Annotated in this window: 58 protein-coding genes; 34 read left to right on the top strand and 24 right to left on the bottom strand. The window is 41.5% G+C overall.

Annotation, left to right across the window (positions count from 1 at the left end):
• Positions 1-52: 52 nt before the first annotated feature.
• Together fre and J3455_RS18880 are read left to right on the top strand one after the other, a co-directional pair.
• Complete coding sequence (gene fre, locus J3455_RS18885; RefSeq protein ID WP_167658816.1) at positions 53-766, top strand: NAD(P)H-flavin reductase; 714 nt, start codon at positions 53-55, stop codon at positions 764-766.
• Between the two features lie 145 nt (positions 767-911).
• Positions 912-1,328: a CBS domain-containing protein gene (locus J3455_RS18880; protein WP_054563674.1), complete on the top strand. Its 417-nt coding sequence runs from the start codon at positions 912-914 to the stop codon at positions 1,326-1,328.
• A 9-nt stretch (positions 1,329-1,337) separates the two neighbouring features.
• On the opposite strand, the gene add is transcribed toward J3455_RS18880, so the two are convergent.
• From add to cyaY, 8 genes are all read right to left on the bottom strand, one after another.
• A complete protein-coding gene (gene add / locus J3455_RS18875; RefSeq protein WP_349562168.1) occupies positions 1,338-2,339 on the bottom strand; it encodes an adenosine deaminase in 1,002 nt (333 codons plus the stop codon).
• A 103-nt stretch (positions 2,340-2,442) separates the two neighbouring features.
• Positions 2,443-5,139 (bottom strand): ATP-binding protein, encoded by a 2,697-nt coding sequence (locus tag J3455_RS18870; protein ID WP_349562167.1) that lies wholly within the window; start codon positions 5,137-5,139, stop codon positions 2,443-2,445.
• 30 nt (positions 5,140-5,169) lie between these two features.
• Positions 5,170-6,279 carry a heme biosynthesis HemY N-terminal domain-containing protein gene (locus J3455_RS18865; protein WP_167658814.1) on the bottom strand — a complete coding sequence of 370 codons (1,110 nt, stop codon included), beginning with the start codon at positions 6,277-6,279 and terminating at the stop codon, positions 5,170-5,172.
• Entirely contained in the window at positions 6,276-8,096 is a 1,821-nt protein-coding gene (locus J3455_RS18860) for a uroporphyrinogen-III synthase (protein ID WP_130050041.1), read from the bottom strand. The genes J3455_RS18865 and J3455_RS18860 overlap by 4 nt, the downstream gene beginning before the upstream one ends.
• 1 nt (position 8,097) lies before the next feature.
• Positions 8,098-9,036, bottom strand: a complete 939-nt coding sequence (gene hemC, locus J3455_RS18855; protein WP_349562166.1) for a hydroxymethylbilane synthase — start codon at positions 9,034-9,036, stop codon at positions 8,098-8,100.
• Between the two features lie 36 nt (positions 9,037-9,072).
• Positions 9,073-9,963 (bottom strand): DUF2914 domain-containing protein, encoded by an 891-nt coding sequence (locus J3455_RS18850; protein ID WP_349562165.1) that lies wholly within the window; start codon positions 9,961-9,963, stop codon positions 9,073-9,075.
• Between the two features lie 21 nt (positions 9,964-9,984).
• A complete protein-coding gene (locus J3455_RS18845) occupies positions 9,985-10,641 on the bottom strand; it encodes an alpha/beta hydrolase (protein ID WP_130050044.1) in 657 nt (218 codons plus the stop codon).
• The gene (gene cyaY / locus J3455_RS18840; protein ID WP_036974421.1) at positions 10,638-10,961 is read right to left on the bottom strand and encodes an iron donor protein CyaY; all 324 of its coding nucleotides are present in this window, start codon (positions 10,959-10,961) and stop codon (positions 10,638-10,640) included. Before cyaY ends, J3455_RS18845 begins: the two co-directional genes overlap by 4 nt.
• A gap of 148 nt (positions 10,962-11,109) precedes the next feature.
• On the opposite strand from cyaY, the gene lptM reads away from it, so the two are divergent.
• From lptM to J3455_RS18800, 8 genes are all read left to right on the top strand, one after another.
• The gene (gene lptM, locus J3455_RS18835) at positions 11,110-11,289 is read left to right on the top strand and encodes an LPS translocon maturation chaperone LptM (protein WP_130050045.1); all 180 of its coding nucleotides are present in this window, start codon (positions 11,110-11,112) and stop codon (positions 11,287-11,289) included.
• Positions 11,290-12,543 (top strand): diaminopimelate decarboxylase, encoded by a 1,254-nt coding sequence (lysA, locus tag J3455_RS18830; RefSeq protein WP_349562164.1) that lies wholly within the window; start codon positions 11,290-11,292, stop codon positions 12,541-12,543.
• A gap of 64 nt (positions 12,544-12,607) precedes the next feature.
• A complete protein-coding gene (dapF, locus tag J3455_RS18825; RefSeq protein ID WP_349562163.1) occupies positions 12,608-13,438 on the top strand; it encodes a diaminopimelate epimerase in 831 nt (276 codons plus the stop codon).
• Positions 13,435-14,046, top strand: coding sequence for a DUF484 family protein (locus J3455_RS18820; RefSeq protein WP_130050048.1), 612 nt, complete (start codon positions 13,435-13,437; stop codon positions 14,044-14,046). Before dapF ends, J3455_RS18820 begins: the two co-directional genes overlap by 4 nt.
• Entirely contained in the window at positions 14,043-14,996 is a 954-nt protein-coding gene (locus J3455_RS18815; RefSeq protein ID WP_349562162.1) for a tyrosine recombinase XerC, read from the top strand. Before J3455_RS18820 ends, J3455_RS18815 begins: the two co-directional genes overlap by 4 nt.
• Positions 14,997-15,008: 12 nt before the next feature.
• Positions 15,009-15,719: an HAD-IA family hydrolase gene (locus J3455_RS18810; protein WP_167658810.1), complete on the top strand. Its 711-nt coding sequence runs from the start codon at positions 15,009-15,011 to the stop codon at positions 15,717-15,719.
• Between the two features lie 66 nt (positions 15,720-15,785).
• Positions 15,786-16,898 carry a retropepsin-like aspartic protease family protein gene (locus J3455_RS18805; protein ID WP_349562161.1) on the top strand — a complete coding sequence of 371 codons (1,113 nt, stop codon included), beginning with the start codon at positions 15,786-15,788 and terminating at the stop codon, positions 16,896-16,898.
• Between the two features lie 9 nt (positions 16,899-16,907).
• On the top strand, positions 16,908-17,267 hold the full coding sequence (locus J3455_RS18800; RefSeq protein WP_130050052.1) for a HopJ type III effector protein: 360 nt from the start codon (positions 16,908-16,910) through the stop codon (positions 17,265-17,267).
• 14 nt (positions 17,268-17,281) lie between these two features.
• Here the strand turns inward: J3455_RS18800 and J3455_RS18795 are convergent, their stop codons facing one another.
• Entirely contained in the window at positions 17,282-17,689 is a 408-nt protein-coding gene (locus tag J3455_RS18795; protein ID WP_178926466.1) for a GNAT family N-acetyltransferase, read from the bottom strand.
• Positions 17,690-17,736: 47 nt separating this feature from the next.
• Positions 17,737-18,042, bottom strand: coding sequence for a DUF6482 family protein (locus J3455_RS18790; protein ID WP_063700650.1), 306 nt, complete (start codon positions 18,040-18,042; stop codon positions 17,737-17,739).
• 81 nt (positions 18,043-18,123) lie between these two features.
• On the opposite strand from J3455_RS18790, the gene J3455_RS18785 reads away from it, so the two are divergent.
• The 3 genes from J3455_RS18785 (at position 18,124) to J3455_RS18775 (ending at position 20,469) form a co-directional block, all read left to right on the top strand.
• Positions 18,124-18,810 (top strand): pseudouridine synthase, encoded by a 687-nt coding sequence (locus J3455_RS18785; RefSeq protein ID WP_130052216.1) that lies wholly within the window; start codon positions 18,124-18,126, stop codon positions 18,808-18,810.
• Between the two features lie 69 nt (positions 18,811-18,879).
• Positions 18,880-19,254: a BlaI/MecI/CopY family transcriptional regulator gene (locus tag J3455_RS18780; protein ID WP_167658808.1), complete on the top strand. Its 375-nt coding sequence runs from the start codon at positions 18,880-18,882 to the stop codon at positions 19,252-19,254.
• A 9-nt stretch (positions 19,255-19,263) separates the two neighbouring features.
• Positions 19,264-20,469 (top strand): M56 family metallopeptidase, encoded by a 1,206-nt coding sequence (locus J3455_RS18775; RefSeq protein WP_250661506.1) that lies wholly within the window; start codon positions 19,264-19,266, stop codon positions 20,467-20,469.
• 79 nt (positions 20,470-20,548) lie between these two features.
• Here J3455_RS18775 and J3455_RS18770 read toward each other — a convergent pair whose 3' ends face one another.
• The gene (locus J3455_RS18770) at positions 20,549-20,932 is read right to left on the bottom strand and encodes an MAPEG family protein (RefSeq protein ID WP_130050055.1); all 384 of its coding nucleotides are present in this window, start codon (positions 20,930-20,932) and stop codon (positions 20,549-20,551) included.
• Between the two features lie 235 nt (positions 20,933-21,167).
• Here J3455_RS18770 and J3455_RS18765 point away from each other — a divergent pair, with 235 nt between their 5' ends.
• Positions 21,168-22,046 (top strand): DMT family transporter, encoded by an 879-nt coding sequence (locus tag J3455_RS18765; RefSeq protein WP_175580477.1) that lies wholly within the window; start codon positions 21,168-21,170, stop codon positions 22,044-22,046.
• A gap of 46 nt (positions 22,047-22,092) precedes the next feature.
• Here the strand turns inward: J3455_RS18765 and J3455_RS18760 are convergent, their stop codons facing one another.
• Entirely contained in the window at positions 22,093-22,410 is a 318-nt protein-coding gene (locus J3455_RS18760) for a DMT family transporter (protein WP_167658805.1), read from the bottom strand.
• Positions 22,410-23,942: a carbon-nitrogen hydrolase family protein gene (locus J3455_RS18755; RefSeq protein WP_349562160.1), complete on the bottom strand. Its 1,533-nt coding sequence runs from the start codon at positions 23,940-23,942 to the stop codon at positions 22,410-22,412. Before J3455_RS18755 ends, J3455_RS18760 begins: the two co-directional genes overlap by 1 nt.
• A 263-nt stretch (positions 23,943-24,205) precedes the next feature.
• Between J3455_RS18755 and J3455_RS18750 the strand changes: the two genes are divergently transcribed.
• Positions 24,206-25,306, top strand: coding sequence for a GGDEF domain-containing protein (locus J3455_RS18750; RefSeq protein WP_175580476.1), 1,101 nt, complete (start codon positions 24,206-24,208; stop codon positions 25,304-25,306).
• On the opposite strand, the gene J3455_RS18745 is transcribed toward J3455_RS18750, so the two are convergent.
• A complete protein-coding gene (locus tag J3455_RS18745; protein ID WP_130050059.1) occupies positions 25,299-27,581 on the bottom strand; it encodes a penicillin acylase family protein in 2,283 nt (760 codons plus the stop codon). The two genes, J3455_RS18750 and J3455_RS18745, sit on opposite strands and share 8 nt — an antisense overlap.
• 178 nt (positions 27,582-27,759) lie before the next feature.
• Here J3455_RS18745 and J3455_RS18740 point away from each other — a divergent pair, with 178 nt between their 5' ends.
• The 3 genes from J3455_RS18740 to nadE all read left to right on the top strand — a co-directional run bounded on the left by J3455_RS18740 (position 27,760) and on the right by nadE (position 32,673).
• Entirely contained in the window at positions 27,760-31,125 is a 3,366-nt protein-coding gene (locus J3455_RS18740; RefSeq protein WP_349562159.1) for an ATP-binding protein, read from the top strand.
• Positions 31,126-31,142: 17 nt separating this feature from the next.
• The gene (locus J3455_RS18735; RefSeq protein WP_297330177.1) at positions 31,143-31,769 is read left to right on the top strand and encodes a YceH family protein; all 627 of its coding nucleotides are present in this window, start codon (positions 31,143-31,145) and stop codon (positions 31,767-31,769) included.
• A gap of 67 nt (positions 31,770-31,836) precedes the next feature.
• Complete coding sequence (gene nadE, locus J3455_RS18730) at positions 31,837-32,673, top strand: NAD(+) synthase (RefSeq protein WP_297330176.1); 837 nt, start codon at positions 31,837-31,839, stop codon at positions 32,671-32,673.
• Here the strand turns inward: nadE and J3455_RS18725 are convergent.
• Positions 32,670-33,464, bottom strand: a complete 795-nt coding sequence (locus J3455_RS18725) for a sulfite exporter TauE/SafE family protein (protein ID WP_297330175.1) — start codon at positions 33,462-33,464, stop codon at positions 32,670-32,672. The two genes, nadE and J3455_RS18725, sit on opposite strands and share 4 nt — an antisense overlap.
• Before the next feature lie 305 nt (positions 33,465-33,769).
• Here J3455_RS18725 and folM point away from each other — a divergent pair, with 305 nt between their 5' ends.
• The 3 genes from folM to folX are packed head-to-tail and all read left to right on the top strand — an operon-like array spanning position 33,770 to position 35,424.
• Entirely contained in the window at positions 33,770-34,489 is a 720-nt protein-coding gene (gene folM, locus J3455_RS18720) for a dihydromonapterin reductase (protein ID WP_167658801.1), read from the top strand.
• 18 nt (positions 34,490-34,507) lie between these two features.
• Positions 34,508-35,062: a GTP cyclohydrolase I FolE gene (gene folE / locus J3455_RS18715; RefSeq protein WP_063700628.1), complete on the top strand. Its 555-nt coding sequence runs from the start codon at positions 34,508-34,510 to the stop codon at positions 35,060-35,062.
• Between the two features lie 2 nt (positions 35,063-35,064).
• Positions 35,065-35,424, top strand: a complete 360-nt coding sequence (gene folX, locus J3455_RS18710) for a dihydroneopterin triphosphate 2'-epimerase (protein ID WP_054554637.1) — start codon at positions 35,065-35,067, stop codon at positions 35,422-35,424.
• Here folX and J3455_RS18705 read toward each other — a convergent pair.
• Positions 35,421-35,855 (bottom strand): YqaA family protein, encoded by a 435-nt coding sequence (locus tag J3455_RS18705; RefSeq protein ID WP_349562173.1) that lies wholly within the window; start codon positions 35,853-35,855, stop codon positions 35,421-35,423. The two genes, folX and J3455_RS18705, sit on opposite strands and share 4 nt — an antisense overlap.
• Positions 35,856-35,912: 57 nt before the next feature.
• Positions 35,913-36,284, bottom strand: coding sequence for a DUF4870 domain-containing protein (locus J3455_RS18700; protein ID WP_130050064.1), 372 nt, complete (start codon positions 36,282-36,284; stop codon positions 35,913-35,915).
• Between the two features lie 205 nt (positions 36,285-36,489).
• Here J3455_RS18700 and J3455_RS18695 point away from each other — a divergent pair, with 205 nt between their 5' ends.
• Genes J3455_RS18695 through J3455_RS18680 form a run of 4 tightly spaced genes read left to right on the top strand, consistent with a single transcriptional unit; the run spans position 36,490 to position 40,182 of the window.
• Positions 36,490-37,185 carry a spondin domain-containing protein gene (locus tag J3455_RS18695; RefSeq protein ID WP_349562158.1) on the top strand — a complete coding sequence of 232 codons (696 nt, stop codon included), beginning with the start codon at positions 36,490-36,492 and terminating at the stop codon, positions 37,183-37,185.
• 9 nt (positions 37,186-37,194) lie between these two features.
• Positions 37,195-37,923 (top strand): spondin domain-containing protein, encoded by a 729-nt coding sequence (locus tag J3455_RS18690; protein WP_130050066.1) that lies wholly within the window; start codon positions 37,195-37,197, stop codon positions 37,921-37,923.
• Between the two features lie 58 nt (positions 37,924-37,981).
• Positions 37,982-38,707, top strand: a complete 726-nt coding sequence (locus tag J3455_RS18685) for a response regulator transcription factor (RefSeq protein WP_130050067.1) — start codon at positions 37,982-37,984, stop codon at positions 38,705-38,707.
• Positions 38,707-40,182: a sensor histidine kinase gene (locus J3455_RS18680; protein ID WP_130050068.1), complete on the top strand. Its 1,476-nt coding sequence runs from the start codon at positions 38,707-38,709 to the stop codon at positions 40,180-40,182. Before J3455_RS18685 ends, J3455_RS18680 begins: the two co-directional genes overlap by 1 nt.
• Positions 40,183-40,203: 21 nt before the next feature.
• Here J3455_RS18680 and J3455_RS18675 read toward each other — a convergent pair whose 3' ends face one another.
• Together J3455_RS18675 and J3455_RS18670 are read right to left on the bottom strand one after the other, a co-directional pair.
• Positions 40,204-42,369 (bottom strand): S9 family peptidase, encoded by a 2,166-nt coding sequence (locus J3455_RS18675; RefSeq protein ID WP_349562157.1) that lies wholly within the window; start codon positions 42,367-42,369, stop codon positions 40,204-40,206.
• 129 nt (positions 42,370-42,498) lie between these two features.
• Complete coding sequence (locus J3455_RS18670) at positions 42,499-46,200, bottom strand: S8 family serine peptidase (protein ID WP_130050070.1); 3,702 nt, start codon at positions 46,198-46,200, stop codon at positions 42,499-42,501.
• Positions 46,201-46,448: 248 nt separating this feature from the next.
• On the opposite strand from J3455_RS18670, the gene J3455_RS18665 reads away from it, so the two are divergent.
• Positions 46,449-46,919, top strand: coding sequence for a DUF2721 domain-containing protein (locus J3455_RS18665; protein WP_063700612.1), 471 nt, complete (start codon positions 46,449-46,451; stop codon positions 46,917-46,919).
• A 158-nt stretch (positions 46,920-47,077) separates the two neighbouring features.
• Complete coding sequence (locus J3455_RS18660; RefSeq protein WP_130050071.1) at positions 47,078-47,530, top strand: c-type cytochrome; 453 nt, start codon at positions 47,078-47,080, stop codon at positions 47,528-47,530.
• A 61-nt stretch (positions 47,531-47,591) separates the two neighbouring features.
• Here the strand turns inward: J3455_RS18660 and J3455_RS18655 are convergent, their stop codons facing one another.
• Positions 47,592-48,242: a cytochrome b/b6 domain-containing protein gene (locus tag J3455_RS18655; RefSeq protein WP_130050072.1), complete on the bottom strand. Its 651-nt coding sequence runs from the start codon at positions 48,240-48,242 to the stop codon at positions 47,592-47,594.
• A 151-nt stretch (positions 48,243-48,393) separates the two neighbouring features.
• Here J3455_RS18655 and J3455_RS18650 point away from each other — a divergent pair, with 151 nt between their 5' ends.
• Both J3455_RS18650 and J3455_RS18645 read left to right on the top strand, forming a co-directional pair.
• On the top strand, positions 48,394-49,101 hold the full coding sequence (locus J3455_RS18650) for an AzlC family ABC transporter permease (RefSeq protein ID WP_130050073.1): 708 nt from the start codon (positions 48,394-48,396) through the stop codon (positions 49,099-49,101).
• Complete coding sequence (locus J3455_RS18645) at positions 49,098-49,397, top strand: AzlD domain-containing protein (RefSeq protein ID WP_130050074.1); 300 nt, start codon at positions 49,098-49,100, stop codon at positions 49,395-49,397. Before J3455_RS18650 ends, J3455_RS18645 begins: the two co-directional genes overlap by 4 nt.
• Here J3455_RS18645 and J3455_RS18640 read toward each other — a convergent pair.
• Complete coding sequence (locus tag J3455_RS18640) at positions 49,394-50,548, bottom strand: iron-containing alcohol dehydrogenase (RefSeq protein ID WP_130050075.1); 1,155 nt, start codon at positions 50,546-50,548, stop codon at positions 49,394-49,396. The genes J3455_RS18645 and J3455_RS18640 overlap by 4 nt on opposite strands.
• Before the next feature lie 160 nt (positions 50,549-50,708).
• On the opposite strand from J3455_RS18640, the gene J3455_RS18635 reads away from it, so the two are divergent.
• Together J3455_RS18635 and J3455_RS18630 are read left to right on the top strand one after the other, a co-directional pair.
• Entirely contained in the window at positions 50,709-51,575 is an 867-nt protein-coding gene (locus tag J3455_RS18635) for a LysR family transcriptional regulator (RefSeq protein ID WP_130050076.1), read from the top strand.
• Positions 51,576-51,642: 67 nt separating this feature from the next.
• Entirely contained in the window at positions 51,643-52,125 is a 483-nt protein-coding gene (locus J3455_RS18630) for a glutathione peroxidase (RefSeq protein ID WP_167658794.1), read from the top strand.
• Between the two features lie 52 nt (positions 52,126-52,177).
• Here the strand turns inward: J3455_RS18630 and J3455_RS18625 are convergent, their stop codons facing one another.
• Entirely contained in the window at positions 52,178-52,366 is a 189-nt protein-coding gene (locus J3455_RS18625; protein ID WP_082389337.1) for a PA3496 family putative envelope integrity protein, read from the bottom strand.
• A 391-nt stretch (positions 52,367-52,757) separates the two neighbouring features.
• On the opposite strand from J3455_RS18625, the gene J3455_RS18620 reads away from it, so the two are divergent.
• Complete coding sequence (locus tag J3455_RS18620; RefSeq protein WP_167658793.1) at positions 52,758-53,558, top strand: YggN family protein; 801 nt, start codon at positions 52,758-52,760, stop codon at positions 53,556-53,558.
• A 74-nt stretch (positions 53,559-53,632) separates the two neighbouring features.
• Here J3455_RS18620 and J3455_RS18615 read toward each other — a convergent pair whose 3' ends face one another.
• On the bottom strand, positions 53,633-55,075 hold the full coding sequence (locus J3455_RS18615) for an aminotransferase-like domain-containing protein (protein WP_130050079.1): 1,443 nt from the start codon (positions 55,073-55,075) through the stop codon (positions 53,633-53,635).
• Positions 55,076-55,176: 101 nt separating this feature from the next.
• Here J3455_RS18615 and J3455_RS18610 point away from each other — a divergent pair, with 101 nt between their 5' ends.
• Positions 55,177-56,106, top strand: a complete 930-nt coding sequence (locus J3455_RS18610) for a DMT family transporter (protein ID WP_130050080.1) — start codon at positions 55,177-55,179, stop codon at positions 56,104-56,106.
• 54 nt (positions 56,107-56,160) lie between these two features.
• Here J3455_RS18610 and J3455_RS18605 read toward each other — a convergent pair whose 3' ends face one another.
• Positions 56,161-57,009, bottom strand: coding sequence for a diacylglycerol/lipid kinase family protein (locus tag J3455_RS18605; protein WP_239976717.1), 849 nt, complete (start codon positions 57,007-57,009; stop codon positions 56,161-56,163).
• 323 nt (positions 57,010-57,332) lie between these two features.
• On the opposite strand from J3455_RS18605, the gene J3455_RS18600 reads away from it, so the two are divergent.
• Positions 57,333-57,473 carry a hypothetical protein gene (locus J3455_RS18600; protein WP_166341396.1) on the top strand — a complete coding sequence of 47 codons (141 nt, stop codon included), beginning with the start codon at positions 57,333-57,335 and terminating at the stop codon, positions 57,471-57,473.
• Positions 57,474-57,671 lie beyond the last annotated feature (198 nt).

Genomic DNA, 57,671 nt, shown 5'->3' with positions numbered 1-57,671 from the left:
TTATGAGTGCGATTCATAACCGAATTTGCTTCTGTGCTTATAAAGGTAAACTATGCAAACATTACTCGCTGACGTGGTTGCGATCAGCCCGCTTACAGACCACGTACATAAGGTCATTTTGAAACCACAGCAACCTGTGTCATTCGAGGCAGGCCAATATATGCAACTAGTATTAGGCGAAAAAGATAAGCGTGCCTTTTCTATTGCAAGCCGCCCGTCGCAAACTGACCAAATTGAACTACACATTGGTGCCGCGGGTGCTGATTCGTATGCAATGCAAGCGCTTGATCATTTACGTCAAGCACATACAGAGCAACAGCAAGTTAATGTTGAAGTGGGCTTAGGTATATCACAGTTGCGAGTTGAGGGTGAGCGCCCAATTATTCTACTTGCTGGCGGTACTGGTTTTTCTTATGCCAAATCAATGGCTGATCACCTTGCTGAAATTGGCTGTGAGCGTCCTGTATTATTTTACTGGGGTGTACGTGAGCAAGCTGCACTTTATGCACATGATGAAATGCAAGCATGGGCAAACAGCAACCCACATTTCCAATATATTCCTGTGGTTGAAAATGCACCGCAAAGCTGGACAGGCAAAACCGGTTACGTCCACAAAGCCGTTATGGAAGATATCGTGTCTTTAGAACCATACGATATTTACATGGCAGGCCGCTTCGACATGATTGGCGTGGTTCGCGATGATTTTATCAATCATGGTGCGGTACGTGAGAACATGTACGCCGATGCATTTGCATTCATTAAATAACTAACTCATACAGGTTATTGTTAAGGCATCCAATTGGATGCCTTTTGTATTTGTTTTACCTATCGCCTTAATCCATCTAAACGATTTCACAAACTGCATTTCCTTGACCATACTTTGTTTAGAATAATGATGGGGAGAGACCCAAATGCTTAATACAAAAGTACAAGACTTTATGCAACGTAAGTTGCCACACATTACGCCTGAAACTGAAATGACCACCGCGATTAGCGAGCTGCAAAAGTTTAAATTACTAGGCGCACCAGTATTCGATGACAACAAAAGCCTAGTTGGCTTTATTTCTGAACAAGAGCTGCTACAACCGCTTATGCAAAACAGTTATTTCTGCGATGGCGTGGTAAAGGTAAAACAACTAATGCGCACCGATGTTGTCACGGTGAGTAGCGATCAAAACATCATTGAGCTAGCAGATGGTATGCAAACTGGTAAGCCAAAAAATTACCCGGTTATTGAGGATGGTAAGGTTGTTGGCATGATCAGCCGAGGAGATGTGCTCAAGGCATTGTATGAAAACTATGTCTCATGCCAAGAGCACCAAGTGTAAGTTAGCTGCTTAACGATTAGCAGCTAACTGTTTTAAAGAAGCTTTATCTGCATCGCTTAAATAAGCAATTTCAAGCGCATTAGCTTGTGCTTTTTCTATATCGGCTTGGCTTAAACCTGCCGCAGGTGCTGCTACTTGATACTCATACGCTATTTCAATACCTTCAACTGCCGGATCATCAGTATTAATTGATGCCAAAATACCATGGTCTAAGAAGGTTTTTAACGGGTGTTTAGCAAGCTCAGCAACAGTGCTGGTTTGAATGTTACTGGTTAAGCAAGACTCAATACCAATGCGCTTATCACGTAAGTAATCCATTAGCGCAGCATCTTCAATCGCTTTTACACCATGACCAATACGCGTTGCACCAAGCTCGTTAATTGCCTGCCAAATGCTTTCGCTACCTCGCGCTTCACCAGCGTGAATAGTGGCAGCTAAGTATGCATCATGAACTTGCTTAAAGTGATCAACAAATAACTCACCAGGAAAACCAATTTCATCGCCAGCTAAATCAACAGCCACTAAATCATTTTTAAAAGCAAGCAGAGCATCAAGCTCTTGCTGACAAATTTTAGTACCATAAGTACGCGACATAATGCCAATTAGGTTGGCTTTAATTGGTGCGTTTTGACACGCACTTTTAACACCATCAACTACCGCTTCTACAACACCTTGCGGGTGTAGACCTTGGCTTTGCGCCATATAATATGGACTAAAACGAAGCTCTACGTAATCGAGGTTTTGGGCAATAGCATCTTCAACGTTCTCGATAGCAATACGACGACATGCATCGTAATCACCCAATACTTTTACACCCCAATCTAACTTTTGCAAAAATGCCATTAGATTAGGTTCAGGGTCGATAACCTGTACGTGTGGAATAAGCGCTTCAATGTTATCAGCTGGTAATTCTAGGTTGAACTGACGACCAAGTTCTAAGATCGTTTGTGGGCGAACATTACCATCTAGATGACGGTGAATATCAAGCAATGGAAGTTTGTTATTGATCATAATTAGCACTCAGGTTCAGTAAATTTGCGCGGATCATACGTACCCACGACGATATTTCAAGTTTAGATGATTTTATTTACTTTTTTGAGGTCAAATGTCTGCTTTAATGACCGCTATCATTATGCAAGAAATGCCACAAAGTTTTAAAAAGTTTATCAGCATCAATTGGCTTCGTTAAATAACCATTCATACCACTGGCTAAGCCTTTCTTTTGGTCATCATCTTGGGCATTTGCCGATAAGCCAATGATCGGTAAATCAGTGATCAGCAACTCATTGCGAATAACTTTGGTTGCTTCTAAGCCATCCATATTCGGCATTTGAATATCCATGAGCACAAGGTCATAGCTTTTTTCACTGATCATCTTAATAGCCTCGCGGCCATCTTTAGCAATATCAGGTTGGCAGCCTTTGGTTTTTAAAATAGAACTCGCCACATGTTGATTCAATGGGTTATCTTCAACCAATAGAATTGCATCATCGGCAAATGAAACAGTAATCACATCTATATCAGCTAACTCATCATCACTATGAACCACCTCTTCAAGAGGAGACTCAAATGGCAGCGAAATTGTAAATGTTGAGCCTTGTCCCTCAGTACTACTGAGGCTTATCTCGCCTCCCATCATAACAATGAGTTTTTGGCAAATACTCAAGCCTAAACCTGTACCACCGAAGCGACGAGAGGTTGAGCTATCAGCTTGTGAGAATGGTTTAAACAGGCGCTGCTGGGCCTCTTTACTGATGCCAATACCTGTATCAATAACACTAAAGTAAGTAAATTCACCCTGCTGCCAAATCCGCACTGTAATCGTTCCCTCTTGAGTGAACTTCACCGCATTATTTAACAGATTCAATAATATTTGTTTTAAACGGATTGGATCGGTATGGATCAGTAGGTGTTCAGAAGCATCAAACTCAACTCTAAATTCTAAAGAGCGAGAGTTAAGCTCAAACTGCAGTAAGTTCGTTAATTCACTCACAAGCGCATTCACATCAATAGGCTCTTGATGTAACTCCAGACGCCCTGCTTCAATTTTAGAAAAATCTAAAACATCATTTATCACCCGTAATAGAACATTCAATGCACCGTCTGCTTGATCGATATAACTACGCGCTTGTTGCCAATCTTGCTCTTGCATTGCTAAGTAATGCAGCCCCTTAATACCATTAATAGGCGTGCGTATTTCGTGACTCATATTAGCTAAGAACTCACTTTTAATTTGGCTAGCTTTATCGGCTTTTTGTTTTTCTTCGCGAAGGCTTTGGGTTTGCTTTGCTACTTGCTGACGAATTTGAATATTAGTGCCTGTTACCGATATCAAAAAGGTAATTAATAACCACACAAACAGCATTCCGACTATTTGCGCAAGCCAATAAGACAGCCAAGATGACTGGGCTACTGATTCCCATAGTTTCACCTGCCAAACACGCTCACCAATAATAAAATTAAAGCTTGCGATTGCTGTAGTGCCAACACGATGAGGGCTGTAAATTTCAACAGGGTTAGTACCATCGGTAACATCAAAAAAACTGGCATCAATCTCGGTGTTTTGATTAAAGTTAAGTGTTTGCGCCAACACTTCCAGATTGACCACAGCAACAACATAACCTCTAAAACCTACTTGATGGTTAATGTCTGAATAAACAGGGTTAAAGAACAAAACGCCCTTTTCGCTGCCATCTCCTTGCATAAGGGTGATTGGTTCACTCACAGTGACATTTTTAATTAACCGAGAGTCTGTAAGCGCTTGTTTACGTAATTCGTTTGAGGCCAAATCAAAACCTTGAGCGGGTTGGTTGCCCTCTAAAGGGTGAACATATTGCACCGGAAAATACACCGCTCGCTTACTCACCGGCTGCCATTGCCCTGCAGCATTTTTTTCTTTCACGTAATAGTGGGTGCCTAGTTCATCACGCAGTAGATTTTGATAATTAGTTAGTTGCGAGTGAATAACCTTTGGCGCCCATTCAAAGGCAAGTATCTCTTCACTGTATTGCAATTGACGTGCTGTAAAGCGCTTAAATTCATCAAAATCAACTGCATCGCTACTAGCAAAAAAGGTCGCTAATAAAGCTAAGTGTGACTTAATTTCATCAACTTGGTGCTCAAGATTAGTATGAATCGCACTGACTTTGGCTTGTTGGCGCTGTAAGTCTTTATCTTTTTTTACACTGGCTGCGCCATAAAAACTGACACAAATAACCATATAGATTAATAGCGACGGCACAATTATTTGTAGCCGCTGGCGAGTGTGATGGTAACTAAATGCAGCTAAAACTAATGGCGTGAAAATCAGCACCCCAATACTGTCACCAATCCACCATGCAATAAAATTATTAAGTGCCGCATAACTCGGAATAACATTATTTATGACCAGTAAAGCTGTGCCAATTGATGCCGCAATCAAGCTACACAAAGGGCCGCCAATCATTAAACCAAGCATACTTTGCTTTAATGACGATAATTCAATCGGGCGTTTAACTACATGAATAATAATGTAATAGGCAAGCCAAGCTTGGAATGTTGATGCTGTTGTTACACCGATAGCCTGCAGCATCATTTGCCAATGGAAAATATCAGTGGCTTTATCAAGGTGAATGAGGTTTACAAAGAACGCCCCTAGCAAAACTCCTGGTAGGGCACGATTTCGAAATAGCAAGATACTGGCAAGAGCAATACCTGAAGGCGGCCATGCAGCAACCGCATAACCATCAATCGCCAGCAAAGAATTACTTAAATACCCTGTAAGAAAGTAAGCAAGTGCGATACTTATGGTCAGTGTAAATAAGTTCTTCAAGCCATCGCTCCTTTGCTGGCTGGAGTAAAATTATTGATAGAGTACCAATGCTTTTTCTGGCTGGGCACTTTTACTATAACTGAGTACAGCTTGCTGCAAATAGGCATTACGATTATCAGCATTAAGTGCTTTATCAAACACCCGCGCAGCTAAATCGTACTCACCATGAGCATTCGCTAAACATGCTAGGGCTAGAAGTAAATCTGTATTCTCGGTGTCTTTTTTCAATACATCTTGCAAACTTGCTTGCAGCTTGAGTGCATCGCCAGGGCCACTGGTACGTAAAATACGTGCTAAATCTTTATGCTGCAGCGGTTTTTTAACCATTTTAATTAAGCTTAACTCTATTTTATTTAATTCGCCTGCCTTTGCCATCGCTGCCAAATAACTTACTTCAGCGTGTGGTTTAAGGTTTTTCGCTAATTGCTCATAGCGCGCAGTTAAATCCTCGCTTGACTGCGCTGCAAAGTAGCGATCAAACAGTTGCTGCCATTCCTGCTCTGAAAGTGCTTTTTTGCGTAATAAGCGAGGCATGAAGTCATTAAGTGCAGCCCATTTTTGCTCTTGCACTAAAACATGGGCATACATTTTGAGCTCTAAACGAGTAGCTTTTTTGCGTTCAGCTGAGGCTTTTAGATCAGCAAAAATAGTGCTGGTTTCACCGCTGGCAATCCATAACTTAGCCACTTTTAGTTGATTATTTTGACTTATGTTATCAAGGTAGCTAATCGCCTTTTCGTTCTCATTACTCGCTAATGCCGCTTTAGCAAGAAGCGCATAACGTATATCGGTCCACTGGTCTGCAACACTGTTATTATCAAGGGCTAGCTCCAGCTCTGCATAATCGTTATTTATTAAGCTCCATACACCTTGCTCAATAGCCGCTTGTTTACGTTCTTCACTACGAGCAAAAAAGCGATGGCGTGTGTGGCTATACAAAGACCATAAATAACGAACTAGTTTATAAAGCACATATATTGCAGTAAGTGCTAACAATAAGAGTGCTGTAACGCCCCAAATAGTGCCTTCAATGGTTGTTTTATTAAAGGCAATTAATACATAACCCTTTTGATCAATAAAAAAGGGGGCAATTCCCAAACAGACGGCTATCGCAATAATGATTAATAAAAAGCGGATCATTGTGCCCACTCCTTCACCTGCTCAGTACTTTGCAGTGACACTTTTGGGCTGAAATCAAGTTGCTCTTTTGAAAGCTCAGCGAGGCTTTTTAATGCCGCTTTTGTTTGCGCATCATCTTGCTTAAAGTAATCTTTTACCAAGCTATGTGCAGCATCAACAGCGCTAAAATACACACTGCTTTGTTTACTTAATACAGCATCTTGCGCTTGAGCTAAGTATAAGCTTAAGCGCTGTTTAACTAAGTGGCGCTCTTGCTCACTTAAAAATGGTGCGATAACCATATCTTCACGTGTGCGTACTTCTACAAAGAAGTCTTTAAACTGCTGCCATGATTTCGCAAGGTTCTGACGCCATTCACTGACATTTTCGCTCAATTGATTTGGATCTTCTTTGACGACTTCTTCAGGTAGTGAAATAGCATTAAATACTAGTTCATCAACTTTTTGATTAATGCCATGCAGTTTTAAATAAATTGCTTCAACAGCAACAGGCTCTATGGCATTCAAGGTTTGCAAGTCTTGGTGAATTGCTTGGCGAATAGCTCCTGTACCCGGGTGTTCTGCTAGCAAGCTATCTAAGCGAGATAGCACAGCGGCAGCTCCTTGGTAATCGTGCTCTGCCCACAATTTAAACTCGGCCATACGTTGCAGGCTTGTAACCTCTTGCGGATTAAGCGTGAAAGTTTGCTGCTCAGCGCGCTTTAAAGCCGCTTGTAATTGCTGCTGAGTTTGCTCAGCACTTTCATTTAGCGCCTCAGAGACTTTTTGTTCACTGTTATAAAGCGAATGTTGTAATGTTTGCTGCGCACTTTTTAATGCATCAATCTGCTGTTGTAAGCGTTGGTTTTCATCTGTCAGCTCAGTAAATGCAACAGCTGATTGCTGATCACTATTTAATTTGTGATAAAACTCATAGCCAACAGTAGAAGCCACTAAAAGTGAAATAAGTAACGCTAAGCTACCTGATTTGCTGATACCTTTTTTTGCTTGCACAGGCGCTTTCGTCCCAGTATTTACCGTTTGCGCTTTTTTATCTGGCTGTGCAGTCACTGGCTTTGCGGGTTGTTTTGATTCTGCTTCACTCATTTTGCTACCTTGCTGATTAATGCAGGTGAACATAGCGCTATCGCTCGCCCCTGCAGCAATATGTATCTGTGTTCTTGCGACCTTTTGTTGCTTTAAATAGTCAGCGATACGCTCACTAGCAACGAAAAATTGTCGCTCTTTCAACCATGTAAGCTGAGGCTCATTTAAGCCATTAAAAATGGCATCCACCGCTGCATTACTAGTAATGACTATACCTTCTACATCAACTGTTTGCCAGTGGTCCATCCACTTACCAGGCTCGCTCTCAATTGCGCTACGCTTGTAAACAACCAACTGATTCAATAAAGCACCACGTTGTTTTAAGGTTTTCGCTATCGTCGTGCGCCCGCCTACACCTTTCACTAATACAATGTTACTCAGCTCTACATCTTGCAGCGTTTTTAGCTCGAGCAGACCTTCTGAATCATGTTTTTTTGGCACAGCAGCTCGACGTCCAAACGCCTCATAAACCGCATCAGCAGTTTGCTGACCAACCGCATAAAGTTGGGCTGCTTTGTTAATTGTTGGTGTGAGTTTTAACAAGGCATGTACGGCATCTTGCGAGATAAAAATAACTTTATCGGCATTTTCTAGCGGCGCAAGCTCACTACTATTAACCGTGAGGTAATCTAAAGTAAGGACTGGACATTGGGTTGTTTGATAACCCGCCTGCTGAAGCTCAAGAGCAAGCTCAGTGCCTTTTCCTTCTGGACGAGTTATCAAAATATGCATATTAAGCGTCTCTATATACTTCAGCTAAAATTTTATCGGCACCTTGCTCAAGTAGCTTTTCAGCAAGTTTAATACCTAACTGCTCTGCGTCAGCCACTGGACCTGTCACTTCATCACGCAGCATTTGGCTGCCATCAATAGCGCCCACTAAACCACGTAAATGCACTTGCTCACCCTCAACTAGTGCAAATGCACCAATTGGTACCTGACAGCCACCTTCTAAATGGCGGTTCATCGCACGCTCGGCATTTACACGAATCCGTGTTTCATTATGCTCAAGCGGAGCTAGTAGCGCTTTTGTAACTTCATCGTCAATACGACATTCAATACCTACTGCGCCTTGACCATTTGCAGGTAATGATACTTCAGGCTCAATAAAGGCAGTGATGCGTTTTGGCATTTCTAAACGAATTAATCCCGCAGCAGCTAGGATAATTGCATCATATTGACCATCATCTAGTTTTGCTAAACGGGTGTTAACATTACCGCGTAAATCACGAATATCTAAATCAGGACGCGCTTCGCGAATTTGGCATTGGCGGCGTAAGCTTGACGTACCAACAATAGCACCTTGTGGTAACTCATCTAAGCTTTTGTAGTTGTTAGATACAAATGCATCACGAGGGTCTTCACGCTCACAAATTGTGTTTAAGGCTAAGCCTTCAGGAAACTCAACAGGTACATCTTTCATTGAATGCACCGCAATATCTGCGCGGCCATCAAGCATGGCTTGTTCAAGCTCTTTTACGAATAAACCCTTACCACCAATCTTTGCCAGTGGCGTATCAAGGATAATATCGCCTTGCGTCGACATAGGAACCAACTCTACCGTTACGTCGTCATGGAAGTGCTCTAATTGAGCTTTAACAAATTCTGCCTGCCATAAAGCAAGCGCACTTTTACGGGTAGCGATACGAACTAGTTTTGTTGTCTGTGTCATGAAAAATCCAATTAATTATCAGGCTGATACTAAATGTTACTCAGCTAAAATTCTAAACTCTTTTTGGGCCAGCAAGTTGCCATCTGCGTCAATAACCTCAACACGCCAATCACCGAGCTGCTCTGGCATGATGTTTTTTGTCGAATAAGTACGAAAACGCGGGCTACTTACAGCTAATTCAATAGAAGCAAGCTGCTGGCCTTGGTAATACCATTGATGACGAACAGTTTGCCCCTGCATATTTCTAAGCTCACTAAAAAAGCTTAAGCTATTACTAATTTGCGCTAATTTTACATCGTTTTTTAGAACATTGACTGGTTCTCGATCAACAACATCGGTTGTTAATACTGCGCGACTTACTTTGTCTGTATCTATTTTAGCGCCAATTGCAACACTGGCAATATGTGCTGAGTGTGAAAACTGCTGCTGAACATCGGGTACTGCAGCAACCTCTATTTGCTCTTCAGTTTGCAGTGGTTCTTCATCGGGAGTGACAGCTGATGTTTCAGGCAGCTGTTGCCCATCAAAAACCTGCTCACTCACGATCTCTGTATCTACTGTATTTGCTTCAGGTTCAGCTACGTCTGAGATAACGACCTCTGTAATAGCACTTTGTTTACTATCAGTAACCGCTGGTTGCTCATTCACTGGTGATGCAGTCACTTCTTTTGGTTCTACTTGTTTGGCATCATTTAAAGGAGCTTGTAACTCAACACTTGCAAGCTCCGATTGCGGCTCATCCTGTGCTGATTGCTCAGCATTTACAGCCCCAATAAAGCTATACACTAATATAGCCAGTGCAACTAAGATGACACTGCTGACCATAAAAATACGTCGCCAATGCCATTGATAAGTGACCGCCGTAGAAGTTGAATTAACTGCTTCAACAGTATTCATATTTGCTGTAATTACAAGTTTCTTTGTCATGTTGGCCTCTAAAACCAAAAATTAACTCAAGCGAGCAATTAACCACTCACGAATAGCGATTAGTTCTTCACCACAAACTTGGTGCGCCATCGGGTAATCTTGCCAGCTTACTTCCATGTTGTTAGCGCTAAGCACATCAAATGCCTGCCTACCTGCATTATGTGGTACCACATCGTCAAATCGACCATGGGCCATAAAGATGTTTAAGCCTTGCTGCTTGATTTCATCGGCTAATTTATCTGGCACGCACATATAGGTTGATAGTGCCATTACACCCGCTAATTTATAGTCGAGTCGTGGCGCTAAGTGTAGCGATACCACACCACCTTGAGAAAAACCTGCAAGAATAATTTTGTTAGCAGCAATCCCTTTTGCAATTTCTTGATCAATAATCGCAGCCACTTTTGCAGCGGATTCACGAACCCCTTGCTCATCGGCACGCTTATCTAAATCCATTGATTTAATATCGTACCAAGAGCGCATCGCCATACCACCATTAATGGTGACTGGTTGCACAGGAGCATGAGGAAACACAAAACGTACTCCAAGCTCTGCTGGTAGTGCTAGTTGTGGTGCCACTGGCGCAAAACCATCGCCTGAATCACCTAACCCGTGTAACCAAATGACTGTTGCTTTATGTTCACTCTGTGCTGGATATTCAACAAACTCTAAACTCATAGTTCTGAGCGCCACTCGATAGGTTGCCCCGCTTGACGTGTTGCTGCATCACACATAAATTGCCAAAACTCAGCACCCGAGCGGTTATCAATCCACTTATCATCGCGTAGTTCAAAATGGTGACCATTAAATTTCGTCGCAACCCAAACTTGATGAAGTGGTGCTTGCTTGTTGATCACTATTTTACTGCGATCTGGGAAGATGATTTCTAAAATACCTGACGCTGATTCATAATCTAAGTCGGCATCACATTCATCGATTTGCTCTTCAATAGTTAGCATTAATGCATCGGCTAGTGTGTGGTATTCATGATCAGTCATTTTAATGTCCTTTAACTGGCTTTAAGCCTAGATCTGGAGGCAGATTGTGTACATCAAGTGTAACAGGAATAAATTCATCCGCGAATAGCTGCATTTTTTAAATATTCTGTTACTCTGCGATTATAAAGCCAGCAATCGTATTAATCTAATGAAAGAGACTCATAGCCAAAAATTAAAAACAATCTTACCACTTAGCGCCCTACTTCTAACCCTCGCCGGTTGCGGACAAAGTGGTGCTCTTTATCTACCAGATGATACTGCACAGCCTAAAGAATCTCAGCCGCAGGCTGATCCATCCGAACAACCAGAGCAAAAACAGGACCAATAGATGGACTTTTTTAACTACAATAATAATCAGCTGTTCGCTGAAGACATCGCTGTCAAAGAGCTGGCAGAGCAATACGGTACACCGTGTTATATCTATTCGCGTAAAACCTTTGAGCGCCATTACCATGCCTTTGCTGATGCAGCAAAATCGCATAAAAGTTTGGTGTGCTATGCCGTAAAAGCCAACTCTAATATTGCAGTGCTCAATATTTTAGCGCGGCTTGGTTCAGGTTTTGACATCGTCTCAAAGGGTGAGCTTGCTCGTGTAATCCAAGCTGGAGGGGACGCCAGTAAAGTGGTATTTTCTGGCGTTGCAAAAACAGCCGATGAAATTGCGTATGCACTTGAATTGGGGATCAAATGTTTTAACGTTGAGTCAGTGGCTGAGCTTGAGCGTATTTCAGAAGTGGCTACTTCTCTTAACCATGTAGCGCCTATTTCGATTCGTGTAAACCCAGATATTGATGCTAAAACGCATCCTTATATCTCAACAGGTTTAAAAGAGAATAAATTTGGTATTGATATTCAAACTGCGGTGACAGTATATCAACACGCTGCATCTCTGCCTGGTTTAAAAATTACCGGTGTAGATTGCCACATAGGTTCGCAGCTAACAGAAATTAAACCTTTCTTAGCTGCACTTGAAAAAGTGCTAACACTTATCGAAGAGTTAAAAGCCGCTGGCATAACACTTTCACACCTCGATATTGGTGGCGGACTGGGTGTGCCATATAACGGCGAAACACCACCTCATCCAAGTGAATATGTTGATAAAATTACCGCTCGATTAGCAAATTACCAAGATTTAGAGCTGATTTTTGAGCCTGGTCGTGCAATTGCTGCAAACGCAGGCATTTTAGTCACCAAAGTTGAGTTTATTAAACAAAACCAAGATAAGTTCTTTGCTATTGTTGATGCGGGTATGAACGATATGTTACGTCCATCGCTATATCAAGCTTGGCAAAATATTGTGCCGGTTGAACCTCGCGTAGATGATACGCCTACTCACAACTACGACATTGTAGGCCCTGTTTGTGAAACCGGTGACTTTTTGGGTAAAGACCGCGAACTAGCGCTACAAGCCGGTGACCTTTTAGCGCAGCGCAGCGCTGGTGCGTATGGTTTTACCATGAGCTCTAACTACAACTCGCGCCCTCGTGTTGCAGAGATTATGGTGGATGGTCAGCAAAGTCATTTAATTCGTCAACGTGAAACCTTAGAAAGCCTATGGCAAGGCGAGAAAATTTTACCATAAACGTTTTTATAACCGGGCAGCTCTGTGGCATGATTAGCTCAGAGCAATCCTGAATTAGAGCGTTATGTTAGTTAATTTCTCAAAAATGCACGGCCTAGGTAATGACTTTGTTGTTATTGATAACATTACTCAAAATGTTTTCTTATCTCGTGACCAAATAAAGAAGCTGGCAGATCGCCATTTCGGCATTGGCTTCGATCAACTACTTATGGTTGAAGCCCCTTACTCTCCTGATCTAGATTTCCATTATCGTATTTTTAATGCCGATGGTAACGAAGTTGAACAGTGTGGCAATGGTGCGCGTTGTTTCGCCCGCTTTGTTCGTATGAAAGGTCTTACCAATAAGCATAAGATTTCAGTTTCAACAAAATCTGGCAACCTCACTCTTTATATTGAAAAAGATGGCCAAGTTACAGTGAATATGGGCCACCCAAATTTTGAGCCGAACAAAATCCCATTTAAAGCCAGCAAGCGTGAGCTAACTTATATTCTTCGCACTGAGGAACATACTGTATTTAGCGGCGCAGTTTCAATGGGTAATCCACATTGCGTTTTAGAAGTTGATGACATTCATACAGCAGAAGTTACCACTCTAGGACCACTGCTTGAAAATCATGAACGTTTTCCACAACACGCAAATGTTGGTTTTATGCAGGTAATTTCACAAGATCACATTAAACTTAGAGTGTGGGAGCGTGGCGTAAGTGAAACATTAGCATGTGGTACAGGTGCCTGTGCCGCAGTCGTGGTTGGACAAATTCAAAGTAAACTCGCAAGTACCGTACAAGTCGACTTACCAGGCGGGAGTTTGCAAGTACGCTGGCAAGGCGAAGGCCATCCTGTTCGGATGACTGGCCCTGCTGAGCATGTATTTGATGGACAAGTGGCATTATGAGCAAACTAACAGAACAACAAATTGCTGAATATTTAAAAGCACACCCTGATTTTTTTATTAAAAATCCTGATGTACTCGCTGAAGTTGAACTACAACAGCAAACAGCTGGTGCAACGTCTTTGGTGCATATTCAACAGCGCCAATTACGTGAACACAATACGTTATTAAAAAATAAGATTGAGCAGCTCGTTGAACAAGCAAAAGAAAACGAGTTAATTTACCGCTTATTTAGCGACTGTCATCGTCAGTTATGGACTAACTATGACTTTACGACACTGGCTAGCAACTTGCGCAATATTATCTGCACAAATCCATCCATTAACGAATGCCACTTAGTTAAGTACGATAAAAAGTTTGATGAGTTAATTGCTCACCGCCTGCAAAACGACGGCATTTACTTGGGCCGAGTAAGTCAGCAAGAAAGAGACTTACTATTCTCAGACACGACTCAATCGACTGCTTTATATCTAATTGGTAACACGAAACACCCTGTCGCAATTTTGGCGTTTGGTAGCGATGACGTAAGTCACTTTGAACCGGCAAAAGACAGCTTTTTTGTCCTTGAGTTTGTGCGCTCATTACAACTGCGCTTATTGGAACTTGCATGAGCGATGTGAAGACGCCAGAGATTGATGAATTAAGTGATGCTTGGAGAACACCCATCCAACTTTTTGCAGACTACTTACGCTACGAAAAACAATACTCAGCGCACACAGTTAACCAATACACGAGCCAACTAGGCTTTGCAGCGTTGTACTTTAGTAAACTCTGTGAAAACTGGTTTGCGGTACAAGGTGAGCATATTCGTCGTTACAGCATGCAAATGCGTAGCAAACAATTAAGCGGCCGCACAATCAGTTTAAAACTGAGCTGTATTCGCAGTTTATATAAATTTTTAAAAGCCAAAAATATTGCCAGTCAGGCACATTATCATAATCCGGCAGAAGCCATTAAAGGGCCTAAATTTTCCAAGCCTTTACCCAAAAATTTAGACGTTGATCAAATGGCTAAACTACTAGAATTGCCAGATGATGATCCTTTAGCTATTCGTGACAAAGCTATGATGGAATTAATGTATTCATCAGGTCTGCGAATTAGCGAGTTAGTTGGCGCTAACATACAGGATATAAACCCTACTGAAGGTGAAATTTTAGTCCGTGGTAAGGGTAACAAAGAACGTTTATTACCTGTTGGCAGTAAAGCACTCAGTGCATTAAAAACATGGTTGAAAATTCGTCCTCAATTTGCGCATCCAGATGAAATAGCGGTATTTGTTAGCAGCCAAAAGAAGCGAATTTCCGTGCGCCAAGTTCGCCTTCGTATGCAAGAATGGGGTATCAAACAAGGGATCAGCTCGCAAGTGCATCCACATAAGTTACGCCACTCTTTTGCTTCACATATCTTAGAGTCGTCAGGAGATCTACGTGCCGTACAAGAATTATTAGGACACAGAAGTTTGTCTGCAACTCAAGTTTATACGCATTTAGATTTTCAACATTTAGCTAAAGTGTACGATAACACCCATCCACGCGCTAAAAAGCGCCCAACATCAGAGTAAACTCTTGTAATTATGATCCGATTTAACCGTGCCTTATCGCCAGTTTCTGTTTTAAGTTTTGATTTAGACGACACACTTTATAACAACCATCCGATCATTAAATCAGCCTTGCAAGCACAAGCTGATTACCTTGAGGCGTTAGAACAATGGCCAGCCGATAGCATGAGCTATTGGTTAGAGTGCCGCGATAATGCTTTAAGACAAGATGCGACTCTAATCGATGACGTTACGCGCTGGCGACAAACAGCCTTACACTATGCCATGACCAACCTTGGTTTTTCTGCTGAGCAAGCTAAGTTTCATGCCGAAAATGCATATCAGGCATTCGCTGATGCCCGTAGTAAAATAACCGTATCTGATGAGGTACTTGAATTACTTACTAATCTCAGCAAACACTACCGCCTCATCGCCATCACCAATGGCAATGTCGAGGTAGAAAAGTTTAACCTTCATGGCATTTTTGAGTTAGTACTACAAGCCGGTCCACACGGAAAAGCGAAGCCGCACAGCGCTTTATTTGATAACGCTGCAAAACAGTTAGAGGTTACTCATAATGAAATTTTACATATCGGCGATAGCCTAGATACTGACGTACAAGGTGCAAATAATGCAGGTTGCCAAAGTGTTTGGCTAAACAACCAAGCAACTCAATATCGTTATCTTGGGTTAGCTGATATTGAGATACGCAATATCATGGCACTCAATCATTTAGTTAAAAAGTAACTTCTTTCAAAATTTGCTTTATGCTGAGTAAATAACAAACAAAAATAGAAAGCTTATGGCAGAAGAATGAAGGCTCTACTTAAATTAATATTACTGTGTTCTCTTAGCTTAAATGGTTACTTCATATGGCAGTTATTTTCCCCTGAAAAACCAGTAATACTAGAGGCAGACGCACCAACGCCTAAAGTAAAGAAAAGCGCTGTTTTACCAGCCCACTTTCAGCAAGCGGTTGTGTTGTTTAGTAACCACTTATTCGACAAAGCTGTTGCTGAATACACGCAACTACTCACCAATGATCCACACTATGCAAAACAACTTAAACAAGCTTGGCAACAACAACTTGAGTCATGGCTTTCCCATAAAAATTTCACCTTAAGTGAGCTATTTTTAACGGCTTTTTTAAATAGCCACCCATACGATGTCAGCATGCTTGAATTGGATGCTAAGCGTTTAATAGCACAAGGTGATACCCAACAGGGAATTATCAATTTACTGGCTCTTAGCAACCAGTTAGACAGCAATAAAAAGCAACAACTTAGCAAACAAATAGACGAGCTAAGCACATCCTTTATTGGTGAGCTTATAGCGGCACAACAGTGGCAGGTATTACATAGTAGCAGTCAACACTGGCTTGATTACGCCCCAGGTAACGCACATTACCTATATGCCAATGCATTAGCAAACTACCATTTAGAAGATTATGTAGCTAGTCAAATCACCCTAGATCAACTTTCTGAAAATCATGAATTTAAACAGCAAGCTGAGCAATTACGCCAATTGATACAACAAGCCTTAGCAGGTGTTGACGTTATAAAATTAACCGCTCGAGGTTCACACTATCTAATAACCGGCATCATCAATGATGATGTCGAAACCGAGCTAATGATCGACACTGGCGCTAGTTTTACGGTCATAAACCAAACATTATTAAACTCGCTTAATACCCCTCCTAATTACCTTGGCACATTGCAAGTAAACACAGCTAACGGCGTTATTGAAGCTCAGCGTTATCAGCTCGAGTCATTTCAAATCGGACAACAGCGCATCAGTAATTTTGAAGTGTTGGTAATAGAAAATCATGCTGGTTATGGCTTACTAGGTATGAACTTTTTAGAGAATTTTAAGTTTAATATCAATCAGCAAGTGAATGAGTTAGAGTTAACAAAGAACAATTTTTAAGGACAAGCAATGACTCTTAATGAATTTCTTTCGAAATTAGCAAGCTCACCGCAACAGATTGAGTTTACCGATACAATGGCAGTAATAGACAACAATTATGACTTTATTCCAAGCGGTTTTAACAATCATGGGCTGCTTAGCGAAGCAAATGAAAATAATGGCTCGTGCAAAATTTTTGCCTTTGCAAAACTTAATCAACTAAGTAAGCAAAATACCCTAGATTGTTTTGGCGCATTTTATCGTGAAGAAGTATTAAAGAACCCTGAAGGGCAAGACCACATGAACATTCGTACCTTTATGCTTGCTCCTGAAGCCACCCCTTTCTTAGGAATTACATTTACCGAGCAAGAAGTACTTAAAGCGAAGTAATCTAAGCACAATAATCAAAGGCTTTTTTCCATAAAATAACGGCAACCGTCGAGCGGGTAATTTCTCATCTCATACTTTACTTGGTAGCCGTTCTTTTCGTAGAAAGGTTTGGCTTGAAAATCGAGAGTATCGAGTTGCGCGGTGTTTGCACCAAGCGCTTTAGCCTTACTCTCTAATTCGGCTAACAATCGTGTCGCAAGCCCTTTACCACGCGTCTTATCATCACACCAAAGCCAACTTATTATCAGCCAGTTGCCAAACACTTGGCCGTGAATACCTGCTACAACACTGCTGTTTTTAGCTATGAACTTAAAACCAAGAGGAATACGTTCGGCATTAAAATGCCCAGCATTGTAAGCAACAATATGTTCTCTTAGCTGGTTGTTTAGTTCAGCTGAGTCATCACTTTTTAATTGATACATAGCATACCTTTAAAATGTTATGACTCAGTATACGCTTATATCCTTAATCAGTATAAGTGGTTCTTACCATAAGGAACTTCGAGCATATTACTAGCCAGCTTTTCTGGCTGACCACACATTTCATCATAAGCACTTGTGTGGCGTAATACCATGTCACCATAACTTAAATGATCGAGACGCTTTTGAATGTGCAACGGGCTAATATCGCGGATAAACTCACCTTGCTCATCAGTAACATAATATTCAACGTTATTGATCACCACAGACACCTGATACAGCGCCATTTCCAACGAATGAAGGATAACCTTTTGCAGTGGTTGGTGCGCTGCAAGTTCAGATAACTTAATTGCCATGTCGAACCCCTTTTGTATGGTAGTACTTCTTATACGCGGGTTTGATATACTGTGATCAAATTAATTGTACAAAAATCACTCATGACTGAAAAAGTACGACTTGCCAAATTTATTGCCCATGCAGGTGTTTGCTCTCGAAAACAAGCATCGCGCTTGATAGATCAAGGTGAGGTAACAGTAAATGGCCGTGCTGCAAATCATATAGATCACGTTGATGAACATGATGATGTGATTGTACGTGGCGAAAAAATTTCAGAAAAAGCGCCACTAACCTACTTTGCGTATCACAAACCCGTTGGTATTGATTGCAAATTAAATGCTGACGACCCAACCAGTCTTATTCATAGTCTGCCTAAAACCACTCGCGTTTACCCAATTGGCCGGCTCGACAAAGACTCCCGAGGTTTGTTAATTTTGACCAATGACGGTGAGTTTTGTAATCAACTGATCCACCCTGATTATCATCAACCCAAACGCTATTTAGTTACGGTAGATAAGCCTCTTGATAGCGTCTTCTGTGACAAAATGGCAGATGGCGTACCCGTAGATAAGCAAATAACCCTTCCTTGTGAGGTGACTCAAGTGACCGAAACGCAGTTTTACATCGTCTTAAAACAAGGCTTAAACCGGCAAATACGAAAAATGACACGTTATTGTGGCTACAAAGTCATAGACCTTTACCGCACAGATATCGCAAAGCTTTCACTCACCACGCTGAATTTGCCCGAAGGGCACATAGTCAGTATCAAAAAAAGTGACATTCTCTAACAAAAAAAGTTTGCATTAATTGATTACAGATGTAATCTTAAAATAAAGATTACATCTGTAGGTATAAAAATGATTGAACTTTCTAAAGCAGAATTCGAAGTATTAGATGCGGTATGGCTTGGCTACCCTGCCACTGCAAGTGAAGTAATTGCGCGTTTAAGTGACGATAAAGAATGGCACGAAAAAACCATTAAAACACTGTTGAGCCGTTTAGTTAAAAAAGGCGCAATAAGCTTCGAAAAACAAGGTCGCCAATATAACTACACCCCTTGCATCGCCCGTGAAGAATACACATTAAAAGAAAGCCAAAGCTTTATTGAACGCTTCTTTAATGGCCGTATTGCGCCATTAGTGAGTGGTTTTGCTAAATCAGAGCAACTCTCGCAACATGATATTGATGAGCTAAAAAAGGTCATTGATGATTGGGAAAAACAGCAAAAGTAAGGCTTTGTTATGTTAGATGCATTTTTTAATTGGCTGTTAGATCAACAGCTTTTGATCTCATCTGCAATTATGTTTTTATTGCTGCTAGAGCGAAAGCTACTAAGTCAGCTGTCGGCACGCTTGGTTTATACACTTTGGGCGCTTTTACCTATTGGTTTATTTTTAGCGAACCTACCAGATCACTTAAAGCCGATACAAAACAACTTTATCAGTAAGCTGACTATCACGCCAAACACAGCAATAATGCCGCAATTTACACCAACTTGGTTCGCTGTTTATGCCCTTGTAACTGCTGCGCTGCTACTCACTGCCGTTTACTTTCATTACCGCTTTTTAGCCAAACTGCAATTAGAGCAGATTACAGTCGACCATCACAGTATCCAAAGTCTGTGCTTATATCAAAGTAAACAAATAAGTTCACCTATGGTTGTGGGCGTTATTAACACCAAGTTAGTGCTGCCAACAAATTACCATAGTCACTACGACAACCTTGCTTTAGCACTTATTTTAGAACATGAATCAGTGCACATTAAACGCAAAGACAACCTAATAAACGCCATCGCTTTAAGTGCCACTATTTTGCTGTGGTTTAACCCTCTTGCGTGGCTTGGTTATGCGAGCTTGCGCCGTATACAAGAGCTTTCATGTGATGAGCAAGTGCTCAAAAATAAATCGACAGAACAACGAATTTTATACAGTAAGGCATTAGTGCACTGTGCAAGCTTTAGTAGAGCAGGCTTAATGGCTTATTCACAATACGGAGATAAAAACACCATGTTACAACGTCTAAATCAAATAAAGCAGATCGATAACAGCTCATTTATTGCAAAAACAGCGTTAGTTATTTTTACAGCGGGCATGCTTAGCAGCTTTGCCATTGCAAAACAGCCTATGTCAGTTGAAAAGACAAAAGACTATCAAGCGGTTATGCGCGTAGAGCCGATATACCCAATTCAAGCTGCAGAGCAAGGCATTAGCGGTTCAGTCGTTTTGAAATACGATATTTTACCAAGTGGCGCCACCAGCAATGTTAGTGTGGTAAGTGCGGAGCCTGAAGATGTTTTCAATCGAGAAGCGAAAAGAGCCTTAAAACAATGGCAATATGCGCCATCTGAATCTGGCTTTAAAAACGCCTTAGTACAACTCGACTTTGCCTTAGACGAAAACTATCAAGCAAATGATTTAATTGAGAAAATTAAAGTTAGTTCGAAATAAGCAGTAACAACTTAAGACCCTAAAGCAAGCGCCTTATTTAAGCCGCTTGCTTTGTGGTTTTTAACTCATAGCCTTGTGACTAAAGGCAAAGTGCAATCATAGCCACAGCACAAACATAACCCACTAGCCAGACTAGTGAGCGCAAAATATCCTGGTTTAAGTAGTAAAAAATACAATACAACACACGGGCAATAACATGCATAATCGCAAGGGTTTCAGTCACCTGATAGATATTATTGCTACCGATTACGACCGCCAGCGCTACTGCAAAAATAATCAACGATTCAAAGCTATTTTGGTGTGCAGCCAATGCACGAGCACCAAAGCCGGTTAGTTTTGCTTGTTGTTCACGTGGGTGCTTGTTGTCATAGCCTGACAACTTATTTTGTGCAAAAGCCACAGGTGCTTTAGCTAAATAGGGAATGAGTACTGCGATGAGTGCGCAGATAATCAGTGTTGTCATGATATTTCCTTATCTTGTTTAAATTACTCTCTACCCTATCGTAAACAAAAAAAAGCCGCTACTTATAACAGCAGCGGCCAGCAATAGCATCATTGTCACTATAGCCTAATGCTTACCTAAAAGCCCTGCGGCATATTGTCACAGCTGAGTTTTTCTCAAGTTGGTCGATAAGCTAATGCTCTCATTCTTTGGTTTTGTTACTCTAATTGCCTCTCCTAATTAATTTATTTTCAATATGACTTGGATTTTCTTAACCATTTTTGCAGCATTTATGCAGTCATGGCGCAATGCGCTGCAAAGTAAACTCAGTGCGACGGTCAGTGTTGCTGGGGTAACACTTGCTCGCTTCATTGTTGCCAGTCCTATAGCGGCCCTTTATTTATTAGCACTATATCAATACCAAGATGCAGCTTTTCCTGACTTTAACTTAGCTTTTATTAGCTACATTGTTGGTGCCAGTATTGTTCAAATCGTTGCCACTGGTTTGATGGTAAAGCTTTTTAAAATGAATAACTTTGCTGTGGGTGCCGGGCTTGCCAAAAGTGAAGCGCTAATGGCAGCGATTTTAGGTGTTATGTTTTTTGGCTCTGCACTTTCATTACTTGGCTGGATTGGGGTATTTATTGGTGCTATCGCCGTACTGCTATTGAGTGGCATCGCGAATGTTAAACACTTTAATTTAGGCACTGCCCTACTTGGGCTGGCTTGTGGCACTTCATTTGCGCTTTCATCTTCATGGATCCGTGAGGCAAGCTTAAATTCAGGACTGACTTTCCCGCACTCAGCTGCGTGGGTATTGCTGCTGATAATTAGCTTACAAACGTTGATGCTGTGCGTGTATATTGCATTCAAAGAGCGCGATACGTTTAAAAAGATGTGGCATCACAAAGGCACTACCACGGCAGTCAGTGTTTGTAGCTGCTTAGGCTCGATAGGTTGGTTTAGTGCTATGAGTTTGCAGCACGTTGCTTATGTAAAAACACTAGGACAAGTTGAAGTTTTCTTTACCATTATGGTATCGATACTTTGGCTAAAGCAGCCATTAAAACGCCAAGATACAGCAGGGCTTCTGTTAATTGCACTGGCAGCCATTCTTGTTATGCTACCTAATTAGTTACATTTTTGTCATTAAAAAAGCGGCTATGCCGCTTTTAATTTCGTTAATGACTAATTTTAAGAGTTATCACACCACTTATTATTAAAAGTACTCCGGCAATGCGGCCAAATGTCGCAGCATCACCATAAAATAAAAAACCCACCAAGAAGGTGCCTGCTGCCCCTATACCAGTCCATACAGCATAGGATGTTCCCATTGGGATATCTTTTTGCGCCAACCACAACATAAAGCCACTTGCGACCATAAAGGCAACGGCTATCGCAATACCTAACCATCGACTGTCAGCTTCTTGAGACATTTTAAGACCAACTGGCCAGCCAATCTCTAGCAGTCCAGCAACAATTAAATACAACCACGCCATTATTGGTCTCGTTTTTTCAAGATCACGTCATATAAGTCTTCACGGCGGTCTTTTAAGTTTCTAACTGTACCTTCACTGTGAAGGATTTTCAGCTTATCCATATCTAGATCACTGAATAACAGCATTTCAGTATTAGGTGTTGCTTCATTCAAGGTTGCATCATGCGGAAACGAAAAATCAGAAGGGGTAAGAACAGCCGATTGAGAATACTGTACATCTAAACTCTCTACCTCAGGTAAATTACCAACAGAACCCGCAATCACAACATAACATTCATTTTCAATTGCACGCGCTTGTGCACAATGACGAACACGTAGGTAACTGTTTTTAGTATCAGTCCAAAATGGCACAAATAAGATATCCAACCCTTGCTTTGCAAGAATACGTGAAAGCTCAGGAAACTCGACATCGTAACAAATTTGAATACCGACACGACCTGCATCTGTTTCAAATACAGCAATTTTGTCACCCCCTTGGATCACCCAGTCATTTTGTTCGTGAGGCGTAATATGAATTTTACGCTGCTCATCAATCTTACCGCTTCGGTGACATAAATAGCTGACATTATAAATCTTATCGCCTTCAGCTAGCGGCATAGACCCGGTGATAATATTGGCATTATATTCAACTGCCATACGCGACATTGCATCACGAAAAGTTTCTGTGTACTCCGCTAAATAACGAATTGCCTCAGTTTGATTACTTTGCTCAGTGAGGCCCATTAATGGCGCATTGAAGAATTCCGGAAACAGAATAAAGTCACTTTTATAATCAGATACCGTATCAACAAAATACTCCACCTGTTTGAGAAGCTCTTCAACAGACTCAACACAACGCATTTGCCATTGTACGGCACCGACTCGGACAATTGACTTGGTTGACTCAAGTACCGTATCAGTCGGCTCAAACATAATGTTATTCCACTCTAGTAAAGTGGCATAACCGACAGATTCTTGATCTTCAGGAAGGTACTTTTTGAGTAAACGTTTTACTTGGAAGTCATTAGAAAGCTGAAAACTTAAAATCGGATCATAAAGCTCTTTGTGGTCAACTTTTTCGATGTACTCCATTGGCGACATTTCTGCACTGTGATTGTAATAACGCGGAATTCGCCCACCCGCTAAAATAGCGCGTAAGTTATACTGACGGCACAGCTCTTTACGTGCATCGTATAAACGGCGCCCAAGTCGCATCCCTCGGTGAGTTGATGATGTAACCACATCTAAACCATAAAGCGCATCGCCTTCAGGGTCACTAAATACTCGGTCATGGCCATCAACAATATCTTCATAGGTATGCGGGTTCGAAAAACGAGCGTAATCTACCTGAACACTTAACGCGATGCCCACTAAAACACCATCGTCAACAATGCCTATTTGTCCTTCTGGAAACTGATCTATCAGCCTAAAAATGGTGTGGCTTGGCCATGCACCGCCAAGCCCTGGATATGCTTGGTCCATAAGAGTTTTTATTTGTGGGTACTGTTCTTTAGTTAGATTACAGATCTCTAAATGCGTTTTTTCGGCCGGCATAGATACTCCTTTTTTAGGCACGAGATAACAAGCAAAGCAAACATTCAGTCAGCATGTTTCTAGATTAGCTTTAACTAGAGTGGCATCAAATCCCCACTCTGCCAAGACCCAAAGCTTAACAAACGTGATGTGAACAAACGCTTATCTTCACTGATAAACATTCGCTGCAAGCGTTTACACAGCAAAAGCGATCAATTATAAACCTGCATTGCTCAACTTTTCATCTATAATTACGCTACACTCCATGTGTATTTGAGGTGGGATTGATCAAACGTCTACTAAAACAATCAAAGCAATCTGGCTTAGAAGAGATTGAGCACGTTAAGTTTCTAATTATTTGTAAAATTGCCTATTTCGCGCTCATTGTTCATGTCTTGCTAATCCCCGCGTTTGCCCATATAGGTGCAAACATGCTTGCTTTAGTTAATATTTTGAGTGTTCTCGCTTGGGCCAGCGGCATCTTTTTAATTAAGCAAGGACTGACTTCCCTGGCACTTCGAGTATTTTGCCTTGAAGTAATTATTCATGCTGTGATTGTCTGTGCCACCCTTGGTTTAGGTGCGGGGTTTCAGTTTTACTTGTGGACAGTCTCTTGTATTTTAATGATCGACTACCAATTAACTTTTAAACGAGCGGCAATCTATAGCTTAGTAATGATTGCCACATTCGCCCTTCTCTATGTGTTTTTTGCGGACGTTCAGTACAGCTTTGCTTACCCAGAATTACTTCCACACGTTAATGTGATAAATATTATTATTGCTGGCTTACCCATGGTATACGGCATGGGTTTAATTAGAGAAATCACCATATCACAACGAATTGAGTTAACAGAAATGGCAGCCCGCGATCCTCTCACCAAACTTTATAATCGTCGTTTTGCAAAAAAATTAATTACCTCAGCACATAAGAAAAGTATTGAGCAAGATAGCAATATTTGTATTGTTATGGCAGATATCGATAAGTTTAAAAATATCAATGACAACTACGGCCATGATAAGGGTGATACGATACTCATTAATGTTGCCAAACTAATTAGCCAATTCATCAATGATGAAGATATTGCTGTACGCTGGGGCGGCGAAGAATTTTTATTATTATTAACCAATACAGATGCAAAACAAGCCTACGCAAAAATTGAAACTTTGCGTATAAAAATCGCCGAGCTAGAAGCGCATCCTGATTTCCCTGATATCAATGTAACTATGAGCTTTGGACTCATTGAGTGGCAACCACTCGCTTCGATAGAAAAAATGTTGCAACATGCCGATGAGGCTCTTTATAGAAGCAAGCATGCAGGACGCAACCAAACGACCGTTGCCAAGGGAGAATGTCCTGCTTTTAAGGATGCTGATGCGGTTAATTAACCGCATCAATGGTGATACTGTGAGCAATCTCTTGAGGCAATAATGGCGTTAAACCATTGCTGACATAGTCGTTGAATCCAGCTCTATAAAATTCCGACAATGGATGTCCCGATTGACCACCAGGTATAGCCATAATGGCATTATCTAAGTGTCCTGGTTGTACAATAAAACGCTGCGAAGCACCAAAGCTTCGCCCTTGTACCGCAGGCATAAAGGTATCACCAAAACCAGGGGCTACAGGCATATTTAACAAGCTTTTAAGTACGGGTATTTGTTTGGCAAACGGGTGCTCAATCACTAATTCGTTGACCTTACCCCATTGCCAACTGTGTGGATTGTTGCCGTACTGCTCTGTGAGTTTAGTAATCACGCGATCAAAGGCGCCTAACATTTGTTGCTGCCAATTTTCGTACTTAGGATTTAACCATGTTTGAGGCTGAGCTTTGATAAGTTGCCAAACGGCAGGCTCTAAGTCTCGTTTTACTGGCTTTAAGCTACTATCGAGAGCTTTTAGCTTATTCTCAATTGGACTAAATAAACCATTGATCACTTCACTGCGATAACGTTTTACCAAGGTATAGCCAACTGAGTCACTACAAGCGCACGCCTGCCAATTGTTTAATTCATTTAAATATAAGGCATATTTATCGCCTGCAGCGCTAAGCTGTTTGACTAGTAATTGATGCCAAGCAGTTAAGAAGCGTGCTTCGTTATCATGTTGTAAGTCATAAAAATCTTGTTCGTTGAACTGCTGTTTTTCAAATAAGCGATCGCGAATTTGTGCAGAGCGAGCCCCCATTGCATAGCCACCATTACCAAAACGCTGATTATCTTGCGCAGAAACAACCCGTGAGTTTCCTGTCCATAACCGACCACTTTCTGGGTTTTTTACAAATGGACGCTGCGTTTCGTTTTCATGCCAAGCAGCAGGATACGCTTGCTCAGAAACAGCTAATTGATGCGGTATTTTACGAGCGGGAACTGCTCCCATATTTTTCCAAGCAGCATTACCTTTATCATCAACAACTATCAGGTTTTGTACTGGAATACCAACGTCCGCAGCAAGCGTTAATGCATCATCAACATTGTTTGCTTGCTCAAGCTTAAGCAACTCCATATCAACCGCATACTCATGGTGAGCAACCCAACTTAAGGCATAAGGTTTGCCGTTAATTTCTTTAACAGGGCCATACTCACTCATGGTTAAAGCATAATTTTCAACGTTGCCATCATTAAGTAAGATGGGTTCATCTATCAGCCAAGTTTTCTCTTTACTCTCAAGAGCAATCCAATCGGCAGTATCTAGATAACCATTAGTAAATCCCCAAGCTATTTTATTATTGGTACCAACAACAATGGCTGGAGCCCCGGGTAATGACACACCAGTTATTTGTTGCATTTCACCATTTAATGGGTAATTAAGCTGCGCACGATACCAAATAATTGGCACTGCAAATGATAAGTGCATATCGTCAGATAGCATTGCAGCACCCGTTTCAGTTAGCTGCCCAGTGACTGCCCAGTTATTACTACCAAGCTCTTTACGGTTTGCAATCTCGGTCGAAGCCCATAAAGCGTCTTTAAGCGCAGGAATACCGCCGTTATAAGGTGCAAGCTGACTGTTATCGAGCGCGGCTTGATATTGGCTTGGCTGAGTAATAAAGTCGACCATCGCTTTGCCATATAGGTCTTCGATTTCGATCAGCGTTTGGTCACGCTCAAACGTAGCAGTTTGTAAATCTAAGTACATGCTAAAAATGATTAGTAAGCTGTCTTCACTTTGCCAAGGTTTTGCTTCAGCGCCAGTGAGCAAATATTCAAAGCTATCATAGCCAACTTGTGCATGGCCTTCATTGACTCCATTTGCATATGCTTGCAATAGCACTTTATCTTTAGCAGGTAATTGCGCGACTGCAATCTGGCTACGTTTTCGTAATTGATGAAAACGCATTTTTTTATCAAGCCCAACAGCAGCTTTACCAAATAACTCACTAAGTTCACCTGCCGCATTGCGGCGCAGTAAGTCCATTTGAAAGAATCGGTCCTGACCATGAGCAAAGCCTAAGGCATAGGCCGCATCTAAACGGTTCTCGGCATGAATAACAGCCTGCCCTAAGGAGTCCCGTTCAATCTTTACTGATTGCGAAATAGCATCACTTTTACCCCGGCCATCAAGTACCGGTAAACTTAAATTTAATACGCCATAAACAAGCCCGGTTGCCAGTAACACCAATACAAACAGGCCTATGAGTAACCATTTGATTATCTTAAACATGCCAATTTTCCTTGCGCTGAAGTAACACTGTATTAACCTGGTATATTAACCTGAGTTTTATGAAAAAATAGTGTTGCGATACAAATAATTAAATTTAACGTCCTAGGTTAGCTGTTCATTGTTAATTACCACAGAAATTGTCTATAGTAGGTAGATAGTATAAAACCTGATATTTCTCATGCCGCTAGCGACCGAAGCAGATAATAAAAAACTACAAAAATTGAAGCTAGCCTTCTGGTTATCACTTGCCTGTATCGTGGTAATTGGTCTTTTAATCGAGCAAATTAATTACAATCGTGAAAAAGATGCTTTTCGCTCTCAAGAACTAGCGAAAATAAGCGCTTATCGCGCAGAACTCGAAGCAAAGATGGTTTCTAACATTCAACTTGTGCGCGGCCTTGCTGTTGCCGTTGCTGCCGAGCCAAATTTAGACCAAGCTCGCTTTACGCAAATAGCTAGCCCCTTATTTTCAACCTCCTCAGAGCTCAGAAACATCGGCGCAGCCCCAGATATGATTATCCAGATGACTTACCCTCTTGCGGGGAATGAGAAATCTATTGGACTAAACTTTTTAGAAGCCCCTCGGCAACGCGATGATGCAATTAGAGCACGAGATGAAAACCGTATTGTTATGGCTGGCCCATTAGAGCTGGTGCAAGGTGGCCAAGCGCTGATAGCAAGAATGCCCGTATTCACACCACCCGAGCTCACTTTTTGGGGATTACTCTCGGTGGTACTCGATATAGATAAGATCTACAGTAACTCAGGTTTAATTGCACTGAGTCAACATTATGAAGTTGCGCTGCAAGGGCGCAACGGCCGCGGTTCAAAAGGTGACTTTTTTTACGGTTCTAAAGACGTGCTCAACACCAACCCTCTGAGTTTTAGAATTAACTTTCCAGGTGGTGAGTGGCAAATGTATGTCACACCTAAATCTGGATGGCAGCCTCCAAGCTCTGCAATTTGGCCACTGAGACTAGCCATTATTTCATTCTGTATTTTGTTTGCTGGCGCTTCAGTATTCTTCTTACGTATGGTTGAACGACAGCACAAGAGCGAGCGAATGCTAGAAACCATGAGTAGCCTCGCCAAAGTCGGTGCTTGGTCATTCAACCTTGAGAAAAAAACCGTATATTGGTCTGACATGACCAAGCAAATATTTAAGCTTCCCCTAAATGTCCAGCCTGAATGGCCTACGAACTATACTCTTTTCAAAGCCGGTGAAAGTCGTGAAAAAATTCGCCGCCTTAACGAGCGCGCAATTAAGTATGGTGAAAGTTTTGAAACACAAGTAGAGATTATCACTGCTGAAGGTGATGAAGTTTGGGTACTGTTACACGGAGAAGCTGAGCATAAAAATGGCCGCTGTATAAAATTATTTGGCTCACTGCAAAATATTGATACCCGTAAGCGAGTAGAGCTCGAAAATAACAAGATCGCCTTACATAACGAGATCCTTGCATCATTAACCGTCAATGATGCTGTACTGACAGGTAACCTTAACCTTTCTAAACATGTCATTGTGCAAGCTATTTGCCATGCATTCGATATTGATCGCGCGAGTATTTGGTTATTCAGTGACGATCGTCAATCGCTCAACACCTTTGCGATTCACGACCAGAGTCAGCCTGAATTTAGTGAAGCAATATCACTACAACAAATTGAATTTCAAAATTATTTTGATGCCATTAATAATCACGCCGTGATAAATGCCAGTGATGCACAGCAACACCCACTGACTAGCGATTTACGTAGCACTTACCTAGATTGGTTTAATATACGCTCAATGCTCACCGTGATAATTCCAACAGGAAGCAAAACGATGGGGGTAGTGTGCGCTGAAAAATGCCATAACCGCAGACATTGGAGTAAAAATGAAGAGAGCTTTTTAATCGCTGTTGCTGCGTTAATTGGAAGTTTACACGCAAGTCAGCGCCGTATAGAGACTGAGCATCAGCTAGTCCAAGCAAAAGAGGCAGCTGAACAAGCAGTAAAAGCCAAAAGTGAATTTTTAGCGAGCATGAGTCATGAGATCCGCACACCCATGAATGGCGTGATTGGGATGCTCAATATCATTAAGCAAACCAAATTAGACAACCAGCAAAGCCATCATATCGATTTGGCGCAATCATCGGCTGAGTCTTTACTGCATATCATTAATGATATTCTAGACTTTTCTAAAATTGAGGCTGGTAAACTCGATATTGAAAATGTGAGCTTCAACGTATTAAAACTACTTGGCGATACGATTGAATCGTTTGCTATCAAAGCAGAGCAAAACAATACCAAGTTACTGTTAGATACTACACAACTTAATCATGGGTTTATTATTAGTGACCCGAATCGTATTAGACAAATCATCAATAATTTAGTGAGTAATGCCGTTAAATTCACAAAAGATGGTGAGATTATCGTCATCGCCAAACTCGAAACAAGCGACGAAGAGTTGTTTTTGAACTGCTCTGTTATTGATTCTGGCGTTGGGATTAAACCTGAAAAACAAGCCACCTTATTTGACTCATTCACACAAGCAGATGCATCAACCACACGTCAATACGGCGGGACAGGACTTGGGCTTGCGATTGTAAAACAGCTCTGCCAGTTAATGGATGGGGATGTCAGTGTAATTAGCTCATATGGGGAAGGCAGCACCTTTAATTTTTCTGTAAAAGTTAAACGTGATCACACAAAACAAGCACCTGAACCTAGCCACATCTTAGATAAAAAGCATATTTTAATTGCTGATAACTGTAGGCTAAGTATCAATATCACCAAAAAACAGTTGCAGTTGTGGGGTGCTGAAGTAGAAGCATATAGCGATATGTCAAGCTTACTCAATTTTGCTTCAATGCCTGACAATAAAGGTTGTGATGCCATTTTAGTTGATTATCAGTTTTATAGCAGCGCAACAAAAGAGCACCAACAAGCGTTCTTAAAGTACTTTAATGCCACTAGCTGCAAACGAATTCTGATGGCACCAATGAACCTTACGGAAAAACAAACAAGACAAACAATAAAAGTTGAGAGTATTATCTTCAAACCATTAACACAGTCTGATTTATTTAATTCACTAGTAAATGACAAGTACATTGAACAGCAGCAAGTCAGTAAAGAAACGTTAATAACCAAGGCTGTAACCAATAACAGTAATACAGAGTCACAGGTTTTGCTCGTTGAAGATAATAAAGTGAATCAGATGGTCGCCGGCTCATTATTAAAACAAGCAGGCCTTAGTTTTGATATTGCCGAAAATGGTCTTGAAGCAATTGCAAAACTTTCAAGTCGTGAGCAAAGGCCTTATCTTTTAGTGTTAATGGATTGCCAAATGCCAGAAATGGATGGTTACCAAGCAACACGGGCCATTCGTGCTGGTAAAGCAGGTGCAGCTCATCAAGGGGTTAATATCGTCGCACTGACAGCAAATGCAATGCAAGGTGACAAAGAACGTTGTTTAAACGCTGGTATGAACGACTACGTCACCAAGCCCCTTAAATTTGACTCGCTCAATAAAAAGTTAACAGTGTGGCTAAGCACTGAAGAATAAAGAAAGAGAGTAAAACCATGCAATTATCATCAATTCAACAACGCGTTATTGGCTGTTTACTCGAAAAGCAAAGTACAACACCCGAACATTACCCATTATCTTTAAACTCACTTACTAATGCATGTAATCAAAAATCTAACCGTGAGCCAGTAATGTCTCTAACTGAAGCGCAAGTCCAAGATACCCTTGATGAACTTATTGCATCACGCTTGGTAACGGTTGATGAAGGACTGTCAGGGCGTGTAAATAAATATGCTCATCGCTTTTGTAATACCGAATTTGGCAGTTTGCAATTTAGTGAGCAGCAACGCGCCATTATTTGTTTGTTACTATTACGAGGCCCGCAAACACCGGGAGAACTAAGAACTCGCAGCAACCGACTGGCTGAGTTTAGTAATGTCAATGAAGTCGAAGCAGCATTAAATGCACTCATCGAGCAAGAATATGTTGCACGCTTAGCACGAGAGCCAGGCAAACGAGAAAGCCGTTACATGCACTTATTTGTAGACCCAGACAGCATTACTGAAGACATGGCAGCTAATGAGCCTTTTCCGGACAACAGTAGTGAAGTGCAACAATTACGAAGCGAAATCGAAGATCTTAAGCAACAAATTAACGCAATAAAAGCGCATTTAGGTCTTTAATAAAAATCACGCCCGTAACATAATGTATAAAACGCTGACAACCACAACGAAAAATAGGAGCTCTACCATGCGTGCCGACATTCTGGCGGAAATGAAAGTCCAACCAACTATTGATGTAAAAGCGGAAATTACCCGTCGCGTTAACTTTCTTAAAAGCCGACTTATTGCTGCGCACTCTCGCTCACTTGTATTAGGGATCAGTGGTGGTGTTGACTCATCAACCTGTGGCCGTTTATGCCAATTAGCTGTTGATGAACTAAACCAAGAGCACAACACCAACGAATATCAATTTATTGCAGTACGCTTACCTTATGGCGTACAAGCAGACGAAGACGAAGCGCAACTCGCGGTTGATTTTATTCAACCGAGTAAGCGTATGACGGTTAATATCAAAGCTGCTGTAGATGGCATGCATGAGCAAGCAGTGGCTGCAGTTGTTGGTGGTAATGCTGAATTACCAGAGCAAGCTAAAATCGACTTTATCAAAGGTAATGTAAAAGCGCGCCAACGCATGGTTGCGCAATACGAAATTGCCGGTTTCTGTCAAGGCTTAGTGGTTGGTACCGATCACAGTGCAGAAAACATCACTGGCTTTTACACTAAATTTGGTGACGGAGCGTGTGATTTAGCACCGTTATTTGGTTTATCAAAACGCCAAGTTCGTGCGCTTGCTGAGCACTTAGGTGCGCCAGCTGTACTAGTACATAAAGCCCCAACCGCTGACTTAGAGTGTGACCGCCCAGGCCTTACCGATGAAGAAGCGCTTGGCTTAACTTACGATCAAATTGATGATTTCTTAGAAGGTAAAGATGTCAGCAATGAAGTCGAAGAAAAGCTAACAGCTATTTACTTACGTACTCAGCATAAGCGCCAAGCAATCCCAACGGTTTACGATGCGCTTTAAATAACGATCAATAATTCATAAATAGTAAACGACACTTCTAGGGCAATGAGTAGCAGTAAAAAGCTAATGAGTTGCCCACTTTTCACTTTTGCACACACATAAGCACCTAGCGGTGCGCCCAGCACCACAACAGGAATAGCAGCTAATAGATAGGCTTGAATTTGTGGGTTAATAGTCTCGAGGTAAAAATAATTCATAACACTTGCTACGACAGACGTCACAGCCATAATGATCACTGTGGTTGCCGTTGCACGTTGAATATTCGCGTTATATGCAATAACTAACAGCGCAAAAACAGCAATATCGGCGCCCGACCCAACCAATCCTGATGCAACACCACCAAGCGTAGCTATCAACGCGACTCGCATTTTATTTACGGTGATCTTTGTCTGGCTACAAATATGCTGAGCTCGGCGATAAATACGCCACGCTAAGGTCAACGCAAAACATAATAATAGTGCACTAAAGACCGCTTTCACCGCTAACCTTGGTAAGTGATCTGCAATGAAAAATAAACTCAATATAGCGCCGAAAATAGCCATTGGCGTCGCGATTAATACCACTTGTTTGTAATAAGGGATACGGCTAAAAATAATTGTTAAAGCAGCAGCTGTCATACCAAAGCTTTGTATAGCAAGAGAAAACACTTTCGCTGTCGCAGGTTCTATCGCTAATATTTTGGTCATTACCGGAAACGCTACCGCACCGCCTCCCAGAGCAGTGCCACCAGCGACAAATGAGCCAACCGCCATCGTTGCAGCAATACTCAATTGCGTCACAAAATTACTCACTGCATTAGCGGGGCCTTGCAAAAGCAATAAAGTACAATAAACAGCGATAATAAATAGCCATGGTACGGTTCGTAGCCAGCTAAATGATTTAATGACAGCAAGCATAATGAAAAAGAAAAGTATCAAGTATGGCTATTATGCCTGAGACTGAAAACCGGGCAACTGATCTATGATTGCCAGTATTGCGTAGAATGTTTGGCAACATGAATGCAGTAAAGGTGAAATAGTTCTGTAATTTGGTTTATAGTTGTTACAGTTAAATACATTACTTTTCAAATCAAAAATCTAAGGTTTTATATTAGTTTATGTCATCGCCCATTTTAATTACTGGCGCAGGCCAACGTATTGGACTCGCTGTGGCCGAGCACTTTTTAGCGCAAGGGCAAGAAATAATAGTAACTTACCGTACCCGTCATGAAGCGATAGATGTGCTTGCAGGTAAAGGTGCCACTTGTATCCATGCCGATTTTAATAATGACCAAGCTATCGGGCATTTTATTGAAGAATTAAAAACCCATACCAACCAACTCAAAGCAATTATCCATAATGCGTCTAGCTGGGACTGTGAAGCAAATAACCACGATTACGCAGACCTATTTGACAACATGATGCGTATTCACGCCAAAGCGCCCTATTTAATCAATTTAGCAGCCTCTGACTTGCTATTACATTATCAGCAAAACAGTGGCCAAGCCGCAGATATTATTCATTTAACCGATTATGTTGTTGAGAAAGGCAGTCCTAAACACCTAGCTTATGCTGCAAGTAAAGCGGCGCTTGATAATTTAACCAAGTCGTTTGCTGCTAAATTCGCACCTGCCATTAAAGTAAATGCAATTGCGCCTTCGTTGATCATTTTTAACGAACACGACAGCGACGAGTACAAAGCAAAAACATTAAAGAAATCGCTAATGGGCATTGAGCCCGGCTGCGCCGAGATTATTAACAGCGTAGAACTATTACTAAACAGTCACTACATCACAGGTCGTTCTATGCCTGTTGATGGTGGCAGACATTTAAAATAACGAATTACTGAGAAAGCTATGCACGATGATTTAAAAAACAGTTACCAGCAAATAATTAGCGCAGTGGGTGAAGATCCTGCTCGTGAAGGATTACTCGACACACCAAAGCGCGCTGCAAAAGCGATGGAGTATCTGACTAAAGGCTATCGTCAAACATTAGATGAAATCACCAACAATGCGGTATTTACTTCAGATGCCGATGATATGGTATTGATCCAAGACATTGAGCTTTACTCTATGTGTGAACATCACTTACTGCCGTTCGTTGGCCGCTGTCATATTGCTTATATCCCAAACGGTAAAGTACTTGGCTTGTCAAAGTTTGCTCGTATTGTTGACATGTATGCTCGTCGTTTTCAAATTCAAGAACAGCTAACCCACCAAATTGCTAAAGCGGTTGAAGAAGTGACTGGTGCGAAAGGCGTTGGCGTAATTGTTGAAGCAAAGCACATGTGTATGATGATGCGCGGTGTTGAAAAGCAAAACTCGAGTATGCGTACATCAGTTATGTTAGGTAACTTCAGAGCCGATCCAAAAACCCGTAACGAGTTCTTACAACTAGTTAGAGGGTAACGATGGCCAACGCAATTATTAATGTCACTAATCTCAGGCTACGAACCTTTATTGGTTTTAACCCTGAGGAACGTGAGAAAAAGCAAGATGTAGTGATTAATTTAGAAATTCATTACCCTGCTGATCAAGCTTGTGAGACTGATGCGGTTGATAAAGCGCTAAACTACAAGACCATCACCAAAGAAGTGATCAGCCTTGTCGAAGAAGGCCACTTTTTGCTGTTAGAAAAATTGGTTGCTGAAATTTTAGCAATTTGCCACCAGCATCAAAGTGTTCACTATGCCAAAGTGCGCGTCGATAAACCTCATGCGCTGCGTTTTGCTGATTCAGTATCACTGACACTTGATTGGCAAAAAAGCTAAAATAGTTTTTCTAGCCCTACCGCAAAGGCAAGCACAGCTAAATAACGTGCGCCTTTGCCTAGGGTTACGAGAAGCAAAAAGAGCGAAAACTTGACCCTAAAAATTCCGCCAACAACCGTTAAAGGGTCCCCAACAATAGGCAGCCAAGCAAACAACAAACTGTAAATACCGTACTTATTGAATTGCTTTTCGGCTTTGTCTATCGACTTTTCTGAAACGGGAAACCATTTGCGGTCTTTAAATCGCATGACTTGCGTGCCCAGCCAATAATTCACGCAACTCCCAAGCACATTGCCCACGGTTGCACTTAGCCATAACAACCAAAGTAGATAGTCACCACTGGCTATCATAGCAGTCATCACTAATTCTGAAGAGCTAGGTAATAAGGTTGCGGAAATAAACGCGCTGAGAAATAACGATAAATAGGCCATAAACATCACATAAAAAAGCTCAGCAAACGGCTGAGCTTTTAATATACCCAAACCACCTTACTTTATAAATTCTATCGCCATTGGGTATTTAACTTCTTTACCATCGTTGGCTTTAATCGCCGATACTACCACCATAATTAATGAGAATAGCGCTACCAATGGTAGCAGAATGACACCAATGACAACAAACATCAGCATGAAGCAGACAATGTAGGCGATCATCATGGTTAATTGAAAGTTTAATGACTTGCGGCCATGCTCTGCAACGAGCGGCATTTCTTCTTTTTTTACAAGCCAAACAATCAAAGGCCCAATTACCGAGCCGAACGGGAAAAGCAAGCCAGCTAAGGCACTTAAGTGACAAAACATTGCCCACATGCGCTGCTCTTTATCTGCCACAATTATTTCAACTTTTTGATTATCATCCATTTTAAATTCCTTGTTATGGGTCTGTTTATTTCTCTACTATAAACCTTAATGACCTTTTACCCTAGCTAAATTGATTAAATTTAAAGCTCTCAACCAACACAAAAGGCTGTAATCAACGTTGTGATAAAAATGTGATAACTTCGTGAAGGTTTCTGGATATTGCTATTCGATACTGATATTGAATCATCAAAAACAGGAATCTAATATGAAAGCTTTAACTTTGTTCGCTGCATGCGCAGTAACCAGCCTTGCAAGCCACGCTGCTGAGCTTGATATAAAACTAACTAACCTCACGCAAGGTTTACACTTTACCCCTATTCTCATTACTGCTCATAACAGTGACAACAAACTTTTCAGCGTTGCAATGCCTGCTTCTACAGCCTTACAAACGATGGCTGAGGGCGGCAATCTCGAGCCGTTAATGAGTGAAGCCACAGCCGCAAACAGCGATATGGTTGCCAACCCAGCTGAAGGTTTACTGGCACCAGCAAGCTCAACGATGGCTAGCTTATCCACCAAGGATGGCAATAACTACTTATCTCTAACAGCAATGCTACTGCCTACCAATGATGGCTTTGTAGGTTTAGATAGTTGGATGATCCCAGCAGAAGCTGGTACCTACACTGTTTATCTCAATGCGTATGATGCGGGTACCGAAGCCAATGATGAGCTTGTTGTTGAGGGCTCAGGCATGCCGGGCACGCCAGGCATTCCTGCTGCACCGGGTGGCAATGCGGGTATGAATGGCAGCGGCGTCACCAGTAGCGAAACAAATATGATGGTGCATATTCATCCGGGTAATTTAGGTGACGACGATTTAGAAGCGGGGATGAGCGATCTCGATAACACAGTACACAGATGGTTAAACCCAGTTGCGATGCTAACAGTTACGGTTAAATAGGAGGTTATTATGCGCTTTTCAAAAAGCTTAATTATCCTCGCATTGAGCGCCGGCCTTGCAGCCTGTGGGGATTCAGATAAATCATCAGACAACATGGATGAAGCGCTTGAAGAAATGACAATGGAAATGGGTGAGATGGCGACAAATCATCAATTTATGGTGGAGGTAGTCAACCTCACTGCTGCCCAGCCATTTTCTCCCATTGCTGTGATTGCTCACACAGAAGGCATGCTTTGGCAAATTGGCGAGCCAGCATCTGAAGCTCTTGAAATTATGGCTGAAGGCGGCGATAACAGCGAGCTACTCGCTGCAGAAATGACAATGCAAGCAGCTTCCGACGAAAGCCCATTACCTCCTGGGGAGCAAGTCACATTGACCCTGACGACAGGTGAGCTTGATTCATTAAAAATCAGCTTAGCAACCATGTTGGTGAATACAAATGACGCGTTTACCGGTCTTAATGCTATAGACGTGTCTTCGTTAGCGGTTAATGAGTCACTGTCTCGCACTAGTTTTGCCTATGATGCAGGCACAGAAGCTAACTCTGAAGCACAAGGCACGATCCCTGGTCCTGCTGACTCAGGCGAAGGTTACAACGAAATGCGCGACGATACTAACCGTGTTGCAATGCACCCAGGTGTGGTTAGTCAAGATGATGGCCTTGCAAACTCAGTGCTCACTAGCCAGCATAAGTTTGATAACCCGGTTGCTCGGATCAAGATAACGCGGACGCAATAATAATCGCACTCCTTACACCGAGGTCATAAGGATGTGCCTCTGTGATTTGGAGTAAGCAATGCGCCAAGAAAAATTATTAATCGTCGAAGATGATAGAGCAATACGCCAACTTATCAGCACGCAATTACACTGCCTGAACTTACATATTGATGAAGCATCGAGCGCAGAGGCTGCAATAAAGAAGCTTGCCAGTTCGAGCTATGGCTTAGTACTGCTCGATATCAACCTACCACAAATGGATGGCTTGAGCTTATGTCGCAAAATTAAAGAGCACTACCCAAGCATTGCCGTTATTTTACTAACCGCACTCAGTAGTGACATGGACAGAGTGATTGGTCTGGAAATGGGCGCTGATGATTACATTTGCAAACCTTTTTTCGCTAGAGAGTTACAAGCACGAATAAAAACTCAATTACGGCATAGGTCGCAACTGATAGCAGCCCAATCACATCATGAAGACAGCGCTCAAGCGGCAATTCAACTTGGAGAGCTTCACATTGAATTTACCAGCCACCAAGCATTTTTAGCTGATAAGGCAATTAACTTAACCGCTACCGAATTTGATTTACTCGTTTACTTTGCCAAGCACCCAAATCATGTTTTTAGTCGCCAACAGTTACTTGACCAAGTATGGGGTTATCAACACAGCGGCTACGAGCATACAGTCAATTCTCATATAAACCGTTTACGTAGTAAATTTGAGCAGCATCACCCAGCAACCTTTATAGAAACAGTCTGGGGTGTAGGTTATAAACTAAATCCAGGTCAGTTGAGTGCAAGCTAATGAAATCAATGACGCTTTATCAAAAACTTGCTTGGTCATTGGTGCTTATTTTTAGCCTGTTGTGTGCGCTGGTTTTAAATTGGAGCAAGCAATTAGAGCAAAGCTCTGTACACCATGCCCAGCAAAACTTGCACCTCCAACTAGCCGAGCATTTAGTGCACGACAATCCACTGATCAAACAAGGTGTGTATGACTATGATGCGCTAGAAAACCTATTCCACACACTGATGATACTTGGCCCAGCTTTTGAGTTTTATTTTGTAGACCCTGAAGGTCATTTACTGACTTATTCAGCCAAGCCGGGGCAAGTCGTTAGGCAACAAATAAACTTAGGCCCAATACAGAAACTAATTGAAGACCCAACTGCCACACCGATTTATGGTGACGATCCGCGCAGCAAAGATGGCGTAAAAATATTTTCAACTGCGCCGGTTCATAATCAGCAACAGCTGCAAGGCTATTTATACGTGATTATTGGCGGGCAAGATTACGATACAACCCTTAAAAACATTAAAGCCAATGATAACCTTTGGCTTGCCGCTATGTGGTTTGTAGCCGCCTTAGTTGCGCTCTTTATTGCGATGTTGCTGTTATTTCGGTTTTTCACCTTACCACTAAAAAAACTCAATAAAGAGCTTAATAAAATAGAAGCGGCTAACTACAGCCTAACCAAAATGTCATTGGATTCTAGCTACACAGCTCATGATGAAATAGGCAATTTAAGTAAAGGCGTCAACGCCATGCTGGCGCGTATTGATGAGCAGTTTCAGTCATTACAGCAAGCCGATAAACAACGCCGAGAGTTACTCACTCACTTATCACACGATTTACGTACGCCGCTATCTTCACTGCACGGCTTTCTGGAGGTGATCAATAAACCGAATAGCCACTTAAACGAGCCTGAGCAACGTCATTATCTCAACCTTGCAATGGATAATTGCCAGCAACTAAAACAGCTGATTGAGCAAATTTTTGAATTAGCTAATTTAGAATGCGGCCAAGTAAAAATACAATCCGAGACTTTTAATTTGGGCGAGTTGATTTATGATTGTGTAGCAAAGCTTGCTCTAACAGCGCAATCAGCAGGAATTTCACTCAAGGTTATTCCCGAAATTTGCGATTTTACCGTGACGGCAGACATCGCAAAATTAGAGCGGGTGCTTACAAACTTAATCGAAAATGCCATTCGGCACACACCAAATGGCGGTGAAATTGCCGTTAAGGTTAGCCAACAAAGTGATCAGTTATACGTGGCAGTGTCTGATACCGGGGTTGGTATTCATGAGGATGAACTCAATGCGATTTTCGAACCTCACTATCAGGCGCGTAATAGTATAAAACGAGGCTCAACAGGCTTAGGGCTCGCTATTTGCAAGCAACTGCTCACCCTAATGGATAGTGAAATAAACGTAAAAAGTACCTTAGGAAAAGGCAGTGAATTTCGTTTTAATTTAGCTATGCAGGCACCCGCTTAATCACGGATGCCTGTGTTGTTATTATTTTTCGATACCCGCCAAATCGAGCATAAAGGCGTAATATAAAGCGGTATCTTGCAAGCTTTTAAAGCGCCCAGAAGCACCGCCATGCCCTGCTTCCATGTCAGTTTTGAACAGCAACAGGTTATCATCGGTTTTATATTCACGTAGCTTAGCAACCCATTTTGCCGGCTCAAAATACTGCACTTGTGAGTCGTGCAAACCGGTAGTAACTAACATATTTGGGTAAGCCTGCTTCTTTACTTGGTCGTACGGCGAATATGACAGCATGTAATCATAATAGACTTTATCGTTCGGGTTACCCCACTCGTCATACTCATTCGTTGTGAGTGGTAAGCTGGCATCAAGCATAGTTGTAACTACATCAACAAAGGGTACTGCGGCAATCACCCCTTTATATAGCTCAGGCGCTTGATTAACAACAGCCCCCATTAGCAAGCCACCCGCACTGCCACCCATGGCAAAAATATTATCTTTATCAGCATACTTTTGAGCAGCTAGAGACTTAGTCACATCTATAAAATCATTAAAGGTGTTTTGTTTCTTCAGCAACTTGCCGTCTTCGTACCAAGGGCGACCCAGCATTTGCGAGCCACGAATATGCGCAATCGCAAACACAAAACCACGATCAAGCAAACTTAAGCGTGAACTTGAAAAGCTCGGATCCATGGTCGCACCATACGAACCATAACCATATTGCATAAGCGGATTAGAGCCGTCTTTTTTGAACTTGTCTTTACGATAAACAAGGCTAACAGGAACATCGACACCATCTCGGGTAGTCTCATAAACTCGCTCAGAGGCATAGTTGTCAGGGTTAAAATCACCTAACACTTTACGCTGTTTAAGCAGTGTTTTTTCGCCACTTTCTAGGTTGATATCGTAGCTGCTGCCTGGCGTCGTCATACTTGAATAGTAAACACGTAAGTTAGGGTTACCTAACTCACGATTACCATAACTAAAGACCATATAAGTTGGGTCATTAAACGCAACGACTTGCTCTTGTTGGTTACGAAGGTCGCGAATAGTGATTCGGGTTTGCCCCATTTCTCGCTCTTCGTAAACCAAATGATTGTTAAATAACTCAATGCCTTCAAGTTTCACGTTATCACGACCAGCAATTATCGTTTGCCATTGTGCTTTATCATGAGCTTTATCGCGATGCACTTTCATCAGTTGGAAGTTAACAGCATTTAAATTAGTAACGATGTAATACCAATCACCTAACTTTTTGATGTCATATTCAAGCCCTGCTTCGCGTTCAATAAAACGTTTTGGCATTGCTTTGACATCATTAGCATCAATAACCGATACACCCGAAGCACTGGTGCTGCCATGACTAATATAGATTTCTTGTTGGTCTTTACTCTTATAAATACTGGTGTAGTAACTGGTGTTTTTCTCTTCGTAAACGAGTTCGTCGTCGGCTTGCGGGGTGCCTAGCGTATGGCGATATACTTGGTAGCCTAACAGCGTTTGTAGGTCTTTTTTGATGTAGTAAAAGGTTTTGTTGTCATTTGCCCAGACTACATCACCTTCCGTGCCTTCAAGGCTTTCTGTGAGCATTTTACCTGTGGTTAAATCTTTTACTTTAATTGTGTAAATACGGCGACTCACAGTGTCTTCACCATAAGCCAGCAAATTGCCATTTGGGCTGACAGCTAAACCTGTTACGGCAAAATAGTCATGATTTTTAGCCAGCTCATTCACATTTAAGATAACCTGCTTATCCTCTCCTTGGCTATCTTTGCTGCGCACATACACTGGGTATTCGTCATCACCGCGCGTTTGTGAGAAGTAGTAATAATCGCCTTTTTTTGTCGGTACGGTATCGTCATCCTTTTCAATACGTCCTTTAAGCTCTTCGAACAAGGTGTTTTGTAGCGTTTGAGTATGTGCCAGCTTGCTTTCAACATACGCATTTTCTGCATTTAAATGGGTAATAACAGCGGCATCTTTGCGCTCATCATCACGCATCCAGTAGTAGTTATCGATACGTGTGTCACCATGAATGGTCATTTCATGAGGTATTTTTTTAGCAAGCGGAGCTACAACCTGAACTTGCTCTGTTATAACGGCTTGCTCTTTATTATCTGGGACTTTATTACACGCTGATAGAACAGCTAAAGAGAGTGCCGCAAGGCAAAGTGAATGGCCAACTTTCATGGGATTCCTGTATTAGTTTTATTATTCTGTCTCCAATATAAGTAAAAAAACGGCAACATATAAGTAGCCTTTGTGAAGCAATGTAAAAAGGGAGCCGAAGCTCCCTTTTATTGTTTACTTATCAAGTAATTACTTTTGCTTACGACGACGCATAAATGCGAACGGTGCAGCAAGTAATGTTAACCATGCTAGTGAACCTGAAGAAGATTTTTTCTTCGCTGGTTCTTCAGCTACAACATCTTCTGCCGGGTCTTGTGTCACTGCAATAGTAATAGTAACCGCTTCTGACATGTTGCCTGCAGAGTCAACCGCAGTTACTGATACTTCGATAGAGGTTGTTTGCTCATAATCGATAGCGCCAGCAACCATTAACTCACCCGCATCACTGATGCTGATGCTATCACTACCTGTCACTTCATATGTTGCGATAGGAGTCAGGTCTGCATCTGGGTCAGTCGCAGTCACAGTGCCAATTACAGTACCTTCCGCAGCGTTTTCTTGAACCGTGAATTCACCAAGCTCAGCATCGATCACAGGGTTAACTTCTTCTGGCTCGTCAGCAACGTTCATTACCTCAACAGTCACCATCGCTGGCTCAGAGATATTGCCTGCAGAATCTACTGCAACAACTTCAAGTTCAATACTCATCATGCCAGCATCGTAGTCAAGCATGTCGCTATTCATAACAACAACATCACCTGATGCAGTCACTGAAACAGCTGTAGAAGTAGAATTAACTACAATATATTCAGCGATTGGGTTAGCAAGCTCAGCACCATAAGTTGCTTCTAGTGAACCAATCACAGTATCTACCGCTGTGTTTTCGTCTACAGAGAATGACGCGTCAGCAAGAACTGGAGCAACGTCAGCATCTTCGCTTGGTGTTGCTGCGAACGCTTTTGAACCTGAGTCAGATAAGATCATGAAGTCTGCACCAGCATTCAATAATGTTGCAGAAGCACCAGGCTCTAATGAGCTAACGACTTCACCAGCTTCATCAACAAGTGCTGCATATACGTCACTTGATGCATCAGTAAATGTATATGTACCCATTGCAACATCACCTTCACCTGATGCAATTGGCGTCCACGTTTCTTCTTCTGTACGGAAACGTACATTTGCAGTCGCTTTACCAATATCATCAGCAGTAAGGCCAAATGCGCCTAGACAGCTTTGCATTGTAAGGTGGTTGTTACCAATAATTTGATAAACATTGTTGAGGTTACCCGAAGAGCTGCCATAGCCGTGAGTAAAGGTAATCGCAGTACCCGGCTCTACATCATAGAACCACTCTAGTTTACCATTTTGCACTGTAACATCGTATGTACCATCTTGGTCAATATCGAAGTCAGCCATGAAACCACCCACGTAAGAGTGTGTAATACCTTCATTCATAACCATCGTGGTTAATGTAACATAGCCGCTATCACAGATATCTGTTGGTACTGCAAATGTTTCAATAGATGCACCCACTAAATCAAAACGTTGGTCTTCATCTACATCATCAGTCATTACAGTAGGAGCAAACACTGGTTCAAGTGCTACCGCACCTGTATTTGTTATCTGATGAGCAACACCATTGTCTGTCATTACAGGCATGAAGCTCATCGCAGCATTTGCTTTTGGTAATACATGGTAAACAAGGTGGAATGCTTCATCGCTACCATCAGAGAAGATTAGCGCACCATCAAGCTCTAGTTTGGTTAAATCAGCCGTTGCATCTTGTGAGCCGATATTATCATCCGTTAATGTCCATTCTGGTAACGTTGCCGGATCAATTGTTGCTGTCACATCAAATGACATAGTTTGACCCGCAGGAACAGTGATTGAATCTGGGTAATCAAGTGAGAATGAACCACGCTCAACGTCATCTGCATAACGTTGTTCAAGAGAAAGTGTGTAAACTTTGTCTTCATTAGAGAAGTTCTTAACTTGAACAGTTTTCGTTAGCTCAACAGTTTCTGATGCACTTACTAAACCAAACGAAAGTGCCGCTTGCTTAGTATCAGCTGCCCACGCAGCTACAGGTAAATTTGCAGCTTTGTTTACATCAACAAGACCCGCACCGATGTAACTAATTGGCGCAAGTTCTGCATCCGGGTTAATTGCTAACGGCTCCATAGTCACATTTAGGTTAGCAGTGTTCATTAACGTCGCTTTGATTTCAAGCGCATTACGCTCTGGTAGCGCTTCTTTTAATAAGCTCACCGCACCTGCTGTGATAGGACCAGAGAATGAAGTACCTGTTGCGCCAGTAAGGCCATCACCTAGACCAGGATGAGCAGTCATGATGTTTACGCCTGGTGCTGTAATTTCAGGTTTTAATAGACCACCCATTGAAGGGCCACGCGATGTGAAGTCTGCAATTGCACCAGATAGAACTAAACGCTCAACTGTTAGGTTGAATGTACCACCCGCTTTTAAAGCAGTACCCGCTGCAAACGTTACACCTATTGAAGGTATAGTAACAGCAGGATCTGAACCACCCATAGGTGCTGGCGTGCCATCATCAGTGTTGTTTGCAATAATAACAAACTCAGCGCCTTTAGCTTGTGCAGCTAATACCTTAACTGTAAATGCACATGCACCACGGTCGATGATAACGCCTTTACCTGTGAAATCTACGTCATCAGCAAACGCTTCACACGCTGTCTGGTTTGCATCTGGGTAAACAAGATCCAAGTTTTCATTAGTGTAGCTAAATGCAGTTTGCGGACCAAAGCTTGCAGGCTGAACAATTGCTTCTTCGCCATTAATTGTACCGCTACCAATTGACTCTTCACCGGTAGGGTGAGTCATCGCACCTACTGAAAGTGCGTTCTCAGTGGTACTTGGGCCACCAACGATGAAAGGATATGCACCGTCATTACCTGCTGAAATTACAACGTTTGTGCCAAGCTTAACAGCTTGGTTGATGAATAGACCAACAGCATCATTGGCAATATCACCGTAGTCACCACCTAAAGACATGTTAATTACATCAACACGGTCGCTAATGTCACCATTACCATCAGGGTCCATTGCGCTTTCAAGCGCGAGAAGTTGTGCAAGACCAGGACAACCACTGTTACATACAGAGTAAACGAATAGATCTACGTTTGGCGCAATACCGTTAACAGAGTGAGAAACGTGTGTACCGTGGTTAGTTGTCACATCAATTGGATCGTTATCATAATTGATGTAGTCATAACCGCCTAATACTTTACCTTGTGGCCAATCTACAGAAGCAGGATCAGCAATTGCAGCAGCATAAGCTTCATCAGTACCCGCACCACCAAAGGCTTTATGGGTGTAATCGATACCCGTATCAAGAACAGCAACACGAACACCTTCACCTGTCGCTAATCCATTAGATACTAATGGAGTCGCTTCAATATAGTCAGCGCTGTCAGCAACATGCAATTCATAATCGTATACTGGGTAAATACCCTCTACTTGAGAGTTTGATAATAACTTAGCAACATCTTGCTTGTTACCATTAACTACGATTGAGCTTACTAGTGTTGATGTTTTTGCAACAACCTCAAGTGGTAAGTCCATGCTATTAATAGCTTGTTCTACGCTTGCTTGCGCTACTTTTGCTTGTGCTTGAACAGAGGCTACATCAACACCCATTGTTTTAGCATTAATTGATGCTGGAGCATTTAACTTAACTAGCCAACTAGTCGCTTCACTGCGTACTTTTTGTTCTTTTTTTGTTACCGCACTCGCTTTAATTAACTTTTTACCAGCAAGATTATACTTAGAAAAATCATTGGCTTGTGCACTAGCGCACATAGCACTCGTTACAGCCAAAGCAACTGCAGTTCTTTTTATTAGATTTTTAGACATGGGTTCCCCTGGGATATGTTATGTTATCGTCTAAATAGTGATTGAAACAAAGTTTCAGCACCAATATAAATCGGAAACATAAGCAAGAACAACATTACAGTTACAAAACAATTACATTTTTTACAACACAAAGCACGCTTAAAGCTTTAACTAACTGTTTGTTAAGTACTTTATTATGATTTTTTGAGTTGTAAATATTTGTAAATGAATATGATGTATTGAGTTTTGATAAAGTAGAGTACTGTCAGATGAATTCAGAAGTAATCAACATTCTTACCATGGCAAAAGTAATTCAAACAGCGGTTGCACCGGTCTTTTTAATTACAGGTATTGCAGCAACGTTAGGAGTACTTTCCAACCGCTTAGCGCGTATTACCGATCGAGCGAGACAGTTAGAACGTAAGCTTAAAGTCAGTACCGATGAAGACTTCAATAAGTCACTAACAACAGAACTAAGGGCATTGTTGAAACGCTCACGCTGCATCCATATCGCGTTTAGTTTAAGCGTGCTCAGTGCCTTATTAGTGTGCGCTGTGGTTATGTGTCTATTTTTATCACATATCCAATCAATTAACTTGAGTGTGACAATTGCAAGCTGCTTTGTCGCTGCTATGGCACTGTTAATCTGTGGCTTTTTATCTTTACTAGGCGAGGTTTTCTTAGCAACGAGAAGCATGCGCCGAGGTATGATCTTCGCCGATATTGATATAAATGATTAGGCCGTATTGACCTTTTGTGATTAATTTTAATCCACAAAGGTAAACACGCCCTAAATTAAACTTAAGTTAAGATTAACCGCAATACACTTGAATAATACACTAAGCTAAGATACAAACTCAGTTAGTTTATCTTTATGACACCTTAAGGGGCAAAAGGAATGAAATTAAAACAATTAGTATTAGGTGCTATGCTATCGACAATGGCGCTAAGTGCATCTGCAAACTCAGTTTTTGAAGAACCAAGCGATGCAATTGAGTACCGTCAGGCTGCATTTTCAATGATCCGTGTGCAAATTGGCGATATGGGCGATATGTTAAAAGGAAAAGTACCTTTTGATGCAGAACGTTTTCAAAAGCGTGCAAACAATGCAGCAGCGCTATCAAAAATGCCTTGGGAAGCTTTTGTAGCGGGTTCTGATAAAGGTGATACTTCTGCGCTTGCAGCTGTTTGGAGCGACAACGAAACCTTTATGAAAAAAGCGGTTGCTTTCCAGCAATACGCCGATGAATTAGCTGTCGCAGCACAAAGTGGCGATAAAAAAGTTATTGGTAAAGCATTCGGCGCATGGGCTAAAGGCTGTAAAGATTGCCATAAGTCTTTCAAAGACTAGTCTAGTAATAATTTAAACTAAAAAGGCGCTAAGAAGCGCCTTTTTAATGCCTTATAGCAACTTACCCAAGTAAATAGCTGAGCGGCTCAGCACCCCAAGTCGTAAATAACACCACTAAACACACTGCAAAGATAATAAAAGCAATCACTGGTGATTTAGTAACTGGCTCAGTGATTGAGACTTGCTCGCTATTTCCGGTCAACATAGGTTTCACTAAGTTTTTACCCTTAATACGGTAAATAACAATCGCCAAAACGTGCAGCACAATTGCGTACAACAAAATATCAAAATTTAAATGATGTAACCAACCCGCAAACTCTACAGTATCTGAAGAAACATGCTCTACTAGAGGGCCATCCGTTAAAATATCGTCACTGGTCATTAGACCCGAAGTTAACTGCACGATGAGTAAAGCAAAAAAGGCTATCACCATATAACTACCCGCAGCACCATGACCCGCTTTGTGCTCATTGCTTGTAAACGACTTAATAGCAGCAACAGGAGAATGAATGAGCGCAGAGAGCTTCGCCGTTTGACTACCAATAAAACCCCAAATAATACGTGTGATAATAAGCGCCAAGGTAAAGTAGCCTGCAGCAAAATGCAGCTCCAACATACCTTCTTCAGCACTAAAATAGAGTGTTGCGATGGCCGCAACTAATAACCAATGGAAGCTTCTTATAAAGCCATCCCAAACTTTAACTTTAGACATTGTAACTTTCCCTTTAAAAGACGCTAATGACTTGCAGACAGAAATTTCAATAACGGGTTCGGCTATACATTATTACAAACTTCAGTTATTTTGACACACCTCTATTTCAGCTGTTTTGATCTGAGCCATAACAACAAACATGAGCGATAAGATGCATAATTCAACATTAAGAGCCTTACTAAAAGGGTTTTTCGACATGCTTCCTTTATGTCTTGCGGTGTTACCTTGGGGGATTTTATGTGGTTCTTTAGCCGTTCAAAATGGTTTTAGTGCTTTTGAAACACAAGCTATGTCGCTATTGGTATTTGCTGGTTCTGCTCAGCTCGTCGCAATTGAGTTAATGGCTGGAAATACCCCGCTATTAACAATTTTGTTTACCACACTCATTATTAGCTCGCGGCACTTTTTGTATGGTTTAGCTATTCGTCACAAAGTCATAGACCAGCCGTTTCGTTGGCGACTTCCAGTTAGCTTTGTACTTACTGATGAATTGTTTGCTTTTTCGCATCATCACAGAGCGTATAGAACGAAAGTGCGCTTGATTTACGCGCTAAGTGCCGGGTTTAGCTTTTATATTGCTTGGAATATATGGACTCTGCTTGGTATCGTCGCAGGTAGCTTACTACCTGATTTAACGCACCTGGGGCTTGATTTTGCTATCGCTGCTACTTTTATTGCTTTAGTTATTCCTGGTGTAAAAAACCTAGCGACACTAGCTACTGTGATCACAGCAGGTGTTGTTGCAACACTATTAAAAAGTCAGGGCTTTCAACTTTGGCTTGTCACAGCAGCCCTTATTGCCATGACTGTCGGTTACCTAATTAGTCGCTGGCAAGCAAAAGAGGAGCATACACAATGATGACCACTATTTTATTGATGGCGTGTATCACCTTCTTCACACGTTACTTATTTTTGCACCGCGCATTACCATTTAAAGTTGGCCCGAAAATGCAGCAATTCTTAAGCTTTAGCGCCCCAGCAGTACTTACCGCGATTTGGGTACCCATTGTGTTTATTAATGACGAAGGGATAAATTTAGATTGGCAAAATCCCTACCTAAGTGCTGCAGTAGTATCTGTTATAGTGGCTTATAGAACACATAACATTTACTACACAACACTAGCAGGGATGGGATTATTTATAATCTTAAGTTAAACACTGGCAAGTAAAATTGCGTGGCTTTTCTCAAGTGTAACTTGCTCACGCTCACCTAGAGCCGTCATACCGTGGCGTTCCAGCTGAGCGACAAGTTTATCTGCGACACTTTCATCGAGCTTATAGTCGCTTAAACGAGTTGGCATTTTAACACTATGGAAAAATGCTTCTGTAGCAGCAATTGCGCTATCAATAGCCGCATCTTCATCGCTGATATCAAGGCCTAATACTCGCTCAGCATATTGTAATAACTTGCCACGCTTGGTGTCTTTTTGTTCAGCCATCATACGAGGTAATACAATCGCTAATGTTTGTGCATGGTCCAAACCGTACACCGCGGTCATTTCATGACCAATCATATGAGTCGCCCAGTCTTGTGGCACACCAGCACCAATCAAACCATTAAGTGCCATAGTCGCTGACCACATAATATTCGCGCGTACTTGATAGTTATCTGGCTCAGAGAATGCCTTCGGACCTTCTTCAATAAGGGTCATTAAAATCCCCTCAGCAAAGCGGTCTTGTAATTTGGCACCGACATCATAAGTAAGGTATTGCTCCATTGTGTGCACAAACGCATCAACAATCCCATTAGTTACCTGACGCTCAGGCAATGAGAATGTCACCGCGGGATCTAAGACAGCAAAGCGAGGCCGCACAAACTCACTTGCAAACGGCAACTTATCTTGAGTATCTAAGTTTGATACCACACTGAAAGTGTTTGATTCAGAACCTGTTGCAGGCAGTGTTAGAACAACGCCCAGTGCCACTGCTGATTTCACTTCAGCACCTTTTGCTAAAATATCCCATGGTTCGCCAGCAAACTCAGCCGCAGCAGCAATAAATTTACTTCCGTCCACGACAGAGCCACCGCCGACAGCAAGGATATAGTCAATTTGCTGCTCTTTAACTAGCTCTACAGCTTTCATGCATGTTTGGTAGCTTGGATTTGGCTCAATTCCCGCAAATTCAAACCAAGTATGTTCAATCAATGCGGCTTTAACTTGATCATAAACGCCATTTTTCTTAATGCTGCCGCCACCATAAGTAACAAGTACCTTGGCATTCTTTGGGATCTCGTTTTGAATTTCTTTAATTTGCTGCTCACCAAAATGAATTTTGGTTGGATTCTCAAAGCTAAAATTTAACATGCTTACTCCCTTATATTTGTGAGTATTAATCAGTGACACAACTATTGTATTTATTTTTATACAGGGATAAAGGGAGCAAATAAATAATCACTTTTGCAGACATGCAATAATAAACCACTTAAACTGCTTTAAATTTACTGAAAAACTTAGGGTAAAGATAATGTGGCAAGGCTTAGAGGAATTTTTATATGTTGTTGAGCACGGCAGTTTTACACACGCAGCTAAAGCTATGGAAGTATCAACTTCACATATCAGTCGGCAAGTACAACAACTTGAAAATCGTTTAGGTTCTGTGCTATTTCAGCGCACCACTCGTAAAATTAGTCTCACTGATGCAGGGCGTGAATACGCTGTTAAGTTAAAAGCTATACGCCAAGAGTTAATTGATGCAAACAATCAATTACAAGGTGAGCAGCGCCAACCAAAAGGACTAATAAGAATAACGGGTGCGGGCGAGTTTGTAGCTAACCAAATCGCCCCCAAAGTCGCAGAATTTGTAAAACGCTACCCTGAGGTAGAGGTCGATCTCGACTTTAATAGTCGCAATGTCAACTTAGTTGAAGAAGGCTTTGATTTAGCCATTCGCTTTGGCAGGATGCAAGACTCAAACTTAATTGCACGCCCTTTATGTAAGCGCGTCATGACCCTCGTTGCTAGCCCTGAATACATAGCCAGTCACCCTTCTCTTAAAACGCCTTATGACCTTGCTGAGCATAACTGCTTAATTACCATGCGAAAGCGCTGGCGATTTAATATTGACGATCAAATTAAAGAAGTTCGTATCGATGGTAATTGGCGTAGCAACCACCCGCAGGCTATTTTAAATGCCGCAGTAGCAGGAGTTGGCATTGCCCATTTAGCGTTAGATATCGTGGAACCTTTTTTAAATAATGGGCAATTAGTAAGCATTCTTGAAGAGTTTCAGGTTGGCGATAACGCATCTTGGTTAGTCTACCCAAGAAAAGATCTATTACCGTTTCGTGTACGTTTACTAATAGAACATTTAACCAATGCATTTGCTGATTAATATTTGCTCTTTTAGAAATATGACAAGCAAGTTAGAATCAGTGTAACAATAATAAAAAGTTATCATTATGAGCGAATTTCACCAACTCTCTGCCACCAGCCTACAAGGCCAAACTGTCGATTTTTCTGATTTTGAAAATAAGGTCGTACTTGTTGTAAATACAGCGAGTAAATGCGGTTTCACCCCGCAATACGAAGGCTTACAAGTACTTCATGATAAGTACCATGAACAAGGCTTGGTAATAATTGGCTTTCCATGTAATCAATTTGGTAAACAAGAACCTGGTGATGCTAAAGAAATAAAAGAAGGCTGCTTAATTAACTATGGTGTGAGCTTTTTGATGATGAGTAAGGTTGACGTAAATGGCGAGCATGCTCACCCTGTGTTTAGATATCTAAAATCAGAGCTGCCTGGTTTTATTACCCGCAAAATAAAATGGAACTTCACCAAATTTTTAATTGGTAAAGACGGCAAAGCAATTAAACGATACGCGCCACTTACAAAACCTGAGCAGTTCGAATCAGACATTCTTGCCGCTTTGAGCAAGTAATAAGGCCTTAAAGCAATAAAGAGGCAAATAGCCTCTTTATTTAAATTTATGCTTAGTCGTTCAAGTACTCATCAAAGTCGTCATCGCCTAAGTTTCTACGCAAGCGTTTTTGTTCAAGATAGTCTTCCAACTTCTTCTTAACGCGTTGCTTTTTCTTGTCGTGTTGATTACGCCCGACCATTTCGTACTCGTCTTCAACAAAATCGTCATCTAGCGCGTCATAACTAAATGTCTTACCCACAACCCACTCCATAAAGTGTTTGAGACCAATTCTTGAGATTAAAATTTGCTCGATGAATTGGCAAAGATTAAAAAGCTCAGTAGTTATTTAGTATCTAAAAAACCACCAAAATAAAGCCATACACCCATGCTAAATAGGTCATATGTCAATATTGTGAATAAATAGCGCTAAATTTGATTTCTGAAAAGTGAGAGTTTTTTATCGTTTCGATAAAAGTCATTTATGCATGTGTATTTTTTAGTTAATTTGACTAAAAAATGGTTAAAAAATTATTCCGCGCACTTCCAATAAAAACCCTAAAACACCATAAGCCAATGAAATAAATGAATTTATAATATTTGGCATCCTATTTGATTATATTTTTATGTCATTTCAAACAGGAAAGAAAAAAATGAAAAAGTTATTGTTACTAAGTTCTTTATTTATCGCTACCAGCGCAATGGCTCATAACGATAATGATACAAATATTTCATTCAGCGGTGAGCAATGTGATGTCGAATTTATAAATGATGTGCGTATCACTCCAAGTGAGTTAGAAGTATACACAGCCGATAATCGCAGCATGAAAATCATCGACCAACATACTTTATATATCGATGGCCAAAGCGTATCCCTTAATGCTTCACAACAGCAAGCAATTGCAGATTACTCAGACAGCTTGCGCAGCCAACTTCCTGAAGTAGCTAATATCGCACTTGATGGTGTAAAAATAGCCGGCGTAGCAATCGAAGAAGTATCAAATGCTTTCAACATTGATGGCCTAAGTGACATTTCAGAATTAATGGACGATATCAGCGTAGAAGTGCAAAACGCTTTCTACCAACAAGGTGCGTTCACAATGGGTCAACAAAACTTTGAAAAATTTGGCCAAAACTTTGAAGATCAATTCGATGAGCAAATCGAATCAGCAGTAGAGTCAGCCATGATGCAATCGATGGGCAGTATTTTAGTGGCTCTTGGCTCTGAGCTTTTAGGTTCGGGTGGCGACATGGATGAGTTTGAGCAACGTATGGAAAACATGGGCGCACAAATCGAAGCTCGCGTAGAAACCCAAGCAGCTCAGCTAGAAGAGCGAGCAGATGCATTATGTGGCAGTTTTGCTGATATCGCTCATAAAGAACAAGAATTAGTGGTTCTAGTACCACAGCTAAAAGAATATCAATTATTTACTTTTAAACAGAACGCAGAGTAATTGACCAGTTAAGAAATTAACATCCCTGAACCAAAACACTTGGTCCTTTCGCGCAGAGCTTGCTCTGCGCTTTTTTATTTTTTGGCCAGCACGGTCAGTTGCGATAACGTTTTAATCGCCTGTTCCAAACTTTCAGACCAAGGCAAACCATAGCTTAAGCGAAAACAACTACGGTACTTTTTACCCGCTGAGAATATCAACCCAGGGGTAATACTAATCCCTGCCTCAAGTGCCAAATGAAATAGTTTTACCGCATCATATTGGCTACCAAGATCAACCCAGATAACACAGCCCCCTTGCGGGTTACTAATACGCGCACAACTTGGCATATATTGCTGCAGGCACCAAATCATACGCTCTTTGTTGGTACTCAAGCGCTGTCTTAGCAAGCGTATATTACGGTCGTACTCACCACTGGCTATAAACTCATACAAGGTCCACTGATTTATAAGCGGCGCAGAGCAACTAAGCGCGCGCTTGTGTCGCCTTGCTTGTTCAGCAAACTTACCTGCAATGATCCAACCTATGCGGTAACTAGGTGCGGCTGTTTTTGAAAATGAGGCACAGGTGATCACTAACCCCTTTTTTGAATAAGCTTGTGCAGGAGTGGCACGCTTAGCTGTAAAATGTAGGTCGCCATAAACATCATCTTCAATGAGCACCACCTCGCGCTGCTCTAAAAGTGCCACTAATTGCTCACGCTTGGCATCAGGCATAAAACTGCCAACTGGGTTATTTAATGAGGTTGAAAACACACACGCTTTTATATCATGCTCATCGAGTGCTTGAACCAAGTCATCAAGCCATATTCCTTCATCGGGGCACAGCGGTATTTCCAGTGCCTTCAAGCCTAAGCTCTCAATTAATTCAATAATGCCAAAATAACAAGGCGACTCGATAGCAATAACATCCCCGGGTTTAGCAACGCACTTCAGGGCAATAGCCAACGCCTCTTGGGCACCATTGGTGATCACTAACTCATCGCTATCAACACCAATGCCAAAGTCCAAATAGCGATGAATGAGTTGTTTTTTAAGTGGTGCAAAACCATCCATCGGGCCGTAATTAATTGCCGATGCGCCAGCCAGTGTCATTACTCGGCGCATTGTTCTTGCCAGCGCCTTATCTGTCGGAGCTGCGGCTACTGGGTTAGCAATGCCAAATGGCACCACATTGGCTTTATGGATGGCACCATAAACTTGCTCAATCAATCCTTGCTTGTTTACTGTGGTTGGCTCTCGACTAAGCCTGACTCGCTTTGGCCGAGATTGATTTAACTGAGAAGACTTTAAAAAGTACCCAGACTTTTCTCTCGCTTCAATCAATCCTTGCCCTTCAAGTAATTGATAAGCTTGTTTTACCGTAGGAATGCTAATGTTTAGCTTATCTGCCATTTTTCTGAGCGAAGGTAATTTCTCACCCGGTAATAGCGAGCCCTGCAAGCAAAGATCTCTAACTAGCTGAATAACTTGTTGATATAAGAACTCACTGTTACTGCGACTGATAACTTGTGACATAGCCCACCAAACTGTATAGGTTGCATTTTTAGTTTTCTGTATATGTTAAGTATACAGAAGCAGATTAAAATGAACATACTTTCAATTTTTAGGTACTAACTATGAAAAGCGCCGCTCTCTACCTTGCTACAGTGCTGATCTGGGGATCGACTTGGCTAGCTATTGAGTTTCAACTAGGTGATGTCGCAGTTGAGGTCTCTTTATTTTATCGTTTTGCCATTGCAGCCATTTTAATGTGGACCTTTGTGCTAGCGAAAAAACTACCTATGCAATATTCACTGCGTGATCACGGATTTTTTGCATTATTGGCTTTATTTAACTTTGGTTTAAATTATTTAGTACTGTATTGGGCGCAGAACTACCTCAGCTCTGCAATGGCCTCAATTGCGTTCTCTATGTTGCTATTAATGAACATTATTAATACCAGACTATTCTTCGCAAAGCCGATTGCTAAACGAATTTACTTTGGCGCTTTATTGGGCGTATTAGGTATTGCCAGTTTGTTTTGGCCACAAATTCAGCAATTCGACTTGAGTAATGGTGCGTTGGTCGGGTTACTACTTGCGCTATCTGGGACCTTTGTGGCTTCATTGGGTAATATGGTCAGCGTCCGAAATTCTCAGCGCAATATTGGCGTACTTCAGGGCAATGCCTGGGGTATGTTATACAGCGCTTTAAGCCTAGCAGCTTACGTTTTAGTGAGCGATGTTGAGCTTACATTGAATGCCCCGGCCAGTTATTGGATATCGCTCTTGTACTTAGCAGTGTTTGGTACCGTAATCGCATTTGCTTGTTACTTTGCACTACTAAAAAATATCGGCCCTGAGCGCGCAAGCTATGTCATTGTATTATTCCCGCTGGTTGCAGTGGTATTAAGTACCTTATTTGAAGGATTCGAATGGCAAGCGAACACCTTTATGGGATTTAGCCTAGTGTTATTTGGTAATGCTATCGTGCTGACTCCAACTCGACAAATTAAAGCATTTTTTGCTGCACGTAACCTGCAACAAAAAAGCACCGTCCCCAGTTAGAAGTGACTATGTCGCCTCTAACACCAAGCGCTGGCAAATATTGCCGGCGCTTTTTTATGGTACATGAAAACGTAACGCTTGTTTGTGTACCTTAACTTTAGCAGGTGTAAAACCCACAAACTCACCATCGGCTTCAATAACCAACCCTTTCGTTGTTACTTCAGCACTTGTTAAACGGGTATATTCCAGTGCTTGCAAGCGGTGGTGCTTCACTAGCAGTAAATATAAAAAGCTGATCAGGTTTTTCAACAAGCCGCCAGCTGGCATGCAGTAACAGTCCAGTTGACCATCGTTTAACTTTGCCTGAGGGGCAATTTTCAAACCACCTCCAAAGTAGTGATGATTGGCAAAAATCGTCGCTAAATTACTGTAAGAGAGAGCTTTACCATTAAACTTTCCCTGAAGAGGCTGAGCCTGAAATGAAAATAGCTGTTTAATGCCCTGCCATGTATAACCAAACGAGCTAAAATGACCAGCTTTGTTTAATTCGACGACCACTTCAGCGTCAAAACCAATACCCGCAACATTAACAAAATAGCGCTGATTGATTTGGCCAATATCAATTAACTTAGTACGGCTATTGAAAATAGCCTCATACCAAGCCTGTTGCTGACAAGCAAAGCCACGAGCAAAATCATTTCCCGTGCCAGCCGGAATTAGCGCAATAGAACAGCTACTCGTCATTAATGCATTAACAGCTAAATGCAAAGTCCCATCACCACCAATTACCACAACTTGAGTCTGGCTCCTAGCTAAAAGAGCAATTTCAGCGCAATCATTCTCAAAGTTGCCTGTAGTTAAATATAGCTCTGGTTCTATCTCTCTTTTTTTACATTCGTTTAGTAGCCAATCAACACTGTTTTTATGATTTTTTTTGTCACTTGGCTTTATTATTATCAACATCAACGGTTACTTCTTTTCTTACGTGGCGAAAACCCAAGCTCACTCAAATTATATTAATCTGAATAATTAGTCACTTTCTCACTTTAAAAACGCATAAATAAAAATACAAAAAGTTAAAAACCTTTATTTACCTGCACTTCACTACAAACACAACTGCATAACCATGCAAACAAGAGTAAGTGCAAAAGCTTAACCCTATGTTAATAAAACACTTTCGGATTAGAAAAAGTTATCTGGCAGACTCAATTTTTATCGTTTTATTTTTGTCCAGTTTGATTGCAAAATACCCACGTTTTCAACCAAACACAACCCGGAGCAAAGTAATGAACCCAATTAATACATTAAACCAAAACGCTGCAACTCATGTTGCCGTAAAACCAACAAACCGCAAAGCTAAAATGTTGGCAAAACTTAATCGCTACGGCAAAAAGTTAGCACTTGGCGGCGCAGTACAACATAAGTAATCCCCAACCATGGTTACTTTTTAGGTGCAGTAAACACCCAACCACTAACGAAGATCCTTCTTTAGCTCCTCCGTTAATTAGATGGTACGCCCCACCCATTAGCTAAACTAACAGAGTTGGCTATTATTGGAGGAAACCATTATGTCAGTTGTTAAAGTTATAGGTATTGATTTAGGTAAATCAACTTTTCATTTAAGT

Origin of the sequence: Pseudoalteromonas sp. NFXS39 (assembly GCF_040148775.1) — a bacterium.
GTDB lineage: Bacteria > Pseudomonadota > Gammaproteobacteria > Enterobacterales > Alteromonadaceae > Pseudoalteromonas > Pseudoalteromonas apostichopi.
This window is presented reverse-complemented; position numbering and strand designations above follow the sequence as displayed.

Excerpts from the sequence above, each read along its gene's own strand:
- J3455_RS18845 (WP_130050044.1), bottom strand. The coding sequence starts at position 10,641 with ATGAGTTTAGAGTTTGTTGAATATCCAGCACAGAGTGAACATAAAGCA.
- J3455_RS18780 (WP_167658808.1), top strand. The coding sequence starts at position 18,880 with ATGATTGAACTTTCTAAAGCAGAATTCGAAGTATTAGATGCGGTATGG.
- J3455_RS18650 (WP_130050073.1), top strand. The coding sequence starts at position 48,394 with ATGCATAATTCAACATTAAGAGCCTTACTAAAAGGGTTTTTCGACATG.
- J3455_RS18815 (WP_349562162.1), top strand. The coding sequence starts at position 14,043 with ATGAGCGATGTGAAGACGCCAGAGATTGATGAATTAAGTGATGCTTGG.
- J3455_RS18675 (WP_349562157.1), bottom strand. The coding sequence starts at position 42,369 with ATGAAAGTTGGCCATTCACTTTGCCTTGCGGCACTCTCTTTAGCTGTT.
- J3455_RS18680 (WP_130050068.1), top strand. The coding sequence starts at position 38,707 with ATGAAATCAATGACGCTTTATCAAAAACTTGCTTGGTCATTGGTGCTT.
- lptM (WP_130050045.1), top strand. The coding sequence starts at position 11,110 with ATGAAAGAGACTCATAGCCAAAAATTAAAAACAATCTTACCACTTAGC.
- J3455_RS18635 (WP_130050076.1), top strand. The coding sequence starts at position 50,709 with ATGTGGCAAGGCTTAGAGGAATTTTTATATGTTGTTGAGCACGGCAGT.
- J3455_RS18790 (WP_063700650.1), bottom strand. The coding sequence starts at position 18,042 with ATGGCAATTAAGTTATCTGAACTTGCAGCGCACCAACCACTGCAAAAG.
- J3455_RS18800 (WP_130050052.1), top strand. The coding sequence starts at position 16,908 with ATGACTCTTAATGAATTTCTTTCGAAATTAGCAAGCTCACCGCAACAG.
- J3455_RS18810 (WP_167658810.1), top strand. The coding sequence starts at position 15,009 with ATGATCCGATTTAACCGTGCCTTATCGCCAGTTTCTGTTTTAAGTTTT.
- J3455_RS18700 (WP_130050064.1), bottom strand. The coding sequence starts at position 36,284 with ATGGATGATAATCAAAAAGTTGAAATAATTGTGGCAGATAAAGAGCAG.
- J3455_RS18740 (WP_349562159.1), top strand. The coding sequence starts at position 27,760 with ATGCCGCTAGCGACCGAAGCAGATAATAAAAAACTACAAAAATTGAAG.
- cyaY (WP_036974421.1), bottom strand. The coding sequence starts at position 10,961 with ATGACTGATCATGAATACCACACACTAGCCGATGCATTAATGCTAACT.
- J3455_RS18805 (WP_349562161.1), top strand. The coding sequence starts at position 15,786 with ATGAAGGCTCTACTTAAATTAATATTACTGTGTTCTCTTAGCTTAAAT.
- fre (WP_167658816.1), top strand. The coding sequence starts at position 53 with ATGCAAACATTACTCGCTGACGTGGTTGCGATCAGCCCGCTTACAGAC.
- J3455_RS18785 (WP_130052216.1), top strand. The coding sequence starts at position 18,124 with ATGACTGAAAAAGTACGACTTGCCAAATTTATTGCCCATGCAGGTGTT.
- J3455_RS18605 (WP_239976717.1), bottom strand. The coding sequence starts at position 57,009 with ATGTTGATAATAATAAAGCCAAGTGACAAAAAAAATCATAAAAACAGT.
- J3455_RS18630 (WP_167658794.1), top strand. The coding sequence starts at position 51,643 with ATGAGCGAATTTCACCAACTCTCTGCCACCAGCCTACAAGGCCAAACT.
- folX (WP_054554637.1), top strand. The coding sequence starts at position 35,065 with ATGGCCAACGCAATTATTAATGTCACTAATCTCAGGCTACGAACCTTT.
- J3455_RS18610 (WP_130050080.1), top strand. The coding sequence starts at position 55,177 with ATGAAAAGCGCCGCTCTCTACCTTGCTACAGTGCTGATCTGGGGATCG.
- J3455_RS18690 (WP_130050066.1), top strand. The coding sequence starts at position 37,195 with ATGCGCTTTTCAAAAAGCTTAATTATCCTCGCATTGAGCGCCGGCCTT.
- hemC (WP_349562166.1), bottom strand. The coding sequence starts at position 9,036 with ATGACACAGACAACAAAACTAGTTCGTATCGCTACCCGTAAAAGTGCG.
- J3455_RS18770 (WP_130050055.1), bottom strand. The coding sequence starts at position 20,932 with ATGACAACACTGATTATCTGCGCACTCATCGCAGTACTCATTCCCTAT.
- J3455_RS18850 (WP_349562165.1), bottom strand. The coding sequence starts at position 9,963 with ATGACAAAGAAACTTGTAATTACAGCAAATATGAATACTGTTGAAGCA.
- J3455_RS18745 (WP_130050059.1), bottom strand. The coding sequence starts at position 27,581 with ATGTTTAAGATAATCAAATGGTTACTCATAGGCCTGTTTGTATTGGTG.
- J3455_RS18755 (WP_349562160.1), bottom strand. The coding sequence starts at position 23,942 with ATGCCGGCCGAAAAAACGCATTTAGAGATCTGTAATCTAACTAAAGAA.
- J3455_RS18695 (WP_349562158.1), top strand. The coding sequence starts at position 36,490 with ATGAAAGCTTTAACTTTGTTCGCTGCATGCGCAGTAACCAGCCTTGCA.
- J3455_RS18685 (WP_130050067.1), top strand. The coding sequence starts at position 37,982 with ATGCGCCAAGAAAAATTATTAATCGTCGAAGATGATAGAGCAATACGC.
- J3455_RS18670 (WP_130050070.1), bottom strand. The coding sequence starts at position 46,200 with ATGTCTAAAAATCTAATAAAAAGAACTGCAGTTGCTTTGGCTGTAACG.
- folE (WP_063700628.1), top strand. The coding sequence starts at position 34,508 with ATGCACGATGATTTAAAAAACAGTTACCAGCAAATAATTAGCGCAGTG.
- folM (WP_167658801.1), top strand. The coding sequence starts at position 33,770 with ATGTCATCGCCCATTTTAATTACTGGCGCAGGCCAACGTATTGGACTC.
- nadE (WP_297330176.1), top strand. The coding sequence starts at position 31,837 with ATGCGTGCCGACATTCTGGCGGAAATGAAAGTCCAACCAACTATTGAT.
- J3455_RS18620 (WP_167658793.1), top strand. The coding sequence starts at position 52,758 with ATGAAAAAGTTATTGTTACTAAGTTCTTTATTTATCGCTACCAGCGCA.
- J3455_RS18640 (WP_130050075.1), bottom strand. The coding sequence starts at position 50,548 with ATGTTAAATTTTAGCTTTGAGAATCCAACCAAAATTCATTTTGGTGAG.
- J3455_RS18820 (WP_130050048.1), top strand. The coding sequence starts at position 13,435 with ATGAGCAAACTAACAGAACAACAAATTGCTGAATATTTAAAAGCACAC.
- J3455_RS18615 (WP_130050079.1), bottom strand. The coding sequence starts at position 55,075 with ATGTCACAAGTTATCAGTCGCAGTAACAGTGAGTTCTTATATCAACAA.
- J3455_RS18665 (WP_063700612.1), top strand. The coding sequence starts at position 46,449 with ATGAATTCAGAAGTAATCAACATTCTTACCATGGCAAAAGTAATTCAA.
- J3455_RS18645 (WP_130050074.1), top strand. The coding sequence starts at position 49,098 with ATGATGACCACTATTTTATTGATGGCGTGTATCACCTTCTTCACACGT.
- J3455_RS18865 (WP_167658814.1), bottom strand. The coding sequence starts at position 6,279 with ATGATCCGCTTTTTATTAATCATTATTGCGATAGCCGTCTGTTTGGGA.
- J3455_RS18660 (WP_130050071.1), top strand. The coding sequence starts at position 47,078 with ATGAAATTAAAACAATTAGTATTAGGTGCTATGCTATCGACAATGGCG.
- J3455_RS18655 (WP_130050072.1), bottom strand. The coding sequence starts at position 48,242 with ATGTCTAAAGTTAAAGTTTGGGATGGCTTTATAAGAAGCTTCCATTGG.
- J3455_RS18760 (WP_167658805.1), bottom strand. The coding sequence starts at position 22,410 with ATGGCGTGGTTGTATTTAATTGTTGCTGGACTGCTAGAGATTGGCTGG.
- add (WP_349562168.1), bottom strand. The coding sequence starts at position 2,339 with ATGATCAATAACAAACTTCCATTGCTTGATATTCACCGTCATCTAGAT.
- dapF (WP_349562163.1), top strand. The coding sequence starts at position 12,608 with ATGTTAGTTAATTTCTCAAAAATGCACGGCCTAGGTAATGACTTTGTT.
- J3455_RS18880 (WP_054563674.1), top strand. The coding sequence starts at position 912 with ATGCTTAATACAAAAGTACAAGACTTTATGCAACGTAAGTTGCCACAC.
- J3455_RS18735 (WP_297330177.1), top strand. The coding sequence starts at position 31,143 with ATGCAATTATCATCAATTCAACAACGCGTTATTGGCTGTTTACTCGAA.
- J3455_RS18765 (WP_175580477.1), top strand. The coding sequence starts at position 21,168 with ATGACTTGGATTTTCTTAACCATTTTTGCAGCATTTATGCAGTCATGG.
- J3455_RS18600 (WP_166341396.1), top strand. The coding sequence starts at position 57,333 with ATGAACCCAATTAATACATTAAACCAAAACGCTGCAACTCATGTTGCC.
- J3455_RS18775 (WP_250661506.1), top strand. The coding sequence starts at position 19,264 with ATGTTAGATGCATTTTTTAATTGGCTGTTAGATCAACAGCTTTTGATC.
- J3455_RS18705 (WP_349562173.1), bottom strand. The coding sequence starts at position 35,855 with ATGGCCTATTTATCGTTATTTCTCAGCGCGTTTATTTCCGCAACCTTA.
- lysA (WP_349562164.1), top strand. The coding sequence starts at position 11,290 with ATGGACTTTTTTAACTACAATAATAATCAGCTGTTCGCTGAAGACATC.
- J3455_RS18795 (WP_178926466.1), bottom strand. The coding sequence starts at position 17,689 with ATGTATCAATTAAAAAGTGATGACTCAGCTGAACTAAACAACCAGCTA.
- J3455_RS18860 (WP_130050041.1), bottom strand. The coding sequence starts at position 8,096 with ATGCATATTTTGATAACTCGTCCAGAAGGAAAAGGCACTGAGCTTGCT.